Source organism: Rhodanobacter sp. ANJX3, assembly GCF_014200755.1.
GTDB lineage: Bacteria > Pseudomonadota > Gammaproteobacteria > Xanthomonadales > Rhodanobacteraceae > Rhodanobacter.
This window is the reverse complement of the sequence record NZ_JACHCM010000001.1, coordinates 1-57,671: the sequence shown is the minus strand read 5'-3', so window position 1 is coordinate 57,671 and position 57,671 is coordinate 1. Positions and strand designations below refer to the sequence as shown.

42 protein-coding genes, 2 tRNA genes and 2 pseudogenes (1 of these 46 running past the window's edge) are annotated in these 57,671 nt (G+C 57.1%); 20 read left to right on the top strand and 26 right to left on the bottom strand.

The window, feature by feature from the left end; translation table 11 throughout:
• On the bottom strand, positions 1-932 hold the 5' portion of the coding sequence (locus HDE76_RS00235; protein WP_184504670.1) for an ATP-binding cassette domain-containing protein. 985 nt of this gene lie to the left of the window's left edge; 932 of the gene's 1,917 nt are visible here — the first part of the coding sequence; its start codon is at positions 930-932; the stop codon falls past the left edge of the window.
• Between the two features lie 236 nt (positions 933-1,168).
• Between HDE76_RS00235 and HDE76_RS00230 the strand changes: the two genes are divergently transcribed.
• From HDE76_RS00230 to HDE76_RS00205, 7 genes and pseudogenes are all read left to right on the top strand, one after another.
• The gene (locus tag HDE76_RS00230) at positions 1,169-1,537 is read left to right on the top strand and encodes a hypothetical protein (RefSeq protein WP_184504668.1); all 369 of its coding nucleotides are present in this window, start codon (positions 1,169-1,171) and stop codon (positions 1,535-1,537) included.
• Between the two features lie 129 nt (positions 1,538-1,666).
• Entirely contained in the window at positions 1,667-2,695 is a 1,029-nt protein-coding gene (locus HDE76_RS00225; protein ID WP_184504666.1) for an agmatine deiminase family protein, read from the top strand.
• A 111-nt stretch (positions 2,696-2,806) separates the two neighbouring features.
• The gene (locus HDE76_RS00220) at positions 2,807-3,697 is read left to right on the top strand and encodes a carbon-nitrogen hydrolase (protein ID WP_184504664.1); all 891 of its coding nucleotides are present in this window, start codon (positions 2,807-2,809) and stop codon (positions 3,695-3,697) included.
• 79 nt (positions 3,698-3,776) lie between these two features.
• Positions 3,777-5,024, top strand: coding sequence for a TraB/GumN family protein (locus tag HDE76_RS00215; protein ID WP_184504662.1), 1,248 nt, complete (start codon positions 3,777-3,779; stop codon positions 5,022-5,024).
• Between the two features lie 98 nt (positions 5,025-5,122).
• Positions 5,123-5,209: transfer RNA gene (locus HDE76_RS00210), tRNA-Leu, on the top strand.
• Positions 5,210-5,303: 94 nt separating this feature from the next.
• A complete protein-coding gene (locus HDE76_RS20630; protein ID WP_255481363.1) occupies positions 5,304-5,432 on the top strand; it encodes a hypothetical protein in 129 nt (42 codons plus the stop codon).
• Positions 5,433-5,650: 218 nt separating this feature from the next.
• Positions 5,651-6,095: pseudogene (locus HDE76_RS00205) on the top strand (transposase); the annotation flags it as partial.
• Positions 6,096-6,109: 14 nt separating this feature from the next.
• On the opposite strand, the pseudogene HDE76_RS00200 reads toward HDE76_RS00205, so the two are convergent.
• Positions 6,110-7,216 (bottom strand): annotated as a pseudogene (locus HDE76_RS00200) (IS3 family transposase).
• A 127-nt stretch (positions 7,217-7,343) separates the two neighbouring features.
• Between HDE76_RS00200 and HDE76_RS00195 the strand changes: the two are divergent.
• Positions 7,344-7,916: a hypothetical protein gene (locus HDE76_RS00195; RefSeq protein ID WP_184504656.1), complete on the top strand. Its 573-nt coding sequence runs from the start codon at positions 7,344-7,346 to the stop codon at positions 7,914-7,916.
• Positions 7,917-8,123: 207 nt separating this feature from the next.
• On the opposite strand, the gene HDE76_RS00190 is transcribed toward HDE76_RS00195, so the two are convergent.
• The 4 genes from HDE76_RS00190 to HDE76_RS00175 form a co-directional block, all read right to left on the bottom strand.
• Positions 8,124-8,882 (bottom strand): hypothetical protein, encoded by a 759-nt coding sequence (locus HDE76_RS00190; RefSeq protein WP_184504654.1) that lies wholly within the window; start codon positions 8,880-8,882, stop codon positions 8,124-8,126.
• Between the two features lie 98 nt (positions 8,883-8,980).
• Positions 8,981-9,448 (bottom strand): hypothetical protein, encoded by a 468-nt coding sequence (locus HDE76_RS00185; RefSeq protein WP_184504652.1) that lies wholly within the window; start codon positions 9,446-9,448, stop codon positions 8,981-8,983.
• A 52-nt stretch (positions 9,449-9,500) separates the two neighbouring features.
• Positions 9,501-11,240 (bottom strand): anti-phage-associated helicase HerA, encoded by a 1,740-nt coding sequence (gene herA / locus HDE76_RS00180; protein ID WP_184504650.1) that lies wholly within the window; start codon positions 11,238-11,240, stop codon positions 9,501-9,503.
• Positions 11,237-12,478, bottom strand: a complete 1,242-nt coding sequence (locus tag HDE76_RS00175) for an SIR2 family anti-phage-associated protein (protein WP_184504648.1) — start codon at positions 12,476-12,478, stop codon at positions 11,237-11,239. The genes herA and HDE76_RS00175 overlap by 4 nt, the downstream gene beginning before the upstream one ends.
• A gap of 194 nt (positions 12,479-12,672) precedes the next feature.
• Between HDE76_RS00175 and HDE76_RS00170 the strand changes: the two genes are divergently transcribed.
• Positions 12,673-13,383: a hypothetical protein gene (locus HDE76_RS00170; RefSeq protein WP_184504646.1), complete on the top strand. Its 711-nt coding sequence runs from the start codon at positions 12,673-12,675 to the stop codon at positions 13,381-13,383.
• A 576-nt stretch (positions 13,384-13,959) separates the two neighbouring features.
• On the opposite strand, the gene HDE76_RS00165 is transcribed toward HDE76_RS00170, so the two are convergent.
• The 3 genes from HDE76_RS00165 to HDE76_RS00155 all read right to left on the bottom strand — a co-directional run bounded on the left by HDE76_RS00165 (position 13,960) and on the right by HDE76_RS00155 (position 18,734).
• Positions 13,960-15,498, bottom strand: a complete 1,539-nt coding sequence (locus tag HDE76_RS00165) for a hypothetical protein (RefSeq protein WP_184504644.1) — start codon at positions 15,496-15,498, stop codon at positions 13,960-13,962.
• Between the two features lie 760 nt (positions 15,499-16,258).
• A complete protein-coding gene (locus HDE76_RS00160) occupies positions 16,259-17,929 on the bottom strand; it encodes a MobA/MobL family protein (RefSeq protein WP_184504642.1) in 1,671 nt (556 codons plus the stop codon).
• Positions 17,930-18,236: 307 nt separating this feature from the next.
• Complete coding sequence (locus HDE76_RS00155) at positions 18,237-18,734, bottom strand: hypothetical protein (RefSeq protein WP_184504640.1); 498 nt, start codon at positions 18,732-18,734, stop codon at positions 18,237-18,239.
• Positions 18,735-19,034: 300 nt separating this feature from the next.
• Between HDE76_RS00155 and HDE76_RS00150 the strand changes: the two genes are divergently transcribed.
• Positions 19,035-19,748, top strand: coding sequence for a hypothetical protein (locus HDE76_RS00150; RefSeq protein WP_184504638.1), 714 nt, complete (start codon positions 19,035-19,037; stop codon positions 19,746-19,748).
• 856 nt (positions 19,749-20,604) lie between these two features.
• Here HDE76_RS00150 and HDE76_RS00140 read toward each other — a convergent pair.
• The 8 genes from HDE76_RS00140 to HDE76_RS00105 form a co-directional block, all read right to left on the bottom strand.
• The gene (locus tag HDE76_RS00140) at positions 20,605-22,281 is read right to left on the bottom strand and encodes a ThiF family adenylyltransferase (RefSeq protein WP_184504634.1); all 1,677 of its coding nucleotides are present in this window, start codon (positions 22,279-22,281) and stop codon (positions 20,605-20,607) included.
• A gap of 35 nt (positions 22,282-22,316) precedes the next feature.
• Entirely contained in the window at positions 22,317-23,477 is a 1,161-nt protein-coding gene (locus tag HDE76_RS00135; RefSeq protein WP_184504632.1) for a cyclic GMP-AMP synthase DncV-like nucleotidyltransferase, read from the bottom strand.
• The gene (locus tag HDE76_RS00130) at positions 23,470-24,495 is read right to left on the bottom strand and encodes a CBASS cGAMP-activated phospholipase (protein ID WP_184504631.1); all 1,026 of its coding nucleotides are present in this window, start codon (positions 24,493-24,495) and stop codon (positions 23,470-23,472) included. Before HDE76_RS00130 ends, HDE76_RS00135 begins: the two co-directional genes overlap by 8 nt.
• A gap of 232 nt (positions 24,496-24,727) precedes the next feature.
• The gene (locus HDE76_RS00125; RefSeq protein ID WP_184504629.1) at positions 24,728-25,462 is read right to left on the bottom strand and encodes a hypothetical protein; all 735 of its coding nucleotides are present in this window, start codon (positions 25,460-25,462) and stop codon (positions 24,728-24,730) included.
• 55 nt (positions 25,463-25,517) lie between these two features.
• Entirely contained in the window at positions 25,518-26,003 is a 486-nt protein-coding gene (gene radC / locus HDE76_RS00120; protein WP_184504627.1) for a DNA repair protein RadC, read from the bottom strand.
• A gap of 224 nt (positions 26,004-26,227) precedes the next feature.
• Positions 26,228-26,752 (bottom strand): hypothetical protein, encoded by a 525-nt coding sequence (locus HDE76_RS00115; protein WP_184504625.1) that lies wholly within the window; start codon positions 26,750-26,752, stop codon positions 26,228-26,230.
• Between the two features lie 169 nt (positions 26,753-26,921).
• A complete protein-coding gene (locus HDE76_RS00110) occupies positions 26,922-27,395 on the bottom strand; it encodes a hypothetical protein (RefSeq protein WP_184504623.1) in 474 nt (157 codons plus the stop codon).
• 172 nt (positions 27,396-27,567) lie between these two features.
• Complete coding sequence (locus HDE76_RS00105) at positions 27,568-28,539, bottom strand: hypothetical protein (RefSeq protein WP_184504621.1); 972 nt, start codon at positions 28,537-28,539, stop codon at positions 27,568-27,570.
• Between the two features lie 707 nt (positions 28,540-29,246).
• Between HDE76_RS00105 and HDE76_RS00100 the strand changes: the two genes are divergently transcribed.
• Both HDE76_RS00100 and HDE76_RS00095 read left to right on the top strand, forming a co-directional pair.
• On the top strand, positions 29,247-33,773 hold the full coding sequence (locus tag HDE76_RS00100) for an RHS repeat-associated core domain-containing protein (protein ID WP_184504620.1): 4,527 nt from the start codon (positions 29,247-29,249) through the stop codon (positions 33,771-33,773).
• Positions 33,770-34,417 (top strand): hypothetical protein, encoded by a 648-nt coding sequence (locus tag HDE76_RS00095; RefSeq protein ID WP_184504618.1) that lies wholly within the window; start codon positions 33,770-33,772, stop codon positions 34,415-34,417. Before HDE76_RS00100 ends, HDE76_RS00095 begins: the two co-directional genes overlap by 4 nt.
• 579 nt (positions 34,418-34,996) lie before the next feature.
• On the opposite strand, the gene HDE76_RS00090 is transcribed toward HDE76_RS00095, so the two are convergent.
• From HDE76_RS00090 to HDE76_RS00080, 3 genes are all read right to left on the bottom strand, one after another.
• Complete coding sequence (locus HDE76_RS00090) at positions 34,997-35,266, bottom strand: hypothetical protein (protein ID WP_184504616.1); 270 nt, start codon at positions 35,264-35,266, stop codon at positions 34,997-34,999.
• A complete protein-coding gene (locus HDE76_RS00085; RefSeq protein ID WP_184504614.1) occupies positions 35,263-39,900 on the bottom strand; it encodes an RHS repeat-associated core domain-containing protein in 4,638 nt (1,545 codons plus the stop codon). The genes HDE76_RS00090 and HDE76_RS00085 overlap by 4 nt, the downstream gene beginning before the upstream one ends.
• A 336-nt stretch (positions 39,901-40,236) precedes the next feature.
• A complete protein-coding gene (locus tag HDE76_RS00080; RefSeq protein ID WP_184504612.1) occupies positions 40,237-40,761 on the bottom strand; it encodes a hypothetical protein in 525 nt (174 codons plus the stop codon).
• A gap of 1,323 nt (positions 40,762-42,084) precedes the next feature.
• Here HDE76_RS00080 and HDE76_RS00075 point away from each other — a divergent pair.
• Positions 42,085-42,612, top strand: a complete 528-nt coding sequence (locus HDE76_RS00075) for a hypothetical protein (RefSeq protein ID WP_184504610.1) — start codon at positions 42,085-42,087, stop codon at positions 42,610-42,612.
• Here HDE76_RS00075 and HDE76_RS00070 read toward each other — a convergent pair.
• A complete protein-coding gene (locus HDE76_RS00070) occupies positions 42,588-45,026 on the bottom strand; it encodes a UvrD-helicase domain-containing protein (protein WP_184504608.1) in 2,439 nt (812 codons plus the stop codon). The genes HDE76_RS00075 and HDE76_RS00070 overlap by 25 nt on opposite strands.
• Positions 45,027-45,142: 116 nt before the next feature.
• Here HDE76_RS00070 and HDE76_RS00065 point away from each other — a divergent pair, with 116 nt between their 5' ends.
• The 3 genes from HDE76_RS00065 (at position 45,143) to HDE76_RS00050 (ending at position 49,276) form a co-directional block, all read left to right on the top strand.
• Complete coding sequence (locus HDE76_RS00065) at positions 45,143-45,397, top strand: DUF3253 domain-containing protein (protein WP_184504606.1); 255 nt, start codon at positions 45,143-45,145, stop codon at positions 45,395-45,397.
• Between the two features lie 1,329 nt (positions 45,398-46,726).
• A complete protein-coding gene (locus HDE76_RS00055) occupies positions 46,727-47,695 on the top strand; it encodes a hypothetical protein (RefSeq protein WP_184504602.1) in 969 nt (322 codons plus the stop codon).
• A 1,224-nt stretch (positions 47,696-48,919) separates the two neighbouring features.
• Positions 48,920-49,276, top strand: a complete 357-nt coding sequence (locus HDE76_RS00050; RefSeq protein WP_221262209.1) for a hypothetical protein — start codon at positions 48,920-48,922, stop codon at positions 49,274-49,276.
• 185 nt (positions 49,277-49,461) lie between these two features.
• On the opposite strand, the gene HDE76_RS00045 is transcribed toward HDE76_RS00050, so the two are convergent.
• Entirely contained in the window at positions 49,462-51,102 is a 1,641-nt protein-coding gene (locus tag HDE76_RS00045) for a tyrosine-type recombinase/integrase (protein ID WP_184504598.1), read from the bottom strand.
• Between the two features lie 185 nt (positions 51,103-51,287).
• Here HDE76_RS00045 and HDE76_RS00040 point away from each other — a divergent pair.
• Positions 51,288-51,368: transfer RNA gene (locus HDE76_RS00040), tRNA-Leu, on the top strand.
• 40 nt (positions 51,369-51,408) lie between these two features.
• Here HDE76_RS00040 and HDE76_RS00035 read toward each other — a convergent pair.
• Positions 51,409-51,600 carry a hypothetical protein gene (locus HDE76_RS00035; protein ID WP_179483082.1) on the bottom strand — a complete coding sequence of 64 codons (192 nt, stop codon included), beginning with the start codon at positions 51,598-51,600 and terminating at the stop codon, positions 51,409-51,411.
• A 284-nt stretch (positions 51,601-51,884) separates the two neighbouring features.
• Between HDE76_RS00035 and HDE76_RS00030 the strand changes: the two genes are divergently transcribed.
• Positions 51,885-52,022: a hypothetical protein gene (locus HDE76_RS00030; protein ID WP_179483083.1), complete on the top strand. Its 138-nt coding sequence runs from the start codon at positions 51,885-51,887 to the stop codon at positions 52,020-52,022.
• 63 nt (positions 52,023-52,085) lie between these two features.
• Here HDE76_RS00030 and HDE76_RS00025 read toward each other — a convergent pair whose 3' ends face one another.
• Both HDE76_RS00025 and HDE76_RS00020 read right to left on the bottom strand, forming a co-directional pair.
• The gene (locus HDE76_RS00025; protein WP_184504596.1) at positions 52,086-53,777 is read right to left on the bottom strand and encodes an AMP-binding protein; all 1,692 of its coding nucleotides are present in this window, start codon (positions 53,775-53,777) and stop codon (positions 52,086-52,088) included.
• A gap of 115 nt (positions 53,778-53,892) precedes the next feature.
• On the bottom strand, positions 53,893-54,588 hold the full coding sequence (locus tag HDE76_RS00020; RefSeq protein ID WP_184504594.1) for a hypothetical protein: 696 nt from the start codon (positions 54,586-54,588) through the stop codon (positions 53,893-53,895).
• A gap of 193 nt (positions 54,589-54,781) precedes the next feature.
• Between HDE76_RS00020 and HDE76_RS00015 the strand changes: the two genes are divergently transcribed.
• Entirely contained in the window at positions 54,782-55,987 is a 1,206-nt protein-coding gene (locus tag HDE76_RS00015; protein ID WP_184504592.1) for an MFS transporter, read from the top strand.
• 26 nt (positions 55,988-56,013) lie between these two features.
• Here HDE76_RS00015 and HDE76_RS00010 read toward each other — a convergent pair whose 3' ends face one another.
• Positions 56,014-57,078, bottom strand: a complete 1,065-nt coding sequence (locus HDE76_RS00010) for a DUF4105 domain-containing protein (protein ID WP_255481359.1) — start codon at positions 57,076-57,078, stop codon at positions 56,014-56,016.
• A 92-nt stretch (positions 57,079-57,170) separates the two neighbouring features.
• Between HDE76_RS00010 and HDE76_RS00005 the strand changes: the two genes are divergently transcribed.
• Entirely contained in the window at positions 57,171-57,581 is a 411-nt protein-coding gene (locus HDE76_RS00005; RefSeq protein ID WP_184504590.1) for a hypothetical protein, read from the top strand.
• The last annotated feature ends 90 nt before the right edge of the window (positions 57,582-57,671 follow it).

Below are 57,671 nucleotides of genomic sequence, written 5' to 3'. Positions count from 1 at the left end.
GAGTCCGGCAGGCGGTCGGGTTTGGCAAACTGAAAGTGGAACGAGCGCTCCGCGCGCACCGCCTCGGTGCCGGCCAGCTTTTCCAGCCGCTTCATGCGCGACTGCGCCTGCTTGGCCTTGCTGGCCTTGGCCTTGAAGCGATCCACGAAGGACTGCAGATGCGCGCGCTCGGCTTGTTCGCGCTCGTGCGTGATCTGCTGCTGGCGCAGCTGCTCGGCCCGCAGACGCTCGAAGGCGCTGTAGTTGCCGGTGTACATCTTCGCCTTGCCATCGTTCAGATGCATGGTGTGCGTGATCACGCCATCGAGAAACTCGCGATCGTGCGAAATGATCAGCAGCGTGCCCTGGTAGCGCCGCAGCCATTCCTCCAGCCACAGCACGGCATCGAGATCGAGATGGTTGGTCGGCTCGTCGAGCAGCAGCAGCTCGGACGGTGCCATCAGCGCACGCGCCAGGTTGAGCCGCACGCGCCAGCCGCCGGAGAACTCCTGCACCGCCCGTTCGTGGGTTTCCGGCGGAAAGCCCAGGCCGTGCAGCAGCTTGCCGGCGCGCGCGCGGCCGTCGTAGCCGTGCAGTTCCTCGATGTGCTGATGCGCGCGGGCCATCGCCTCGGTGTCGCCGCTTTCGGCAGCGTCGCTTTCTTCCTGGAGCACGGCGGCGAGCTCTTCGTCGCCACCGAGCACGTAGTCGATGGCGGCATCGGGCAGCGCCGGGGTTTCCTGCGCCACCGAGGCCAGCCGCAGCTTGACCGGGATATCCAGCTGGCCCGCATCGCCGTCCAGCTTGCCCTGCAGCGCCGCGAACAGGCTGGATTTGCCGCAGCCGTTACGGCCGATCACGCCCAGCCGCCAACCGCTCTGGATCACCAGGTCGATATCGGAAAGCAGCAGGCGGGTGCCGCGGCGCAAGGCAAAGTGTCGAAAAGCAATCATGGTGTCGCCGGTGTCCGAATCGGGCAGGCCGTGGCCCGCAGCCGCCCATGATAGCGGGGATCAAGGTATTCTTGCCCTGAGTGAGCATAGCGCCGGTGTCAGGGGCGTGCCGATCGGGCATCGTTCATCCGAATCGGCATGGCGCACGCGCGCTGGTTTTGCTACAACATTGCGGCATACAGTCTTGCGTGCATACGTCTTGCACGCGCACAGTCTTGTTAGGGATAGGGGGAGCCATGGTCAAGTTCATTTGCCGTTTGCCGGTCGTCATCGCGCTGGCAGCCATCGGCAGTTTCGCCGCCTCGTCGGGCGTCAGCGCTTCGCCACAGACGCAAACACATGGCGACAACCTGCTGATCCACCGCGTGCAGCAGGAAAACGGCATGAACCTGCCGCGTCGCGGCATGAGCATGGCCCAGGTAGAAAGGACCTACGGCGCGCCGCAGAGCAAGCTGTCACCTCGCGGCGGCGACAGCAGCAAGCATCCGGTGATCAACCGCTGGGATTACGCGAATTTCATCGTGTATTTCGAGCGCAGCCACGTGATCCACTCGGTGCTGAACACGCCGGCGGGCAACAACACCAATCCTGCCGCCGTCAACTGAGTTCCGTCCTTCAGAAACGCGGCCCGTGGCGACGCGGGCCGCGTTTTCTATGCGTGTTTTATATGCAGGTAAGAACGGCGTCGTAGAATGGGCGGCTGAAGCCACTATCGATCTTAGGGAATCCCTCGCATGACCGACCACACCTTGCGCCTGCCGGCGGAATGGGAGCCGCAGTCCGCGGTGCTGATCGCCTGGCCGCATGTCGGCACCGACTGGGCCGATCGCCTGGCCAGCGTCGAAACCACCTATATTGCGCTGGCCGCCGCCGTCGTGCGCTTTCAGTCGCTGATCATCGTGGTGCCGGATGCGGCGCTGCATGCGCACGTCGAAGCACTGCTGCGCGAGCATGGCGTGGACCTCACGCGCGTGCGCTTTGTCGAACTGCCTTACGACGACACCTGGCTGCGCGATTCCGGCCCGATCACGCTGACCACCAGCGACGACCGCTATCAGCTCACCGATTTTCGTTTCACCGGCTGGGGCGGCAAGTTCGGCTCGGAACAGGACGATGCCCTGGTCGCCGGGCTATTCCGCGCGGGTCTGTTCGGCAAAGGCGCCAGTCATCGGCGCATCGACTGGGCGTTGGAAGGCGGCGCGATCGAGAGCGACGGCGAAGGCACGGTGCTCACCACCTGGCGCTGCCTGGTGCAGCGTCATCCCGAACAGACACGCGAAGAAATGAGCGCCATCCTACGCGATGGCCTGCAGGCCGACCGCGTGCTTTGGCTGGACTATGGCTATCTCGAAGGCGACGACACCGACGCGCATATCGACACCCTCGCCCGCTTCGCGCCCGGCGACCGCATCGTGTTCCAGGCCTGCGACGACGCCAGCGATCCCCATCACGACGAGCTGCAGCGCATGGCCGGCGAACTGGCCGCACTGCGCACCCGCGACGGCCACCCGTATCAGCTGTATCCGCTGCCGTGGGCGCAGCCGATTCTCGACGAAGGCCGCCGGCTGGCGGCTTCCTACGCCAACTACCTGATCCTCAATGGTGCCGTGCTGGTGCCGGCATACGGCGACAAAGCCGACGACGAAGCCGCGCGCATCATCGGCAGCGCTCATCCCGGACGCGAGGTCGTGCAGGTGCCGTGCCGCGCGCTGATCTGGCAGAACGGCAGCCTGCATTGCATCACCATGCAGCTGCCGGGTTGAAGTCCTGAGCGCAAAGCAGTCGCCGGGACGGTAGCGAAACGGCTTGAGATTTCCCGCATCGGCTAAACTTGACGGCTAGCCACGTAAAAGCTGTCGCCCGAGGACTGAGCCATGACCCGCAAGACCCTGAAGGTCGCCCTGCTGCAAGACGCCCATCGCGGCAGCCGCGAGGCGAATCTCGACGCGATCGAGGCCGGTCTGCGCGAGGCCGCTGCGGCGGGCGTCGAGCTGGTGCTGCTGCAGGAGCTGCATAATGGACCGTATTTTTGCCAGCGCGAATCGGTGGAAGAATTCGATCAGGCCGAAACCATTCCCGGCCCCGGCACCGAGCGCATCGGCAAGCTGGCCGACGAACTGCAGCTGGTGATCGTGGCGTCACTGTTCGAAAAACGCGCCACCGGCCTGTATCACAACACCGCTGTGGTGTTCGATCGTTCGGCGGCGATCGCCGGTAAGTATCGCAAGATGCACATCCCCGACGATCCGGCCTTCTACGAAAAGTTCTACTTCACGCCGGGCGATCTCGGTTTCGAACCGATCGCCACCTCCGTCGGCAAACTCGGCGTGCTGGTGTGCTGGGATCAGTGGTACCCCGAAGCCGCGCGCCTGATGGCGCTGGCCGGCGCCGACCTGCTGCTCTATCCCACCGCCATCGGCTGGGATCTGAACGACGAGCAGGCCGAAAAAGATCGCCAGCGCGACGCCTGGATCACGGTGCAGCGAGGCCACGCGGTGGCCAACGGCCTGCCGCTGCTAGCCTGCAACCGCACCGGCCACGAGTCCGATCCGTCCCACGTCGGCAGCGGCATCACCTTCTGGGGCAGCAGTTTTGTCGCCGGCCCGCAGGGCGAGTTTCTGGCGCAGGCCGAAACGCAGGGCCGCGCGCTGCTCATCGTCGATATCGATCTGGCGCGCAGCGAGCACGTGCGGCGCATCTGGCCGTTCCTGCGCGATCGCCGCATCGACGCCTATGGCGACCTGCTCAAGCGCTTCCGCGATTGACCCACACGTTGACCTTGCTTGTTCCCTGCTACGGTCATCCCCATGACTGCCCTGACCCCACGACCGGCGCGCTGATCGCATGAGTTTTCCCGAAACCCGTTCTCCCGACACCGACAGCGCCTTGCTCCCCGAACTGCAAGGCCAGCCGATCGAACGCGTGCAGCGCGACGGCGTGGAATACGTGGTGCTGGGCACCGCCCACGTGTCGAAGGTCAGCGTGAATGCGGTGGACGCGCTGCTTGCAAACGAGCCTTTCGACGCCGTCGCAATCGAACTGTGCGACAGCCGCGCGCAGAGCATGCGCGATCCGGAAGCGTTCAAGCAGATGGACCTGTTCAAGGTCATTCGCCAGGGCAAGGCCGGCATGGTCGCCGCCAGTCTGGTGCTTTCCACCTTCCAGAAGCGCTTGGCCGATCAGTCCGGCATCCAGCCCGGCGCCGAAATGAAAGCCGCGATGGACGGCGCGGATCGACGCGGCCTGCCGCTGTGGCTGGTCGATCGCGAAGTCGGCACCACGCTGAAACGCGCGTGGCACAGCGTCGGCTTCTGGCAGCGCTTCGGCCTGCTCGGCGGGCTGCTGGCCAGCGTGTTCGAGCGCGAGGCGATCGAGCAGGAAGAAATCGAAAAGCTGAAACAGGGCGACCTGCTGGAAAGCGCCTTCTGCGAATTCGCCAGCGAATCCAAGCCGCTCTATCAAAGCCTGATCGGCGAACGCGACGCCTTCATGGCCGCGCGCCTGCGCGAAGAAGCCACGCGCTCGGCGACCGCCGAAGCACGCCGCGTGCTCGTCGTTATCGGCGCCGGCCATCTCAAAGGTCTGACCGGACTACTGCGCGAACAGCAGGACGATCCCGCCACCATCGTCGCCACGCTCGCCAGCACACCGCCCAAGGCGCGCTGGCCCAAATGGGTGGCCGTGATTCTGGTGCTGGCCGTGTTCGCCGCCATCGGCTACGCCTTCCATCGCAACACGGCGCTGGGCGCGCAGGCGCTGCGCGACTGGGTGCTCTATACCGCCGGCTTCTCCGCACTCGGCGCGCTGATCGCCGGCGGTCACCCGCTGAGCATTCTCGCCGCCGCCATCGCCGGACCGATCAAGCCGTTTCGACCGGGCATCCCTTCCGGCGGCATCAGTGCCATGGCCGAAGCCTGGGTGCGCCGCCCGCGCGTGGTCGACTTCGACACCTTGCGCGACGATATCGGCCACTGGAGCGGCTGGTGGAAAAACCGCGTCGCCCGCACCCTGCTGAACTTCTTCTTGGTCAGCCTCGGCACCATCATCGGCGAATACACCGCCGGCATTCACATCTTCAAAAGCCTGCTCTGAAGGTTGGCACTGACGCGTCAGCCTCTGCCGACGCGTTCACGCATGCTACGATTCGCACCGCCTGCCGCCCCTGGCGCAGCGCCACAAACGCACCATCAGCCCGGATGGCGAAACTGGTAGACGCAAGGGACTTAAAATCCCTCGACCTCACGGTCTTGCGGGTTCGATTCCCGCTCCGGGCACCAACGTTTACAAGAGTTTTGCGCAAGAATATAAGGGAAACGGATTTCCGCTCGGCTCCGGCTCGGATCCCCCTGTGATGAAAGGACTCTCACCATCGTGTCCAAACACATCCCTGCCATCACCGACGAAATTCTGCACCGCGAAGCCGGCATGCTCGCCGATGAGGCGTTGGTTTTGCCGCAGGAGATCATGATACTGGCCGGTCTGAGTAACGTCAGCCTATAAAGAACGCATGCGCTTGCGTCCGCCTAAGCCTCCCATTCCAGAGCCGAGGGACAAGCCCTGTCAAGCGGCTTGGTATCCATTGGCGAAGTGCCGCGCTACCGCAAATGGGCCGCAAAAGAACAACGGTTGAATGTCGCCACCGGTCTTCGCCGGGGCGTGAGCCGCCCAGGGAATCGTAGGCACTTCCAGCCTATGATTTGAGCATAGGATGGATTCCCATGAGCACGCCACGATTTATCCCGGAATTTAAAGAAGAAGCCGTTCCGGAAATCATTGATCGCAAGTATTTCGTCGCCGAAGTGTCCGCACAATTGGGCGCATCGGCGCACAGCCTTTACCAGTGGGTCAAGGCCGTCGCTCCCGACAAGAGCGAGAAGCAAGCACGTGAATTACTTGAAGCCAAGAGCGAGCTGTTACGACTGCGTGCTCAGTTGCGCCGTGTCGAGGAGGAACTCGACATCCTAAAAAGGCCGCACGGTACTTTGCCAAGGAACCCGAATGAAGTACCGTTTTATCAACGATCACTGGCATGAATTCTGGATTGCCGCGATGTGTCGCGTGCTGAGTGTGACGCGCGATGGCTTCTATCAATTGGTGCATAAGCCGATGTCCGACCGGGACATCGAAGACCAGCGTTTGTTAGGCGTCATTCGTGGGTCCTATCGACGTCCCCCCGCCTAGAGTAGCGGGTCCGTTTGGAGTCCGGGGTTACTTTAACTGCTTGGCGTAGGCGGCGGGTGTCAGTCCGCCCAGCGCCTTCTTCGGTCGCTCCTCGTTGTATTCGCGTCGCCAACGTTCGATCTCGGTGCGGGCGTGCAGCAGGCTGGGAAACCAGTGTTCGTTGAGACACTCATCGCGCAGGCCTCCGTTGAACGATTCGATGTAAGCGTTCTGGTTCGGCTTACCCGGTTCGATCAGGCGTAACTGCACGCCACGCTCGTGGGCCCAGGCAACCATCGCCTTGCCGCAGAACTCTTTGCCGTTGTCAGTGCGAATCGTCCTGGGAAGGCCGCGACTGTGGGCCAGGCGATCCAGCACGCGCGTTACGCCCATACCGCAGATCGCCCGCTCCACTTCGATGCCGACCGATTCATGCGTAGCGTCATCAACGATGGTCAGGCACTTCAACACGCGGGCGTTGGCCGTGCGATCGAAGACGAAATCCATCGACCACACCTCGTTGGCCGCCGACGGGCGCAGCAGCGGTTGCCGCTCGCCGATCGGCACCTTTTTGCGCTTGCGCCGACGCACCTGAAGCCGTTCTTCCCGATACAGCCGCTCCACACGCTTGTAGTTCACCAGCGCGCCTTCCTGTCGAAGCTTCAGATGGATCATGCCCACGCCGTAACGCTTGTGCCGCTGCGCCAGCGCCACGATGCGCTGACGAAGGTCCACGTTGTGATCCGGGCGCGGTGCGTAGCGGTAGGCACTCGCGCTCATGCCCACGACGCGCAACGCGCGTCGCTCGCTCAATCCCTTCTCGATCATCTGGCGCACCAACACGCGTCGGGCCGGTGCGCCTACGGTTTTTTTCGCAGGACGTCCTTGATCACCTCGTTCTCAAGCATCTGCTCGGCGAGCAGTTTCTTCAGCCGGGTGTTCTCGGTCTCCAACTCCTTCAGGCGCTTGGCCTCCGGCACGCTCATGCCGCCGAACTTGCTGCGCCACAGGTAGTAGGAGGCTTCGCTAAAGCCGCGCTGGCGGCACAGTTCCTTGATCGGCAGGCCGGCGTCCGCTTCACGAAGGAAGCCAATGATCTGTTCGTCGGTAAATCGCTTCTTCACGTCCAATCTCCTTCTATGGTGGGATTGGACTCCAAATCATCGTGCTACTCAAAACCGGGGGGACGTCGCTGTCACCGAGACTACGCCCTCCAAATCCGGTGTGAGCCGGGAGGATATGTATAAGAGTTTGGAAGCCGAACTCTTCAAGCGCGAGCTGTCGAACAGCGAAATTTACGACAAGTCGCTATTGGCGTATGCGTCTGGCGGCCTCGGTCTTTCGCTTACCTTTATCAAAGATATCTTCCCGCTAAGCACCGCAACTTATACAAGTTGCCTTGAGGTTTCCTGGATCGCTTGGGCGGTAACGATCGTTATCGTCCTCGGGTCATTTCTGTTGAGCCAGAAAGCGATCACCCTACAGCTAGCTTTGGGCCATCAGTATTACATTCAGAATATCGACGCTGCTTTTGACAAGAAAAACCGATACTCGATTGCAACGAGGTGGGCGAGTTATGCCTCCGGGATTACCTTTCTGGCGGGCGTTATTCTGACCATCATTTTTGTTTGGGTGAACGTTGCCACCAAAGTTTCCATTCCATCAGTTACGGAGACCCTCACTGTGAAAACTCCCACTACTTCCGGGCCGAAACATGCAATGGATGGCGCGCCGATACCGACCATTCAAAAAGTCATACCCGCAAAGCCGGCTCCCGCTCCGGCGCCGCCGGCCAAACCACCAGCACCAACCCCGAAAAAATGATCTCGTCAGGAGGCAACATGTCCAAGGAACCGTTGAACGAAGGCGCACCGATGCCCTCTTTAGTTAGGAAAGGGGCACCTATACCTGCACTTCAAAAAGTGCCAGCCCCCGCGCCAGCGCCTGCTCCAGCGCCCGCCGCACCGGATAAAAATGAAAAATAATGCGCCAAACAGCGATACAGCCTTGCGCTATAGGTCTAGCTAAATCTTATGACATCTTCGTTGTCTTAGACGCGCGCTCTGCTCTGTCAATGAGGTCTACTAAATTTTGATAGCCTTCGCGGAAAATAATGGAGTGAGCGATTGTCCTATCCGGTCCAAATTGGGTAGCGCTAAGCGACACTTGGCCTTCCTTTTTTATAACCCGCTCTTGCACCCGCTCAAATAACAATCCATAAGTTCGCAGTTTTTCGCCCCAAGATCCCAAAGTGTCAATTAGCATGCTTCCAGTGTCGGAAGTTTGGCCATCTTTACTCACTACAGTGCTTTGATGAGCGACGTATTGAAGCTGTCCTTCCAAATGCCTTGCGCCTTCACCCCCGCTTAAGGCTATTGCGCTCCAACGTTTGACAGTTTCGACGACTTCTCTGAGCTCATCGTCATTAAGGTTCTCTGATACGTCTAAAATAGCGTCTTCAATTTTTGTCGGACGACGCTCTTCAAGTATTAACGTGGCCGTTAAAATGCCAATCATTCGAGGGCCGATGTCGCGCGATCTGGCGAAACACACTCGACGGTAAGCTTCAAACAAGGCCTCGCTGTTGTTATCTTTTTTTACCAGTTCACTCAGGGAATGATTGAGCTCATCCTCCGAGAGTTCGTGATCACGCTCGTCTCGGATGGCGTCGACTAGGGCATCGACGAAACGGTGCGAGCGGTAATTTGACCACCTCGCGATCACGTCTGCTTTGATCAGCGATTTTGCCTCGCTGAGAAGTTGCGAAGTTAGGGCACTCAAAACAGGCATGTCATTTCTCCAATCAAATTGAGATGTTTTAAGATGACCAAATCCTGTTCATGAGATATTGATTAACCAGCCCGTGAAGCGCGACTTAGCTTTCGTGTTCATAACTTGGGCCAAGTCGCCCAATCCTCTAAATGACTTGCCATATTTGTTCCGGAACAGATCAGCCGTCCGTCGTCGTGCAAGACCATTCCAAATTGTCGGTATCCTCCGGCCGCTGGAGTGCCAATAGAATTGTTCCGAACATGGGCTCGAAGAACGGACCGATCCATTACTAGAAAATTCCAAACTCCAGCTTTTCTCAAGACGAATATGAAGTGAAGCTCGGGCGTTTGCGCATTTTGAATTGCGGTCTCTCGGACGCGAAATTGATAGGCGCGTGACGTTTTTTGCGCTTTACCGAGCGCCGTCTTCACTTGGAGCCGCCACATCGCTCCAGAAGCGTCGTTGACGACAAATACATCATCGCCTTTATCAATTTCCGGCATGGCTGCGTTGTAGCCGCGAAGGCAGAATTCGCCCATGACTGCCAAGTGTCCTGCTTTTCCTATGTATTGAGTGCCTGGCATCTCGATTTTTTCCTCGGTTAATTAGAGCAACACTTGAGAGATCGGAGCAAAATTAGTCAGTCGGCATATTCCACTGATCAAAGGCGGCATCTTGTGACCTAGGCAAAGGGTTCGCCGCCGACGCCCTCATGAGCGCTGGCATTTGTAAACTACCGCCAAAGGCGACAGCAGTCTGCCTCGGCAGTCCGGCTATACGTCGCACCTCTCTCTTGTCGGCCCACTCGCTCGCGGCCTGCACAGCGGCCAAATCTTTTTCGGAGGTGAGCCGAAACGAGATCCAGTTGTTGCACTGCGACAACACAGTTGGAGAAACTTCTGAGGGCCGCTGGGTGCTCAACCACAGAGCCAACCCGAACTTCCGCCCCTCCTTAGCCAAACGCTCGTAAGCCAGTGAGCTCGCAATCGCTTCGTCGCCTGATCCCGTGGGCCGCAAGTAATGGTGTGCCTCTTCGAGAACCAACATCGTTGGAATTTTATTTTCCTGGCCTCTGTTGAAAAGCTCGTAGGCATAAAGCTCCAACAACGCGCCCAACACGAACGGCGTCAAATCATGAGCGACACGGCGCAGATCAATGATGTGGACCCGCCATTCCACTTCCGCACCCCCGAAAACTTTTTCCACCAACGCTTTTGATTCTCGCCTCCAGCTCAGCGGCCCGCCGGCTCCTGGCCCGCCTTCAACATCCACCACCGCGCTGAACATGGGATCTTCGACGAACCGGCTGACGCGTGTGATCAATGGCGCGACATTGCCGTAGTTGAATGCGTTTCGCTCGGTCGTGCCACGAGCGGGAGCAAGCGCGTGGCTTTCGGCGATGAGTGCCGAAAGCGCCGCCATAGGTGGCCACGCGTCAGCGGAGGGCGCATTGTTTTCACGTAGACGCTTCATTCGATCGGCAGCGATGGGAGCCCCATCGGCTCGGCAGTCGTCAAAAAGTGTTGCGTTGGCATCGTCCGCAAGCCCGACGCCATGCTGATCGCCGAACCACCTCACTTTGTCCAAATGCTCAATGGCAAAGGTAAGCGCCGGCCGCTGGGTCTTTTCGCTGGGAATGAGAAGCCGCTGTAAACCTTGGCGACCCAAGGCGTAGTAAGGAAGACGCAGGCTGTCCGGTCCCTCTCCACCCAACCGCGTGACCTTGATCGCGGCGGGGGGCAGCGTGGCGGCATCAAATGCGTCTTCATATTCTCCATTGATGTCGAACACCACAATCCGCGCGCCAGGAAATTGGACAATCTGCTGCAAAATCGCTGCGGTGAAACAGGTTTTGCCTTGCCCCGAGCTACCCAGCACCGCCACATGCCGGCTGATGAGTTCTTCAAGCCCAACCATCAGCGGGACACCGCCGCGAAGGTCATCGCCTAAATGGATTGGCGCATCCAACGCCCGATGGCTGCCCAGCACCGCTGCCAGTTCTTGGTCAACCAACGGAAAAACCTCCGCTCCCAGGGGCGGGGTCGACAAAGAGTCTGAGACAAAATCGAACTGCCCCTTCTGCTTTGAAAGGCGACCGACTATCAGTCCCCTGATATGTCGTAACGGTTCATTAGACGGCAAAGCCCGACCGCTGGCGCGATGTGCTTCCTTGGGTTCGGCGAAGGTGAGCGATAAGACTTTCATGATCAGCAGACGGCTGCCGGCATCGACCGCGAGCAAACTGCCAATATCCGTGACGGTAGAGACACCCTGCCCGTGAGCCGCTAAGTGGCCGCGATGCATATCAAGCAAATTCAGCGTCACCTCGACGCCGTCAACCTCAACGACATAGCCGATGGCGGCGCGGCTTCTCATAGTGGCAGCCCAAGGTCGTCTTCAGCTGGTTGGATTTGATCGTCTCTGAGGCGTCGCTCCAAATCTCTCAAATCTTCGTCATAGATCGTTGGTTCAGGCAAATCTCTCGCCAAGGCATCCAAATAAGCCTCTTGGCCGCCGCCCACAATGGTGATCCGTGGACTTTCTAGCGCCAGCAGTCGCCTGACGGCAACGGGCAGGCCTTCTTGATTTTCGAGGTCGATAAACTCGGGTAGGTAGATCACAATCTGCAGTGTGGGGTTCAGCAGCGCGGAGCTCAGCAGACGATTGATGTGTTCATCGCCAAATCCATACCCGGCAACAACAATGCAGGACTGTGGCCGCGTCAGAAACTCCGCGAAACGGCGGAGCAATTCGCCCAAAACGAAACCGATTGTTTGCATGTATTTCGCGGCGCTGGGAAGCACCAGCGCACCTAGGACATCGGTCTCTTTCTCCAAAAACGCGCGAAGTTCAGGCCATGCCCCTGCGGCCTGTTGTTCGTAATACTGCCCCCCATGCTCTTTCCAGGTCAGTGACCCATGCAGTTTGGCGAGGTAGATGTTGTAAACGCCAAAGCGTGCCTCGCCAAGCGCCTGTGTATTTCGAAATCCAAGGTCAAAGCTTTGAGGAGAAAAGCGTCGGGTATGCGTTCCAACGAACCCGTTGGAAACCGCCATGTCAATCGATTCGGCGGCCCACTCAATGGCAAGATCGTAGTTGGTGGTGAAAACCCAAGGCGCAGCTTGGCCAGGTTGCCGCGCCGCGGTGATTTTCTGAAGGATCGTTCGGTGGTGACGCAGTCCGGGCTCGTCGTAACCAACGCCGGAGACAGATCGCCACCATTCGGATTGTAAAAGAGCTGCTTTCACGACAGCTCGGTGTAAGCAGGCCCTTGCAGAAACTCCCTCGTCCAATTTCTCGTCTGCAACCCTCGTCCATTCAGCAATGGCTATGCCCAAACTGTCCGCCAGAACTTCAATGTTGGGAGTTGTGTTTCCGTCCGGGGCGCCATCCCCATCCAGGACGAACCCTTGTTCAAAGAGCCAATAGGCGGCCTCCGGCTCATCATTGATGAACTGCTCCCACAGATCTTTGACCACCTTGCCACCGGCGGAAACCGAGGCCCCAGCGCCCAGAAGAAGACCCACGTTTTCTAATCGAAGAAGATTGGCGAGGTGAGCGCGAAGAGCCAGCTCGCTCGCGATTTTCGAACTGCCGCGATATGCAATACCCATTCCCTGTTCGCTCCAAGTGGCCTATCCCCTAGCTTTCGCCGCCAACATTCGCCCCCTAAGCATAGGCCTAACCAGTGTTATCCAACATCTAGCCACTGTCACCCCGGATGCTGATAGAGGATATTTTCAGAGCCGGCGACTGGCGTTTCGGAAAGTCGAGACGCGAACCTTTTTGATATTAACAGGAAGAAACAATGTTCCATCCACTCTGGTCTTCAATCTTCGCGTTTTGGAACTCGGACCATTTCTGGGACGGAATTACGGCTCTCAGCACCACAGCCGCAGCGATATTTACTGCGGCTATGGCGCGGCTAACATTTCGCGCAATACGCGAGGGTCAAGGGCAGCGGCTTGATGCAAACCAACACTTTGCTGAGACACGCAGACAAGACGAGCAACACCATGAAGACAGCTACCGCCCTTTGCTGGCTTTAGTCCCGCTCTATGACATCAGCGGTGTTAGACAAAGCGAGTTGATGAAGACAACAAGCAGGGACAGCGGCTACGTGTTTACAGTGTTCTGCGGCATTCGTAACTTAGGCCCGGGACCCGCACTAAACGTGCGCGTGACAGTGCGGGCATCCGACTTAGCTGGCAACGTTGCAAGCCGCGAACTTTCAGCGATGAAAGCGGGCGATCGTGGTCCCGAGAGAAGATACTTCGAGATCCCGGTCATTCTGACCGACAGCTTCAACACCAATGATTTGGCGTCAACCCCATCCGGTTTGTGGACTTTGCTGCTCGATTACGAAGACATATTTGGGAATGCCTTCCACACTGTTCATTCAAAAAGCGCCGCAGAGCCATGGACGCGCGTTGGTAAGGGCCCATCCCCCCAGCCGCCAAAAATCCCCGTTCCCATTTTCGAGTCCGCTTCAGGCGATTCTCGGGAGGCGTTTCCTTAGCTCAACAACTGTCGCATCCGCAGAAAAGATCTGGTATCCATCGTTGGCACCGGAAGCGAAACAGGAATATGACAGCAGCAACCGAGGCGGTCGCTATTCGGCCGATGAAGAGCGGTATCAACGTGGACGAGAGCGCCTTGCGCGGGGTGACTTTCAAGCCCATGAGAAGTGCAAGCCAAAGGTGGAGGAGAGGTTACATAACTGGACTAGCGCGCTGGTCGGGATCCAGCTATGAGGAATGTGCCCCTACCCTGCTCCAAAGTCGTAGGCCGACTCACGTCTCACACGATCAATAGCGCGCAGTGTCTCCATGGCCGCCTTCATCATCTGAAAGCCGGTCTCCCCTTTAAAGTCCGTCTCGAAGGTGCCGTCTTCTCTCATAGACACAAGACAACTCCATGCGATGGGAGACAGGTTTTTGCTGTTGGTCGAACCTTTCGGATTCCACGTAACTCTCGCCATCGTTCGCCCCTTTCGTCTGAGTGATGGAAACGTCATTTAAATCAACTCGCCAAAGTGAAAAACGGCAGCCTCCCAAACGGCCACTGCTGACGAGCAAACTTCAAGCTCAGACGGTTATGCACAGTCGAGCATTCGCTGCGATCCTGTATTGGGCCCAATCACGACATGATTTTTTAGTTTTTCGTCTCGCAGGAAACGATCTAAAAAGGCATGCAGCCCACCATCAGATTTCACCACCGCGGACTTCATCAGACGAATGTCGTCGAAGCTGCAATTCAATCTTTCACCAAATGATTCGCACTTCATTTCGGCAATAGAGGCGCACACCAGAACATGCTCTCCAACAGGAACGTAGCAAACAAATGCCACAGTGACTGGGTCAGAAGTTTCCGGCTTTACCTCAGACCTAGCCGAATAGGTCCACGACGTAAGTTGGCCTGAGACAATTTCGTCGATGAATTCAAACCAGTCCTTATGTTCCAAAATGTTACGCCACGACAGTTCGACGTTTGGCCTCCATGCTGCGCGCTGAGCAATCCGGTCAAGAACAGCAGATATGTCGCATGCTCGCTCCACGGCCTCAAAATCAAGGCCTGCGGCAGACCCATCTAGCCTCATTTCGTTGTCTAGAGACTTTGTCTGAAAGGTTAACTCAATCGAAGTTTTGGGTTGCTGCAGGGTCTTCATGGCCGACCAGAACTTCTGCCACTCATGTGGGGTGGCAATCTTGTTGGGCAGGTCAAACGAAAGGCTCAGCTGATCGAGACTCTCCGCGACCAGCATCAGATCGAACAACTTCAGATGCACTCGCATCTTTTGCCCAAAGGGTGGCGGCAAAAGGTAAACGTCGCCATCAAAGACAAGTGGGGATCCATCCACGGGGCGGAACGTAACCGTGCACTTGTCGAATGGCTGAGGCTTAAGGGAGAGCACCGCTGATTCTGGCCCTGCTGTAACTTCGCTCAGGCCGAACCGCGTGTGGGTGATCTCCATGGCACCCACCTCTACACGTCCCTCATGTCCCAGAAACATCTTCTCAAAGTCATTTTGAAGCTCCGGGGCAAGCGTGAAGGTGCCTGCAAAAGGACGCTCCTCGTAGCCCAAGCTTTTCATTTGCGCTTGCTTGCGCATTACGTATGAATGAAAGTCCGACCCAACGTGGCTCGTAAGGGCGGACTTCATATCACGTCCGGAGATGCCGATTTTCGTGTCAGGCGTCAGTGGGAAAGTGATTGTCTTCTTCGCGAGTGAACCGCCTTCATTGATACTCGCCTCTCTCAGCCGCTTTAGGACAGGTGCCAGCCGATCATCCAGCATTGGCAAGACATGGAGCGCAGTTACCTCAAAAGCCTCGTTTACCCGAAGAGCAACGACGAAAGACGGTCCAGAGTCCTTGGCCAAGCGCTCTGCCATATCTAGGCGAAGGCGAATCGCGTTCTTTTTATGACCAACCGTTTTGACCTGAATCAAACACCTATGGGCGCCAGGCCGATGATCCAACGTGATCCCCGGGGAAGAGCCCATCTCAAAATCCAGCGTAAAGTCCCAGCCTGCACGGTCCCAATCCGATTTGTTGAACGTAAGGCCTTCCTCCGCACACCAGCCTCCAAATTTTTGCTCTCCCAACTTTCCCAAAGCGTCCGAACTGATCATGGTCTGTGGTGCCAATGCGATTGAAGTGAGTGAAATGGTGCTGTCAAGACCGACCAAAGGATGATGTGCGGATCGCAAATGATCATAGGTTGGTTAAACGCAACCAGCGACGTTACAGGCGGTAAAAGACCAGACATTCCGACGAAATTCGAGATTTCGAGCTCAGGCTAGGGAGAGCCCACATAATGGCTTACTCCGTCGACAAACCACTGACACTGATGGCTCCTGGTGCATGTGAGTGCGATCGGTTGACTTGCAGCGACAAAACACAAGTAAAAATATCCCAGCAAAGCGGGAGCCGTGCCCAACCAGAACTTCGAGTTGTTTCGCCAAGTCCGCCAAATGTGTTTACTTTTGGATGGCTCTCGAAAATGCTTTGGCATCAGGCGCCGGTTATTGAACCAAATTGCAAGTAGAAAAACGACAGATAATGCGGCATTGATGGAAGGCGTTTTGGTCGTCAGACATGTCAACCCCAAAGGAAAACCGAGAACACCCAATGTTGCGTTGAGAAAATCGGACCAGTGCTGTTCCGACCGTTGACGTTCTTGCAGCTCTAGATGCTCTTGGCTGTTTGAGAAATTGCGGCGTTTGTAACTTTGCTTCATTGGTCGCTCCCCTTGAGTAAGATGGATTATCGGCAGCGCGTGGCGGGACTCAAGGAGACAACGGTGAGTTCCCCCTCCTTCCCTCTCCGTTGCATCGCTCTGATGTCATCAGCTTGGCTTGCAACAAAGGCTTTCCAGTAGCCCAGGGAACGTCACGGATGCGAGCGCAGCGCCGCCGGCCGCAACCGTGCCGCCTCCTGCTCCGGCACCTCAATCACCGGGACCGGCGCCAACACCGCCTCCGGCAACACCCCCTTGATAAGTCCCCGCTCAACCTCATCAGAAGCCGCCAACAGCGGATCGGTCAAGGCTGGGGTCAGTGACGCGAACGCGACCACCGCCGCTTCCAGCCGCTGCTCGTTCTCCTCGCGTTTTGCCTTCATGGCAACCTCCTCATTCGCAAACCGCTCCAGGTGCGCCTCGTGAGAGCGAACTGCTGACTTCAGACTTTGAACCCGCCGATTGATGCTTTCTACCTGTTCCGTCAGGGCGCGCCACACGCGTGGCATCCCTCCCCCTCCGACCGTGAAAGCTTTTGCTGTGGCCATGCGCCAGCGATGTGCCGTTTCCCAGTTTTTCAACTTTTCCTCCACCGCAGCGCGTTCGGCCCTGGCCGAATCAAGCTGAAACGAAACGTCCAGTTTCGCGGCCATCCGCCGGTTACGGTCATCGGTGTGGCGCCGGAAACGTTCCGCGAGCAGCGCGAACGCTGCCAGCACACGCTCGACGATGCGCACGATTTTCATTGCCCGGGCAAACCGCTCCCGCTCTTCCGGTGACGTCGGCGCCGGTGCCGCGGCATGGAAGCGAGCGACTAGGGAACCGGCCGGCGAAGTCAGTGGCGGCTTCTCTAAAGGTTTCGCCGGCGCAGGCGGACCTTCCACCGATGGCTCACTTTTTGGCATCGTCGCCGCGACCGCCGCTTCGGCTGCCAGACGCGCCGCACGTGCAGCCGGGTTCGTTCGCTCGCGGATGGCATCGGCGATCGCCTGTTCCTTTTGAACTTCGAGCACGACCGAGTGCGCGGCCTCATAAACTTTGGACGCGACCAAAATGTGGTTTCGAAGGGCGTCGCCCTTCTGGGTGAAGAAGCCTTTGCGCTCGAGCGCCACGGCGCCGCGCCCGAGCTTGGGCTGAGGCTCAAGAGCCAGTCCCTGGCGCGCATAACTCAAATGCGTGTAGTCAGCAGGCAGACCGTTGGCAGCCGTGAATTTGTTCGACAGCTCCGCCCACCTCGCATTCAAACTTTCAACAAAAGCGCCGGAGGAGTTCTTGTTGGCGAGCGCCACAAACTTTGCACCGAGGCCCCAGTCGGAGTTGCCGTCGGCACCCTCTATCTGCTCAAGCTTTCGTGTCGGGAAAAACAAATGGGCGTGGTAACCCTGTTTTTCTGGCGGCTTGAGTTCGCCCAGCGCGTCGAGTTCGCCGTCGCGATGCAGGCCCATAGAGACAGGTGTATGCAGAGCCTTAACGATGAACCAAGACATTTCTTCGGCTAGATCGCCAGCCTCTTCATCGCTCAGCCCGAAAGGAATCGGTATCCGAAAATCTCTTGCGATCTGGGCGTCTTTCCGTTTTTCCGCCGCCTCCACACGGTTCCAGAGTTCGCTGGGATCGGTGGCCCATGCCGGCGAGCCCTCGGGGGCGATGGTCAAAGCCCTGACGATTTCTTCGCCGAGGGCACGTTTCCGATAGTCATGCCAGCGTTGGGCACGTTCGTCGTAGAGACGAAGGCCCAAGCGATAGGCGGCACCGGCGACCGCTGAGTGGCCGGCAGCGCGAGAGTGAGTTTGGAGGTGGGGGCGAGCATGCTGTTGAGACATTTCATCATCCTGATGAGACGCTTTCCGGTTCGGGGAAAACGTTGAATGGTCATCCTTGACCGAAGAACACCGAAGTGGCCGCCGACCTGACACCCAGCGTCTGCTCGCCCCCACGCAAACATGGAAGCAGTTCTTTTGTCTTCGTCAAGCGCTTAAAGCAAGTCAAGATTGAATAATGTGATGTACATCACAGTAACGTGGGTTCGGGGCATTTTGAGCAAAATGCCGCACCACAAGACTTTCTGAAATTGCCTCCAGGCCACTGCTGACGTGGGCATTGCGCCATTTCTGCTTGAGGCTGCTGGCTTCAACGCTTAGCTTTGCGTTGACTTTGCACACGTCGTGTTGGAACAACACTAAGACGTGCATTGGCCTCATATTTGGCCTCATGCTCTTTTCCCAGCGCACGCATTGATGCTGCGCGATCAACTCCAAAATATCGGAAAGAAACGCCGTTTCCCAAGACGTTGGCTAAGGCAGGCCCAAAAGTGAAGGGTCCACATCCGATGTCGACAATGGTTGCTCCCCGAGCCACATTTACGGGTTGCGCGAATTTGTCAAATGCGTGGATAAGCTCATCTACATGGGCTTTTTGGTTGAGATACTCATAAAGCATCGCTCGGTCCCGTGGAGAGAGATTTCCGCTGGGCTCGTCGAAATCAGCCTGACCACCGCCTATGCCATTCCAAAAGGCCCAGTTCATATCGTGCCCCAGCAAAATTCCACCCGCGCTTCGCTCATCACTTCGGATGGATTCCACAATAAAGCTGCGCCGGAGATCTTCTAGCCATCGTTTCCACCTCATTCCCTTGTTCCCCGTGTTCTCTTCCAGATGAAATAGTATCCGCAGCCCATTGGTGACAACGCTAGCGCTTGAGTGTCGAATTGCCCCAGACGGGCTCTCAAGCGCAGCTGGACCATTCCCCCAACGTCATGGTGCGCTCATTTATGTGTCGAGCGCCATAGGTTCCACAGCCTACGATTTGATCGAGCTTAGAGCCGCCAAGCTCCCGATTACCAACTGTCTTGTGTGCGAACGAAGTGCAAAATTCAATTGGCGGAGCCACACTCGCCCCAACTCAGTATTCGGCATCCGGCAGGCGGTATGAGCGATCAGGGCGAAAAGAAGCTGACGATGGACCTTGTCGAACCAATCGTTGAGTCTGAGACAGACAAGATTTATCGAGTGATTTCGATTGGCGTCCAAGCCATACCGCTTGTTGGAGGCGCCATCGGAGAAGCTTTCCATGCCTTTGTGAAATCGCCCTTTGAGCGAAGGCAACGACGAGCAATTGAGCTCATGATGGAAGCGATAAACTCTCTTCAGGATAAGGTCTTCCGGTCGCAAGAAGACTTGATCAACGATGAAGCCTTTGTCTCGACATTGTTCACCGCAGCATCTATGGCGACACGAACCGCCGACGCTGAAAAGCTCAGAGCCATCAAACAGGCCGTGATCAGTGGAGCACTCGATGCCGCTCCAGACGAAGCAATGCAGCAAATGTTTATGGCGACGCTCGCTGGCATGACCGGTGTTCATTTGAAACTTTTGCCCTATTTCAAATCACTCACCCCTCAAATAATCAAAGGATTTAACGCCGGCGAGCGCAGTGTTCAAAACAGCTATTTCGATAAAGTGAAGGCGTATGTCCCCAAAGGAACGGATACTGGATTGATCGCACGTGTAACTCGGGACCTTCAGTCATGGGGGGTGATCGCCGTTCCAGTTGGGGCGTCATCTTCAGCCAGTGGCCCTAACTTCATCACCATGACGTTAACCGATTTCGGTAAACGCTTCGTTGAATTTATCGATGCTTGAACTAAGCCTCGTTCGACATCTCGGTTAGCTACTGCTGGCTCGCGTTTTCCAGTGCAATGCAGAATTTGGCAAACATAGGGAAGGACGAATACCGTCCCATATACTGCACGCTCTCAGGCGTACACGTTGCCGAACCCAAGAAGTTTCGTTTACATCAGCCCCTTGCCGCCACGCTCACCGGCAAACCGGCGCCCACCACCACGTGGTCTAGCAGTCGCGCGCCGATGGAGCTGTAAGGCATCTTTAAGCTCGCGGGTGATGGCTCGGTCTGGCGAACGTGGATCAGAGCAAACAAGTGCTTATCTAGCCATGCTCAGGCCGGCTCACAAAGGCGAAGTTGACCGATCAGTAATATCTATAGGCGTTAGTCGCGCTAAGGCGCCCATAATCGCGCAGCCTGCCCAAAGCACCACCTCAGTTCCAGCAATGAGGAATGCATGAGGCTCGTTTCGCTTTTGCAGGATCTCAGCCCAAGCGCGCCGATCGGTAGGGGACGGGGTCGGGGAACGCTCGGGGTGCGTGTGCCATTCCCCCAAATAATCTACGGTATGCCCTGATTGCTCCCACGCTCGCAGGGCCTGCTGTTGATGGCATCGATCTTTTCGCTCGAACGAAACGCGCGTTGCCACGTCCTTAGGCCCGGGAACAGTGAGTTGAGTGACGTGCAGATGCGCGCCTCGCCGACATCCCAGCAAAATGCCGCCCGCTTCGGGGGCATGCCTCGTCAATTGTCGGTAACGAGCAATAACGGATAGAACGCTCCCTTCTATCAGCACCAGTCCGTCGGCGATCACTGGATTGGCAAAGACCAAAGCGGCAGGTTCGTCTACTTGACCTAGAACAAATCGCTCATCCATCAACCAGCCTTTCGCAGTGCGGCGATGACGGGGCTGCAAGCCGGGCAGTTCTCTAGCCGTTTAGGATTTTGGCTTTTGACCGGATGGACGTCGGCACCTGGCCTCACTACCACGCGAAGACGCGGGGAGACGTCGCCTTTGAGCCAATCGGCAACCACGTCCGCGGCCAATGCCGCCGCGTGCATGGGAGCAGAGACCGCATAGAGAGTTACGGCATGACAGCCTTTCATGACCCAAACCGCGTCGTCGCTTTTTTCAATCGGAAACCGTTCGGCTCGATGACCTTGGGGAACGTTTGTGCGAAGACAACGAAAGCACGCACCCTTTTCAGGATCCACCCACAGTGATTGCACGGCACCACCCGTGCCCGAAATCCGAACATAGAGCATCGGGCCCGCTGCGGCACCCGCTTTTAAGTGGCGCGCGTTGATAGCCTCACTGAGTGCCTCCTCACCCGTAGCATCGATAACCAGGTCGCCTTCAAAAAGGTCGCTCACCGCCAAAGCATTGCCGACGACCCCCACCACTTTCGCCAATGGAAATGTTCGCTTTAGCTCGTGCTCCATGGCGATGCTTTTTTCTTGAAACAGCGACGGGTAACCCAGGGCATGCCGCCCCAAGTTTTCGGAACCCATCAAGTCGGGATCAATGATACGAAGCCGGCCGCGCTTTCCTTGCCCTGCTCCCAATCGCACCAGTGCTTCGGCCAAGTGACTGCCAATTGCGCCACAGCCAATCAACGTGATCCGCTTATCCGTCAAATCCTGAAACGTGAGGTTTCGGGAGTGGACAAACGCTGCGCTCCAGTCAATCACCGAAAGACGCGTAACGGGCTGGGTCTTCCCCTTGGCATGCATGTACTGCCGGTAAGCGGATGGATTTCGTTTGCCCAGCAAACGGGTAGTCTCGCTCCCGAGGGGAACACACACACCAAGCCACCCTGCCGGACTTTCGACTACGAGATAAAGGTTGGCACGTTTCAGATATTCACGATCATGACCCAAGCGGTTCTGAAAGTTGCCGGACAAGTTCTTGTCCCAAGCCTTCAGCCAAGCAAATAACGACCGCACATCCTTGGGAAAAGACTGGCTCATCGGCGGCCATTGGGGCGTGCGAAGCACCCAGGCCGCTCCCGAACCGTAATCAGTCAACGACTCGTCCAAAGCACCGGAAATAGCTTCCAACTCTTGAAGGTCATCCGCAAAAATCAGGAACCTTGCTCCGATCGCGGCCATACGCACATGGGTGCTAAGTACTGAAACGCCGGCCTTGACCACTGGCAACGGTCCAGGTGTTTGGGCGACTGACCAATTAGCCAAATACTCACGGGTGAGTTCAGCGCGTCGGTAATCCGGGTTGAGCGCCAACTCGTCCAGCACGTGCGTCGCTTGAGCCAAGCATTGGGCCACAGCGCTGATCGGGTCATACCGATCAAGCACCACGGACCCCTGGGTGTAATAACAAAGACCATTGCTTGCGCTTATGTGCGCCTGAACACCCTCCAAAGCCGCCGGCCGATCGCGCAATCGGATTGTTGGATACGAAATAAAATCCCAGTCCGAAATGCTCAGATCGACCTGAATCGGTCCTTGCCTGCATTTCAATGGGCCTCGAAATCGCACGGCGCCATGGCGACGCGCGACGTAGGTAAAGCCTTGCGCCACCAAGTAACGCATGACCTCCACGTCGGGCGGGGACACAGACATTCGGATTAACCCGCGTAGCTGCTTTTAACGACGGGTGTAACCACTGGACGAGCAGGTGTCTCCCTGACCTTGTCGGCGGGAGAGTCGGTTTCAACATCCGCCTCCCGATTAGGGATCCGCTGACCAAGCTGTCCACGAAGCGCAATAACCACTGCGCTCTTCGGCTGCGTCACATTGGTAAGCGACTCGCGTAGCGCACGTTCAAGCAGGATCGCTCGATTTCGAGCATCCAGCCGCTGCGTAGCATCGAGTCGGTTGAAGTTGTGTTCGCTGTCGATCCCTTCTTCGTAATAATCGCCAGCGACGGCTGCTGGAATGAACTGCGCAACATGGGCCAGAGCCTTATCATCGCGCCCGGGTTGCTTCGAAAAATGCCGGCAGATGGCCAGCATCAACAAGACCGACGTAGGACCACCTTCCTGCCAATTGTGATCGCGCCAAGCCTTCACGTAGCGCCAAACACGCTGCAGCTGGTCGCCATGAATTTTGAGTTGATCACGGAACCAGCCAGCAATGACCTCCGCGTCAGATGGCTCCCAAATGCCCTTGCGGGTGGCGACCATCATGCCCTCGAAATCGTCCCAATCCTGGGAAGAAATTTCTGAAGCTTCGTTCAACTGTTCGAGCGATGCAGTGGCTGCATCAAACGCTCGCTTCTCCACCCGCTCAATTTCTCGGTCAGATACGCGCGCAAACTGTTCGGCAGGCGCGGCATACAGCGCGACGTCAACATGTGCCCACTTAGCAACATGCACCCGGAGGCAATGGTTCTTGTCTTTGCCCAGTCGCCATCCCTGCTCATGCGCGAGCTCACCGAGCAGGGCCTCGACCAATTCAAAATAAGCCGCCGCAGCAACTCGGGGGGTTCCCGTTTCTTCCCAAGCTTCAACCGGCAGATAAACCCCGTAATCCCAGTCCATTTCCTGTGGTGGCATATGGTCGGGCTGCACACATGCGCGATACGCCCACGACCCTTGCGTGCGGAACCGCGGCGCAACGGTTTTTTCCATCCCGAGCTTGGTTTTTGTGGCCGCCTCAATCCGAACGCGCAACCGGTCGCGAATTTTATTTTTCGCCTTGCGCAATTCAGACTCTTGAAGGTCTGTCGGCACGATCGCCTCATAGAACGCCGAATCGCCGTGCAACAGCTTTGTAAATTTACGCATTGGCATTCTCCGAGCTGGACGTGGGCAAACCGTGGAAAAAGTGAGGGGCGTTCGCTTCATAGGCGATCAAAGACTGATATTGCGGATCTCCCAGAACCACCTTTGCGCGCTGTATGGCCCGACCGAGCAAAATTTCTTGGGCCGCAGCATCCGTCTTGTCCAAATCGACGGCACGCGCCGATTGATCCGTGATCGTGTCATCGACATGCATGTAGCGGTTGTCCGGCAAACGTTGACGCAACATGTAATACGTCAACGTCTCATGAGCTGAGATTGCCAAGCCAAACAGCCGACGTGACATTTCGATCGGGTTTCCACCACCCCAATCCACCGCGCCACCCTCGCGATTGCGCGCCGGATCGACCGTATATTTGCTCGACATCGTGCCAATGGACATGAGGCGAACGTTCGAAGCGGGCACGCCCAAAAACGTCTCCATCTCGTGAAGAGCAATCAGGCCCGGTGCGTTTGCAATCAGTCCGCCGTCAACGTATTGCGTGTGGTCAAAAACGTGCCGGGGAAAATAACTGGGAGCGGCGCTGGTCGCGAGTGCGACGTCAACAAGCCGCCGTTTGTGGTCAATGTGGAACGTTGAGTGGTGTGCGGTCTTGAACATCACCGGATCGCCGGTGGTGTAGCTGATGGAGGGAATGACCACCGGATGGGAGCAGTCGGCCAGAGTGCGCGACCCGAATACGTCAGCGCTCCCGAGCAACTGGGCCAACCCATCTGAAGCGTATTTGGATTTGAAAAAGCCCTGCGCCCTCTTTTTGAAAATAACGCTGCCGTGCTCTTCAAAAAAGCCAACTAAATTGGCCGCAGGCAGCTCGCAAGCGAGCCCGAGCGCAATGATGCCGCCGATCGACGTGCCAGCCAGCAGGTCGAAATGCCGGGCGATTCGATGCCCAAGCGATTCTTCCAAACAAGCGAGTATTTTCGCGGTGTACAGCCCGCGATATCCCCCGCCCGATAAGGCCAAGATTTGTCCCCGAATTGGCTCGCCTTCGCTCCCACTCATGCTTTACCCCTCTGACTCTTTAGGCAACAACTGACGCGCTTGTCACCCCTGCCATTTGCGATCAGCTCGAACTTGCGTCATAGTCGAACATGGGGTTATATTTTTTTAATTCAAGGGCGCTATCGAGCGCATATAACCGGCACCTTCGCAAATGGCATCGCCAGCAATCAAGCGGTGAGCGCGGTATGCAGACGAAGTAGGCAAAGAGCTGCCAAAAGACTTCGTTGGAACTTTATTTTGCTTTTGAGGTGATGCCACCCGCCATTGGCGAAGTCGCCCACGTCACGCTATCGCGAGGCACGATTACCGCGTGCCCTTCCGTATACAGCGCACAAAACGGGCCCTCACAACTCATTACGCGTAAGCTGCGCCGCACCCCGTCGGGTGCGGTCAGGAACGCTTCTGGCGAGGCGGCAAAATTAGTAGCCGCGTCCTTCGCCGCAATACCTCGTCCCACACTTTGAAAAGGTGCCACCAGAACGAGAAGCCCGATGACTAGCAAGCTCAAAATGGTAAAGGGTATGTAGAACACCAGGTACGACACTGATACGGCACGTATTAGCTGCCAAGCCAGCTTTCTCATCCAGACCGGCAGGTGCCATTTCGCTGCGAACGTCGGCGGCCGTTTCCTTCTGACGAAGGTTAGGAACCACCGTCTAAACGGTCCGATGCTGGTTATAAAAAGGATAGTCAGGATAACCAAGAACCAGTGCTGCACCACACTGTGAATCATCCACGTTAACGCCGCGGCTGCGCCATTCAACCAGGCGGCCACGCCATGGACCAGCGTTTCCTGCAAATCCAACGGAAACATGGAGGATGGCAAATGGAAGTAGTCCAGATAGCCCTCGTGATAGGCCCACCCGTTGAGGTAAAGGAGCGCCGTGATTAGCGGCAGAAGCGCGATCGAGGCGATGAGGCGAGCGCCCCAATGCTGGGGCGCTTCTCTTGAGGTTTTGGTCATCATCCCTGTCGTCCTGGTTGGCCAGCACGCATTCTTTCACCAAATGGGCGAGCGGGGCTCACATCAGCCCCCTCGCCGCCAGGCTCACCGGCGAACCAGCACCCACCACCAGGTGGTCGAGGACCCGCACGCCGATCAGTTGTAAGGCATCTTTCAGTTGCCGGGTGATTTCCCGGTCTGCCGAACTGGGTTCAGTGACGCCGCTGGGGTGATTGTGCGAAAAGATTACCGCGGCTGCGTTGATGTTCAGAGCGGCTCGAACGACTTCTCTGGGGTGGATCGTCGCGCCGTCGATGGTGCCGCTGGCCAGCTTTTCGGTGGAAAGGATCCGGTGCCTGTTGTCGAGCCAGACCGCATGGAACTCTTCGTGCCTCAGACCGCCGAGCCGCATCCGCAAGAAGTCTGCGGCGTCGCTGGGGTTCCCCATGCTGCCTTGGCGTTCCAGCTTGGCCAAGAGGATGCCCTCGGCGGCGGCCAACACGTCTTGCTCCGTGGTCTTGCCGGTCAGTCGGTAGTTGCCTTTGTTGTCGAGAAGAATGCCCATGTCGTTTTCCTTCGACGCTGGATTGCGCCGTGGGCCTCGAGCAGCGAAGCGGGAAAAGGCAGGCAGCACCTGGAACAAGCGCCATGCGCGCCGTGGAAGGCGGGAATGAAATGGACGAGGGCGCGCCCTTGCGCCGGCCGACCGCGAAGTGACGATGACCCACTTGAGGTGCAAGCCAGTGACGTGGATCAACGAAAAGAGGCTGGGATCCGCAACCGGATTGCCTATCGCCGGAAAAAATGGACTACTGCGATTTTCCAAGGCCCCTCCTCCGCTTCGCCAAGCGCCTCCAACGCATCAGCACAAAAGCCACCAACGTCAGCGTGGCCCTTTGTTAGCAAGAGTCGAATAATGTCCAAGTCGGAATGATGGCGAACCGCCAGAGCGAGCATTGAGCCCTCTCCCATGTCGAAGTTGGCATCTTCGCCGCCTGCCGAAAGTGTTTCCAAGCTCGATTGGACATCGGCAAGGTCATTGGCTTCGATGGCATCGACCAAATCGAAAGCCGCCTGGTCCATGATCGACCGCCAGTTCAAAGCTGTGACGACCAGGGGAAATGCCCTCACACGCTGAGACCACGCCGCCGCCTGCGCTGAATGCGCGTCAACATCTTCCAGCGCCTGAAGAAAGTCGAGGTCACGGGCGTCAGCGCCATTCCGTAGAAGCGTTGAGATGACATAAGGCGGCGCCAGGTTCAGGACGGCGTTTACCAGATCAAGTTGCAGTGCACTGTTTCCTTCGGTGGACATGAGTTGTTCCTTTGTGATTGAGCGGTAAGGACTGACACGACGCAGGTCGGCGACCTGTCTAACGGTTTAGGTTGAGGTGTGTGGAAGCTCGAAGCCGTCGAGCCAACGTTGCGCGGTTGAGAAGAGCCGGGGCATCGCGGTCGCCCCGGCCAGGTTGCGGACAAATCGCTTACGCCACGATTTGCCCGGCGTTCCATGCGTTGGCCACGTTGGCAAGGCCATCGGCAAGCTGGTTCAGAAGTGGGGTGCGAGGACCGCGCACCTCGGCCACGAATTCGGCGATGCGAGCGATGCGCACGATGTCGCAGCGTTTGGATGCGAGTTCTGCGTAGAAGATGTAAGCCAGAGCCAGGTAGACGATCTCCGTGACTTCTGCCTCGGACCTTTTCTGAATCCCATTGGGCTTCATTTGCATTTCGCGCAGGCACGCTACCGTCATCGGCAACTCGTTGATGTCCAGGCCACCTCGCAGCATCTGGATGGTGAGCTTGGTGCAGTTTTTAATGAGGCCTTTGAAGCGTTCCTGTGCTTTGGCTTGGCGGTTTCGATCGCTTCCTGCCCCAGAACGCTTTTGCGTCGCAGGGGCCTGAGTTGAGGCCATTGGATTGCGCGCGCGGCGCTGCTGGGAATTTTTGATCTTCATGATTGTTCCTTGGTTGATGACAGCTCCAGCGGCTGCTGGAGTCGCTCCAAGGTGCGAAGAAAGTTTTCACGTTTGGATGCAAATTTCCCCCATGGCTCGAAAACGCCTATGGGCTTCAGCCGGCGTTTACATAAAAATCAAAATTGAAAATCGCTGCTCAATGCGGCAGAGATCAGCTGCGAGCCCGGTCTCGGGGTGGTCTGTCTGGATCAAATTCGATCCCTTCCAACGCTCTGGCGACCTGCATCTCGGCCCCGTGGACATTGAAGTCTACGCGGGCGTTTTCGACAGCGACGCTCAGAACATAGCGCCAGGCCTGCCACGCTTCCCCGTCAGTCCAGTCGAGTTCCAGAGCAGATGTCAGAGAGAAATTCTGGATGGAGCCACCGTCAGTCAAGAGGCCAGTGATCTCATCGCATCGATCGAATGGAAGCCATGCACTGTCCGTAATCTTGCCGGACGCATCCACGATCCACGGCTGCTCCACGGCAACGGCGGCGTGCAACGAAGCCGCCTGATGCAGCAAGAATTGCCGCACCTCCAGGAGTGTTTCCGGTTCGACCCCTGCAAATGCAGTCACGCGCGCCTCCAATGCGGCCTGGATTGCTCTTTTTTCCCGCGCTCGGTCTTCCTCTTTCAGTTCGAGTGCACGCAGTCGTTTGTGCAGCGATTCATCACTGTTCCACCGGACGTTGGCACCGACTTGATGGTTCTCATTCGCCTCTTCAGCGTGCTGACGCCACCACGCTTCGATCGGCTTGAAGTGATAGATGAAAGCACCCCGCTCTCCAGCGATCGGTGCGTGCCCTTTCAGGGGTGGCCCTTTCCGTGCGTCGCGGAAATCGGCCAGCTGCGGCCGCATCAGTTTCAGTCCTCTTCGACAATATGCGCAGACTTCGTCTTCGGTGAGCTGATTGCAACGCTCCGGCCGCAGGCCCGCGATGGCCTCGCTGCATCGCGCGCCCAGAGCGTCCAACTCAATTCGGATTTCGGCCTTTTTGGCTTTGGCCAAGTCAGCGGTGTCCGCACGCGCGTTGAGCTTGGCCTGAACTTCACTCAGCAGAAGCGTCCAGGGCTTTTCACCGCTTTCGGCGAACACCTTCAACACGTCGCGCAACGTGGAATGCTTATCCGGCAGCGTCATGTCTGGTCCATCCTTGTGCGGGTCAGCTCGGATGCTGCCAGAGGCGAAGGTCTCTCGCTACAGGGGCTTCAATTGTGCGACCAGGTCTTCTGGATCCAGGCCCGCTCGTTTCAGCATTTCAGCGGCAGCCAGCAAATACGGGACGCGAAGTGAATCGCCCAGAGTTCCATAGACACTTAGGACCCTCGTTGCGCGTAGCGAATTTCAACTCAAGTGAGATGCCCGCTGACGTGTCCCCACTTGTCAGTAGCAGCGTGGGCTAGGCAGAATCTATCTGCACGTCCTTGCGTTGAGATTGGGCCTCCCGAAACCGGACGATAGCCATCGGCAATTTGGGGTCGGGCAGCGACCTTTGAGGAACCGGCGCCAATCGGCCATAAGCAGCCACATTTCAGATGGGATCAATTCCATCGCTGAAGTCGATTGGAAACAGATGCGTAAAGGCTTCAACGCGCTCAGATCAACCGCCCAGGCAGAGCTTCGAGGGTGGTGCGCTGCTCAAACGACTATTTATTTACAAGCTTGTGGATGTCATTGGAAAGGCTCTTGGGCTGAGTTGTCTTGGGACGAGCATCTTGAGAACGTGACATCTTTTTTATCTACGATCACAGGAACGTGATTGGCATCACATCGCATGCACAAAGACAAGGAAGAACATCATCCAAGGGCAAAACTCGCTAAGCCACTTCATCAATTAAGGAAAAAACATGTCACGGACGATTGCTTGGTTAGACCAACTTGCTCGTGTTGGACGTTTTCTTAGTTCCCTAGCTGCCGTGGTGCTGGTTTTTAGCTGGGCGACCGTAAGTCATGCGCAGACCTCAACTTCGCGATACGACACACCGTACTACTACACGGACTATGACGCGAGCAGCAATCAGGTCACATTCGACTTCAATTCTCTCGACGATGCGGTGCAGAGTGCGAAAAGCTACCTGACTACTCGTTATCCTACGGATTATCCCGCCAATTGCGTCGCCCAGTCGGTTCCACCCTCCGACCCCCAAGGACCCAGCTACGGCGAAGAAGCGATGGTCCAGTATGCACCGAGTACCAGTCCAACCATTTATTGTCCATCGAATGTCATCACGATCCGTCTGACCTTCTACAACAACGATCCTGGCAAAAATACCGGCGACGCAGGCGATTGCAACGGTGGCAATGGTCAAGCAGGTGGTGATGTCGCGATCATCTGCCCCGGAACGGTGATGGTCACCGATCCCATCAACTTCGCGACGGGCAATAAATATCAGCAGGACACGGACTTCGACGCTTCGCCGTGGCTGACGTTCCGTCGCTTCTATAACAGCATCGGGTATGTAGCATCTTCCACATTGGGACCACAGTGGCGGCATTCGTTCGACCGTTCGTTGGTGCTGCTCAATACTTTGCCTGATGGCACCGGCACGTCCTACTTAAAGCTATACCGGCCTGATGGACGCAGCGAACGGTTTGAACCGGGAAGTGGCGGCGCATGGGTAGCAGACGCTGATGTCGCCGATACGCTAACTGCGCAACCTGATGGCAGCTTTCTCGTTTTCATGGCTGAACCTCGACAGTTCGAGCATTACTCGGCCGCCGGTGCACTGCAATCCATCACCGATGAATCAGGCCAAACGACCACGCTGGCATACAGCGGCTCCCGCTTGCAGACCGTCACCGACCCGACCGGTCGCACGTTGAGTTTCAGCTACGACGGCAGCGGACGTTTGCAGACCGTGAGCTTGCCTGACGGAGGCGCACTGACTTACGGTTACAGCAACGGCAACCTGGCGTCGGTGCAATATCCCGATATGTCCACCCGCCAGTACGTTTACAACGAATCTGCCTTGACTGCCGGCTCAAGCTTGCCCAATGCGTTGACCGGTGTCGTTGATGAGAAAGGCGTGCGTTATGAGAGTACGGGCTATAACAGCGCCGGTAAGGCAGTCTCCAGCAGCTTTGCCGGCGGGGCCGGTGCGAGCAGCATTTCGGGATTCACTCTCACGACACCATTGGGCGCTGCCCTCAATATTTTCACCCAAGACAATGGTTTTGGTGCTCTTCAGCTGACTTCCAGTTCAAACCCTTGCAACGACGCTTACTGCAAGCAGCCTTGGGAAGGGCGCACCTATGACACCAATGGCTATCCGGCGAGCTTTACCGATTTCGATGGCAATGAGACCGACACGACCTACAACACTGCCGGCCTAGAAACACAGCGGATCGAGGCCGTTGGCGCAACGGACCCATCTATTCCCTGGCAGCGAACCATTAACACGACTTGGGACAATGTACTGCGCAACCCACTGACGCGTATCACGTTGGATGCCAATAACAATGCAGTGGTGCAAAGCGCTTGGGTTTACAACTCGCGAGGCCAGGTGACGGCTCAATGCGATATCGATCCCGCGGTATCCGGTGCTGCCAGCTATACGTGTGGCAGTGCAGCGAACGCGCCGACCGGAGTACGCCAATGGATCAGAACGTATTGCGATGCGGTCGATGCTACTCAGTGCCCATTGATCGGCTTGCCCTTGAGCATGGATGGTCCGCGCACGGATGTCACCGATACCATCATCAATACCTACTACCTGGACGATAGCACCAGCCATCGCCACGGTGATCTGAAGTCCGTGACGGATGCAATGGGCCACGCCACCACTTACCTTAACTATGATGGTGCGGGTCGGATACTGTCCCAGCAAGACGCCAATGGCGTCACCACCACGTTCACTTATACGCCGCGCGGTTGGTTACACACGCGTACCGTGGCGGGTGCCACGACGACGACCACTTATACGCCCTATGGCGCTATTGCTGCCGTCACCGATCCGGATGGTGTAACCATCACGTATGGCTACGACGATGCCCATCGGCTTACCGATATCACCGATGCGCAGGGCAACCATATCCATTACACCCTCGATGCCAACGGTAACCGCATCGGTGAAAGCACCTATGCAGTTAACAGCATCACGCCCAGCCGCAGCCTGACGCGCACCTACAACACGTTGAGCCAACTCACGAAAGTCATCGACGGATTGAACCAAACGGTGTTTGATGCCAGCAGCGACGGCAGCGGCACAGCGCCGGCGGGCTACGACCCTGCCGGTAACTTGCAATACAACACCGACGCTTTGGGCGTCGCGCGCTTTCAGGAATACGATTTCCTTAACCGTCCATACCAAACATTCAATGATTATGGCGGCGCGGGGACCACGGCTAACACCTATTCAAACTATGCTTATGACGCGCTGGATCACACAACGAAGGTCACCGATCCCTCCTATTTCAATACCACTTACATCTACGATGGCTTAAGCAATGCCACGGGACAAACGAGCCCAGATACAGGTGCGAGCAGCAGCACCTACGATGCGGCTGGAAACGTGCTCAATCACACGGATGCCAAAAACATCGTAAGCACGTCCACTTATGATGCCCTGAATCGACGGACCGGAACCACGTATGTCGACACCACGGCCAACGTGACTTACAAATACGATGAAGCCAACGCCGTCACGGGCTGCACCAACTCCTCGTCCATGGGTCGACTGACACGTGTGATCGAAGCCACCGTCACCACGGTGTACTGCTATGACCCGCACGGAAATGTGCTACAGAAATCTCAGCTCACGGCTGCTCATACCGACGTTACCCAGTACGCGTATAGTTCAGCTGATCGACTGCAGGCGATGACCTCACCCGATGGCACACAGACGACCTATAACTATGACACCGATGGTCGTGTCAGCAGTATTGCTGTACATCCCAGCGGTGCCTCTTCAACGTCCAATGTGGTTACAGGAATCACCTGGCTACCGTTTGGTCCAGTCAGCCAATACACGCTGGGGAACGGTCAGACGGTGACGCGCACCTATGACGCCAACTACCGCGTCACCGATGTCACCAGTCCGGCATTGGCGTTGCACTTTGCTTTGGATGCGAGGGGGGATATCACGGCTATTGGTAATGCGTCTGGCGCCAACCCAGCGATCGAGACATACCGGTACGATTCGCTGTATCGCTTGCTTGGTGCAACAGAAGCCAATGGCACTGCATTGGAGAGCTATACTTACAATGCGACGGGTGACCGTGTTTCCAAAACGTCGTCAGGACTAGCCACCGGTAGCTACCTATACACCGCTGGCACCCATCAGCTTCACAGCGTCGGCGCCGTAACGCGTGCCAATGATGCCAACGGTAATACGACCGGCGACGTCATCGGCGGTAACACCTATGGTTTTGCCTACGATAGCCGCAATCGTTTGACGCTCACGCAAGCCAATAATACGACGGTCGCGGTCTATACCACTAACGCACTGGGTCAGCGCATCGGCAAGGGGCCGTCCCCATCGCAGCCGTTGGCGGAGCGCTATGTTTACGACGAAGCCAGCGTATTGATCGGAGAATATGGCACGACCAACCGCGATTACGTGTGGCTCGGCAGTACTCCTGTCGCCGTCATCGACAACACCACCAGCGGCGGTGTGGTTACCAGCGTTTTTAATTACGTGCATGCAGATGGCCTGGGGACACCACGAGTCGTCACCAACAATGGAGGTACGGTGATTTGGCAGTGGGCCTATCAGGGCAATCCATTTGGTGAACAACAGCCCACGTCGTCGACAGGATATGTTTTCAACTTGCGCTACCCCGGCCAATATTTTGATGCCGAGACAATGACGAACTACAACGTCTATCGCACCTACGAGGCAGACACTGGACGGTATCTACAGAGCGATCCCATTGGACTGGATGGCGGATTTAGCACCTATGCATACGTTGGTAATGCACCATTTCAAAACATCGATTTCTTGGGCCTTTGCAAGACGTGTGTGGGCTATGCAAAATATTCGGGAATTGGACCGAAGCAAGCGCTTAGCAGTGGCGCGTTAGGAATTCCGCCCCAGCCTGGTTCCGTTGCCTTGAGCCCCGCAGCGTTCGGTTTACCGTATGGAACGATCGCAGACAGGACGGCATCGCAGGCGGCACTTGTGAATGCTATGGGTTCGGTGACGATCCAAGCGACGGGTCTTAATATGGGCCAGGGTGGTCCATCTTCATCGACCTTCACCATAGGAGATGTGGGTGACAAAAATGTGCGAAACAGCGGCACTGTTCGTTTTGATATTTATCGATTCAACTCCAACGCGAATGCAAACAGTTTTGGTAAACAGACTGCATACACAACAATAAGCGGGCTCCCAGATAGTTTCTCTTGTCCACCAGGATTTCAGGAAGTTCGATGAACATGATAAAAGTTGCAACCGTCCTTTTTTCAATGGCCTTCATCGGCGCAACCTTTGCATCAAATGCAGATGGAGGTATCTGGTCCAAGAACGCTAAGGACGTCGGAGAAAATACCGATTCAACACTGAATATTTTCTCGGCACGGTCACCCGACGGTAAAAAAACGATCACCTTCACCAACAATAAACTGATGCTTATAGTGGGCGGAAAAACATTAGCCGATCTCACCGACTCGATGTATTCACCTCGGCTCACCGAGATAAGTTGGTCTCCGGACTCGCTCGCATTTTTCGTTAATGCGAGCGACGGTGGCGTGGAAGGGACTTGGGTAAGTAGCGCTTACCTGCTTGTAAACAATGCGGTGAAAAAAGTTTCAGTTGGGGAAAAGATTAATTTGCAGAGCACTTTGAGCACAGACTGTAAATATAAGAATTTAGGATCCGTAGCCTGGTTAAATGGCCACCGTAACTTATTGCTTATTGAACAGGTGCCTGACTCGTCCAGCTGTTCTCATATGGGTGAGGCCACAGGATATTTATATGATGTCGAACATGATTCCATTGCCAACACTCTTTCTCCGGACAAGATCAAAAGCCAATATTCTGAATATCTTGGTTCTCAAGCAAAATCAGCTTTGCAATAGTGGTGACTGGCCACTCCAGCTCATGGACGCACATTTCCGCGCGGACGCTAAACGCGTCTACCGTCACAACTGTGGGGAAAAGCTGAACATCCTGCAGTGATTTCCCGGATTTTCAAAAAAAGCCAAGCATTGACGGTTCAGCTATTGATCCTCTTTCACAATAGGAGGATGTCGGACGAGTCTTTGTAAAAAGCGGAAAGCAAGATTTGTCCCAAGCGGATCAAACTTGTGTCCCAAGTCCACTCGAATACTCAGGCTGAAAAATTTAGTGTAAATGGGCACCACACTTGGCCGAGCGAGGGACGCACATTGAGTCGAACGCCGGGCAATGTGAGAGATTTATCCCAATATCTTGTCAGACGTCAGCTCATCAGATCAGCAGATGCCAGTGAAGGCCCTAAGTTCTGACGGCGAGTTCGTTGCGCACTGCGCAAACATCTCTGTGTTGTCTACCGTTCGTCGCCCGCCCCTCTAGATCATTTCGGCACGAAGCCGATTTCATTCAATGACGCTGCGCCGTACTGAAATGCGAACACTCCAAAAACTCGTGCGCCCCCTTGGAACAGCGGCCCATCTCCGCTAGAAGATGTCAGTAAATCCCCTCGGATACCAAACACCCCGTCTCGTCGGAACTTCCATATTGGGAATGACGTGTTTTTGATCAAGAGACGAAATGTCCACCTTTTCGATGACTTCTTGAATGGGTGGCAAGACCTTGTCTTTAAAAATTGTGCGTCTCAAGATTTCCAACGCGTCATCGTAATTGTGAGCGGTAACACCGCAGCCTGGCTTAGGCCCCGAGGAAAAAGGCTCAAGCTCGAATCGAATCCAATAGCGTTCCAATTTCACGGTCCTCCTGGCGAAAAAAATGGCCTGATGCCTGGCTCAAAACGTATCGATGGCCCGACATTTGGATCAGCATAGCCGCGAAGAACGCCGTGTTCTGGATCGATGCCAGGAAGATCTCCTTCCAATCCTTCAAAGTTCTCAATGTTGGCATTTGCCGTCGTGTAGTCAATGTCACTCGCGGCCGTTCTACTGCCATTTGCTGCTGAACCTACAACGTCAAGAGGTCTTCCAGCCTGATCGACCACACCTTGTATCTGCCCAACTTCGTCAGCTGTCAGGTCGCCGAGTGCCGCGCCCCCCTCTTCCCAAGCCGCTATATCTCCGAGTGGATCCTCGGGGCCGCCCCCGGCCATGATCATTCCCATAGCGCCCAATACTTTCCCGGCATCACTATTGTTGCAGCCGCACGGCACGGTGCAAGTTGGTATCACGGGGGGAAGAGCTCCACACGCGGCCCACGAGATCGTTCCGCATCCCGATGCAGCGCGTGGTGACTCCAAGCCAAGTGGATCCACATTCCTGAGCGGGCTATTTAATCCATAGGTAAACGTACTGATTCCACCGTCAAGACCAATCGGATCGCTTTCGATGTAGCGCCCGCAAGCTGCACAGTAATCACGATGGTCGTTATGGATCAGCCCGGTTTCAGCATCAAAATATTGGCCGGGGTAGCGGAGATTGAGCACGTAGCCGGACGACGAAGATGGCGGCTTCTCGCCAAAGGGGTTACCCGCATAGGCCCACTGCCAGATCACCGCTCCCGCGCTGTTGGTGACCGCGCGCGGCGTATTGAGCTGATCCGCCGTGATGTAGTTGATCGTGCTGGTGGTCACACTGCCGTTGATGGTGTTGTCCACCACCGCCACCGGCACATCATCCATCCAGAGGTAATCACGGTTGGTGGCGCCATATTCCGCCAGCAGTTGACCACTCTGGTTGTAGGCATACCGTTCGGCGGTGGTGGTCACCTTGCCGATGCGCTGACCCAGGGCGTTGTAGGTATAGGTTGCGACGGTTGACCCGTTGAGTTGGGCCAGGGACAGGCGGTTGCGCCCGTTATACGCAAATCCATAGGTACCGCCACCGATCACGCTGCCCGTGGTGTTGCCGTTGGCATCGCTGGCCTGCGACGCGTTGCCGATGCTTTGGAGCTGGTGGGTGCCGGTCGTGTAGAGGTAGGCACCCGTCGCCAAGCCCGAGGCGGTTTTGCTCAGCCGGTCACCGGTTGGGTTATACGTGTAGCTTTCCAGCGTCGTGCCGCTGGCTTCGGTCACGGTGCCCAGGCGGTAGAGCGGATCGTATTGGTAGGTTTCCGTGGCCGGATTGGCGCCCGCCGCGGCCCCGATCGCCGACACATTCCCCATGAGGTCATGGGCCAGATGGAGGGTGAACCCCGGGCTGGCGATGTCGGTGACGCGGTAGTTGGCGTCATAGGTTCGCGTGACCTTTTGCCCGTTACCCAACGTGTAACTGCTGATTGGGCCGAAGGGAAGCCAGGTCGTGGCGCTGATGACGGTGGACGCCGCGGAGGCGCCGCTGGGCGTGACCTTGACGGTGCTGATCAAGCCATTCGTGTTGCGACCGTAGGCCAGCACTGTCTTGTCCGGCATCGTCACCGTCGCCAGCCGATCGGCAGCGGTGTAGGTGTAGCGCGTGGTGTCGGTCTGCGCAGAAGTGACCTGATTTTTCTGGATGACGTTGCCGCGCGCGTCGTAGCAAACATCGGTCGTGACCGTGTTCTCGACGATGCGGGTCAGGCGGTTGATAGGCTTGGAGCTGGTGCAGCCAGTCACCGTATTGCTGTCGCCATACGAGTAAGCCACGTTGAGGGAGGCATCGGCGTAGGTCGTGCTGAGCACGCGGTCGAGGGCGTCATAGGTCGACGTGCTGACCACACTTCGCGCGTCGGTGTGCACGAGGCGGTTGCCGGCGGCATCAAACGTGTCGGTGCTGGTGCCCGTGTCCGGGCTTTGCAGCGTTGTACGGTTGCTCAGGCCGTCATAGGTGTAGGCCGTATTCAGATGATTGGGATCGCCCACGCCGACGACGCGATCCAGCGCGTCCTGAGCCACCACCGTCTCCGTGTTGGCCGTGGCTGTGTCCGTGCCGTTGTAGTTGTCGAGAGTGCTATTGAGGCGGTTGAGCGCATCGAAACTCATCTGGCGCTGAACGCCGAGCCCGTCGGCCGTGTGCGTGAGATTGCCATTGGCATCGTAGCTGTCGCTGTAGCCGGCGTTGAAGACGGTCTTGTTCAGTCCATCGATCAGCGCCATGAGCTGGCCCAGCGTGTTGAACTGCCGGGACAGGCTGCGCACCACGGTGCCCGAGGCGGTTTTGGTTTGTTCCGCCGTCTTGTTGCCGGCTGCGTCCAGGGTGTAGTGAAGATCGTTGCTCTGCGCATCGAGGACATCGGTGAGGCGGTGCGCGGCGTCGTATTTAAACGTCGTGGTGATGCCGCTGGGGTCCTTGATCGACGTGACGTCGCCCATCGCGTCGTAGCCGAACGTGGTGGTGGCGCCGCCATAGACGCGGGTCGCCAGCCAGCCGCGCGGCGTATAGGTCATGTCCGTGTTGACGCCGTTGGCGTCTGTGATCCGCGTCACGCGGCCGGCGCCGTCGTAGGACGCATACGTGGTCAGATGGCCTAGAGCGTCCTTGATTTGATACGGGTCACCGGCTTGATGGCAGGCTGATCCGGGCGTGCCGCAACTCGTGGCGCTGCTGGTCGTGTAGTAGCTGTAGGTGGTGGTCTGGGTCAGGTCGGTACGGGGACCGGTTGCCGTCAACAAAAGACCCGTGATGGGACAGGTCGAATTGACCGTGGTGCAATAGGTGTAGACCCAGCGACGAACACCCGCAGGCACGGTCCCGGTCGTGGCACACGTGTAGGCCGCCGCCGCTGCGATGGACGGATCCACTTCGCAACGGGCGAGCGGTTGACCGATCGCATCGTAGACCCATGAGGTTTGTGCCAGGGTGTTGCCATTGCTGTCGAGCACTGCATGGGTCAACGGAACACGCAATGACGCATTCCACGACGTGTTGTTAGTGCGTTGATCGGCCGTTCTCACGGCATCGACTTGTTGGTTCAACAAGCCGTTGACGTCGTAGGTCGTGTTGGTCACGACATTCTTGAAATCAGTGTGCGACGTGGGATACCCGTTGGCGTCGAACGTGGCCGATGCATTGGGCTGATCGCATGTGGGTCCACAAGGTGTGCTGGATGTGCTCGTGTGTAAAGATCCGTTAGGCGCAACGAAATTCAATGTCGTCTGTGCGCCGGTGGGATAGGTTATAGATGTGGTGCCGTCGCTGTTATAGGCCACCTGCGTGAGTTCGACGCCTGATGGCAGGGTCGACATCGTCGCTTGACCCTGGCTGTTGTAGCCAATGCTGGTGAACCGCGTTCCCGATTCGTCGATGTCGCCGGTCAGTGCGTTGGGTAGGTTGGTGCCACCCGTGAGCGAACTTTCATTGTAGATGTACTGGCGTGTCTTGCTGTCTGGATAGGTTATGGTGACCAGGTTGCCGTTCGTGTCATAGGCATACGCCAGAGAGCCACCATCGGGCTGCGTGACTGTCGCGACATTGCCCTGCGAATTGTAGGTAAAGCTCAGCACGCGGCCGCGCGGGTCGGTTACGGTCAACAGCAGTCCCGCGGCCGGCGCCACATTCGTTGGTGTGGACGCCGTGCTGTAAGCCAGGGTAGTGAGCTGGCCGTGCGTGTTGGTGATCGACAGGAGAAAGCCGTTGGCGTCGTAGGCTTCTTGGTCGCGCGTGCTGGACTCGAAATACAAGAATCCAGTGATGACTCCAGAAGCATTGGTCTGTGTCGTTAAGCGGTCCGAGACATCGGTATCGGTCGTCCACTGACCGCTTTGCAGGGTGAATGCGACCTGCAAGCCATCCGGCCGGAATACGGTTGCGGTCGATGTGGCGCCGTTGCTCAGATATTCCAGACTGCGATCAAAGCTGTGTCGCCAATGACTTCCGATGTGCGTGGATGTGATCGCGCCATTACTGTTGTAATAACGATGAAAGCTGAGCGGGCCGAGGTTGCTGTCTGCCTCGTCACGGTATTCGCTGCCCATGCCAGGATTGATCGGATCGCCCGCACAATCACATGATGGATCGAGGTTCTTTTCTGGAAGGTAAGGTGGAACATTGGGTGCAGAGTTGTGGGTTACCGCCCATGCATAACAGTCAAGACCAGCCTCATAAATCCAGCAGGTCTGATAGGGAGAAGATTGCCCAATAGGAACAGGGGAGGGTTTTGGATTCCACTGCCAGCCAAGCCAAGTGGGGTCGTAACTCGCGCTTTGATCGCTTTCGTATTCTGCTTGTAAAGCGGCCGCATTTAGATCTTCCCATTCACTGAGCGAACAAGCCGTCAGTCCTTGACCTGAGTACCAATCGGCGCACGGCAGCGTCTGGTTAGCGTCCGCGCGAATTGCTTCCGCACGAATTGCAGCACGCGGAGCCCTCAATGAACTAGAGGCTGTTGCGGGTGCCGTCGATGTTCTGGCTGGGCCAGCCTGAGGTGACGGTAAACCAGCAGCTGATACCGGTGCCATGCCACACAGGCTGATCAGACCAATAAACAGCATCAGCCACAAGCTTCTAGCAAAATCCATTTTGATTTCCCTTGGCACAGACTGAAAATTGGCACGCTTCGTACATAGATACGAGCGAGAATTAGCAAATGCTTTATAGCAGGTGACGAAGGAGATTGTGGTGTCCTTCGCTGCAAGGTTTCGCTTACACGCTCAGTGCATCCCATCCAACAGGCTGAGCCATCTTTAAAACCCAAGCGCCGAACCGGTCGCGGAACCAACCCGCATGAACTTGCGCAATCCTGTCCAGTACCGCCGCCCTGCGCGTCTCGAACACGATGAGCAGGCCGAGAAAAAAGTTGCCAGTCGCGACGGATTTTTAGCTACGGGCACCCGGTGAAGTTGTTCAACGCGCTGTCATTTACTCGCTCGAGCACGGAACAATCTCTCCACCGCTGTTTTCCAGGACCCGGCCTCGACTTTTTCCAGTGCTTCGATCGCGTCATGGGAAAAGTCGTTCACATCGGCGGCTCCCGCGTCCAGCAACAGCTCGATGATCGCAACGTCGCTGCGATACTTGACGGCCAGCGCCAGCATCGAGCACTCCCCCATATCGACGTTGGCGTCATGACCGGCTGCCCGCATGTCATCCAGCGCCTGGGAGACACCCTCCACGTCGCTTTGCTCGATGCACTCCATCAGATCGAACGCCGCTTGATCGGCGGCCTCGCGCAGTGACCAGGTTTCTGCAAACTCGGGTAAAGCGGAAACAGCATGTACCCATGCTTCCGCAGCGCTGTCGAACAGTTCCTCAAATGCCTGCATCACTTCGACATCGTTGGCCGTGGCGCCCCGCACGAGCAGCTCCTTGATGGTTTCCACGTCAGTCTGATCTTGGATGGCCTGGACCAACTGATGTTGAAGCGCGGAGTCATTGGGCATGATCATCTCCTGATGCATTCGACATGAAAGACTGAGGGGGACTGTACGGCACTATTGGTCACATGTTGAGAGGGCCATCCAGCGATCATCGGCGGGACATGCTCACGATCCCGGGCCGCCACGCCCGTACCCGGCAAGTGAGATTGACGCTGAACCGCTTCCCACTTCAGACGGCATGGCTTGTCAGCGCAGGCCGCCCCATCGCGTTCTAGACGTAGACCGCCGGTTGGGCTTTCGGAAAAGCCAACCAATATCTCGGGCTCGAGCGGCGGTTGTTTTTCAGGGCAAGAAGATCAGTGGCCATCAAACGTAAAAAGGACGATCAACGATGAAAAACTTCAAGCACGGCGTGTTACTTATTCTCTGTGGTCTGATGCTCGCCGCATTGAACGGTTGCGTCGAAGACGCGCGGACTGGATTGATCTGTCCGCCGGGGTCACACCCGGGTCCTCACGGACATCAATGTTTCCCTGATTGATCCGGAGGCTTGGTCAATAAATTCCGCCGACGGGCTCTTGAGAAAGGGTCCTTCTAGGCGGGTCTGCGAAAAAGCGGCTTGCGTATCAGCGCCACGCGAGCCCGTCCGGTAGGCACTCGATGCAATTGCGGGACCCAGCGACTTACTGTCGGGGTTTCTACGCATGAAGTTGAGCGCACGACTCTGCCATCACCAACTCGGCCATAAGCTCCGTCGCCTCATCTTAGCTTTCAAACCGCATGATCGCCTCTTGCTCCGTCGTGTCGAAAACGACGAAGCCTTCTGGTGATGACCTGATCTCGAACAAGGTGCGTCTCACCTCATAGAGAAGCGCCCCGGTCGTCGGTTCCACCAGACGTTACGGCGTCGGCCATCGCCTGACACCTGTCGGATCGGGCCAGACTTGCGGGGCATCCTCAATTTGCTCGCTTGATTCCGATAAGAGCATCAGTGGGCGCCGCGAAGTTTTGTAGGCGCTCGCCTTGTTTGCTGCGGGTCTGGCGGAACCCACCTGTGTCGAAGGTGGCCATTGGTCATCCTAACCTCGAACGCGTGCGGTTCGGCACGAGGACTTCTTCTCGGCTTCGGCGAATGAGTATTACGGTGCCGGAGGTCTGACGGCGGGACTGGCCACGGCCGCGCATAGCGAGGCGAGGCAACGCGCCGGCTGCGTGTTTTCTAGTAACAAAGCGCCATCCGTTCAAAGAATAAGTGATGCCTAGCGGATCAGGCCAAAAGAGACGTGCAGTGAAATGAGAAGGTAAAGATTTGGCGTTTACCCGTCGAGATTGACGGATCGTTGTCTTCGACTAGATTCGCTCGAACCACCTTTGCACGATGGCGCAATGAGCAGCGAATTCCAAATCCCTTTTGTTTCATTTTCCGCGGCCTGCCGAGCGGCTAAGCAATTGCCTGCCGCTCTGCATCAAGTCGCAAGGTTGATCGTGATCGCCGCCGAGCGTAGTTCAGCGATGGAAGATGCGCTGGCGTTTTGGGATAGCACAGAACGTCAGCGGGCGCTGCGCGACTGGGGCTGTGGCCTTCCAGATCATTGGCTGGAGCTTCGACCAGGGCAAGCGTCGGTGGCTGCCAGCCAACGCCTGCGGCGACATTACATCCGACATCAGTGGAGACGGTGCCAGCGGCGACTGAGCGCGAAATTCAAAGATTGCATAGACCTCGAACCCGATTGGGGTCATCAGCAAGCTGCACAATGGTTCGGTCATGTGACCAGCCAGGAAAGCAAGCGTTTTTTACTTCACTTTTGCCATGTGGAGGCGACCGCTCAATGGCTTGATATTTGGAATCATCAACCGCCCAGACGGGCACGCATCGAGCATGAACTTCGCTATTTGACCGCTTCGCTCCCATAGCATTTCGCAGCGGCTGCACGCTTGAGGCTGGGAATCTTCCAAAACACCCTACGCCGTCCCCGGCTCACCCCGACGTAGGCCAGCCGGAAGACTTCATCTAGAGCGGCCTGATCATAAGTGTGCTCCTTCCGGAAAACGCCGCTGCTTTTATAAAAAAGATTACGTAAAGGATGGGATGGTCCCGGAATGCAGTCTTCGGCGAGAATCGCGATGTCCGCCTCCAATCCTTTTGCTTGATGGTAAGTGCATATGTTTAGCCCAGGCTGCTTGCCCAACTTTGCCTCAAGCGCATTTCGCAGTGGTCTGCGCCGAGCCATAACGATGACATGCTCGGCCTTGGCCCCTGTCATCGCTTTGGCTGCTTGATACTGTTGTTCAATGAATTTACAGAGTTCATTGACGACTTCCTCTTCAGATAGCTCCTGATCTCTGCCCGTGTAAGTCGACAATTGAACTCCGTGATCACCCACCTGGGTGGACACCATCGGCTTACAGGGTTTTTCAACCTTCGAGGAAACGTATTTCAGTAACCGGGCCGCATCTCCCACAATCGGAGCGACCGACCTAAAGTTTGCAGTCAGTTTGATCGGCGTGCTCGGCCCGAGGGCTTTGTGCGACAGGAAGTAACTACCGAATTCAATGAACAGCTGGGGTGAGCTGCCACGCCATCCGTATATCGATTGCCAATCGTCTCCGATGGCCATGACACTCAGAGGTTTATCCGGATCTGACAAAATTAGGCGCCTCTGCATGGCCGTGAGCCAGAAGGCTATCTGAGGAGAGATGTCCTGGAATTCATCGACCAATAAATGTCGTAGCATGGCCAATCTACTTGGATCAAATCCCATCGTTTGGGCATTTTGGGTCAACGCCTGAAATGCGCGATTGAAAGTCACGATGCCCTTGTCGGCGAGAAACTTGCCCAACTCAATCCAGTAGTGACCCAATGCCGCGCAAAAATGATGCTCAATGCCTTCATGTGTGAATGCAGGGAGAGCTTTCAGAAGCTCAACCACGTCTTTACCCATCGATTCGATGAACGAACCTTGGGTAAACATCGCCTCATAGATCATCACCGGCCTCAATTCACCCTTTAGCCGGATCTTGAACATCGGGGCATCATGCCGATTAGACGTGGGCTCTGAGGTATCGACGTAAGCCTGACGTAAACGCAGTAGTTCTACATCCTCCTGGCTGCGAATCATCGCATATCGCTTATCACAAAAAGTTCCAACAGTTCGCATTTTGTCCGATAGCGCGTTGGCAAAGGTTGTTGCCTTAGCCGGTGGAACTTCGATCAATTCTTGTTTTTTTTGTTGGGATAACTGGGGTGGAAAGCCAAGAACGATTGGTAGACCAGTCGCTGTCACATAGCCATTCGCGTAAAAAACGTGTTTGTTGTTTTTAGAAAAGAGCACAACCGGTTCATCGGTTATGCCAGGAAATGGCCATCCGTGCGAGCGCCATAGGTCGCTATTTTTAACCGTCAAAGCGTGATCGCGCGTACTGAAGTAGTGGAAAAGTCCATCCGACTTCGTTTGGAAGCTTTCATCAACTCGGCCGCTGGTGGCGCGCACACATTCCAACATCAACAATTGACGAACGTGTTCCCGAAATGGTGGGCTACTCGCATACAGCCCGCGGTAGGTATTTGCCAAATATTCGACCTGCCGTTCATTGAGGTTCGAACTGGACATCGGGTTTTCGACATCCTCATCGTCGGCTGAAGCGTTCTCGTCGACCTCATTCTTCTTGATGAGCTCGAAAAACTTTGCATCCGGCAGGGGCTGACGGCATAGACCCAGCAAGACCGAATGGAACGTCCTGACCATCCTCTTAGTAGCTTCCTCTGGGACAGGCGCTCCCCGCCAGTGCTCGAGCACTCGGCCCAAGGTTTGCCTCAGTTCCGCGCACGAAGCCCGCGTGAATGAAATGACCGTCAACTCGTGCTCTGGCACGTTTAATTGCGTAAGCATGAAGACAACGCGCAATACCAGCGTTGTAGATTTACCTGAACCTGCGCCCGCCGAAATACAGGTGGCTGGATGATCTGCCAGAATCATCCTCCACTGTTCGTCTGTCGGTGGCTTTACTACCTTCGCTTTCACCGCGGCGGCGACCTCACGGCGCATCGCTTCACGCTTCGAGTCGGTTACAGCCAATAAGTCCGGCCCATAGAGCCCGGGATCGATGGGCTTGGCTGTCGGCGGTGAACGTTTATCTTCAAAACGATAGATGCGTTGACCGGCAATAAAGCCGGAATCGTATCCCGTTTCATGACCGCGTCTGTAACCATCGCGTTCACCCGCTTGTTGAGCATCACTGCGCAGCTTTCCAATATGCGCGCTGATCGCCCAAGCAAGAAGGCGTGTCCACAAGCGAATAACAGATACAAAAAATCCAGAATCGTTCATTGCCATCGCAATCCATCGCAAACCATGGGGGCTGCCTCTCATCGGCCATCCTACTATGACCTTTAAAATTTGCCGTATTGGCGCCCATCGAGACCACACACCGTTATGCTTTACCTGTGGATATAGCCAGCCAAATCATCGACCTCCTTTCGAAGCGTGCGACCTCAGCTTCAATCTGTCCTTCGGACGTGGCACGCGCCTTGGCCAGCGACGAAGAAGCATGGCGCGCTCTAATGCCGAAGGTCCGCCTCGCGGCAGCTGAGCTGGCGCGTGAGCGTCGCATCATCATCACGCAAGGAAACCTTCAGGTTGATCCCGTCGATGTTAACCACGGTGCGATACGGCTTCGCCGCGGCCCGGCTTACAGATAATGATACTGCGCTGCGCCCCTCAATCACCCCCGGCATCTTTGTGCAGGTAAAGAGATTTCTTGCGAGCTGATGAGATCTCACGGACAAGGTGTGATCCAGTTTTTAAAGCGATCAGCGCCAAAATTACGGTGGATGGCGTCGCTAACCTCTTTCAAATCTGCGTCACATTTTGGGGAGCCTGAGGCCTTGATGGAAACGGCGCGCAAGCCACCCTTCCGCCTCAAAATATTCACGCGGCGCGTGACCTAATGCATTGTGCTTCTGAATGCGAAAGGGGAAGCTGTGGCGCCAGGGAGACAACGCCTAATTGATCTTATTCAATCCCCGCGCCCTCGATACCTCTCCACTTCCGCCTCTCTGCCTAGGGTTGCATTCACTAGGGAACCTCTGATTAACCCCGTCCTACGCTTGGTCGAAGGCATATAAATCAATAGCTTGCATGGCTGACAAGAGGGTTAATCAGACCATTCCTAGGCGCTGCATGTCGCCGTGCTTGATCTGCTCATCATCGCCGACGGGTTCACCCCCGATTTCACGGACACTTACGAGAAGGCCGAAGGTCAAATGTGTCTAGGAATCGGGGCAAGTCCAGAATGTGTTTTCACACGCTAAAGCGGCTGTGTGGGCTTCGACTAATGCGCTGTCATCCGCCAGCAGACATCCAGTTCGGTCCAAACTGCCCTTAGCTATTTCATAAAATGCATGCAGGCAAGTCTGTCGGCAGAGCGCTATATTGCTTCAGCGTGCTCGGGGCACGCACTGGCCGGGGCTATCCGGTGATCAGGGGAATGAAATGAAGCAACTTAAGAGGCTGGCGGCTATCGCCTTCATCGCAATGCTTTCTGCTACTCCGACGTTGGCTTTAGCCCGCAGCCATGGCGGCGGATCTTCACATACCCGCTCTTCATCGTCTCATCACTATCGCTATCAAGGCGGGCACTACTCGGGTGGTCAAGGCAGCTCCCACAAGGGCGGTCACTACGTGAACCCACGCACAGGCAACCATTACACGCATCACAGCCATTGAATCGAATCGCTGGCGCTGTAGCTCAGATGGGGCCAGCGTAACCTCAAACTAGAAAACGCACCCAAGCAGGGAAATTTATGTACAGGCATCTCATACTGGCTGTCACACTTGGCTTCGTGACCGTCACTGATGTCGAAGGTCAGCCGATAAAGGAGAGGCGGTGTGTCGTGTGCGAGCAGGTAATCATCGTACCTCGCACCGGTCCTTACGGTAAATTTTTGGCTTGCAGCAATTATCCAAGTTGCGACCATAAGCCCAAGGTATAAGAATCAACGTCGTGAATTGCTGCCAAACCGCTGTGTTTGACTGACCTAAACGATCCCAACTCCGAACGATTGCGCCATCGACATCGCCCTTCCCTGCTCTTTCACGGCCCTGGCCGCATCAAGGCGTGGGACAAACAACTGCTGTCGGCCATTCGACTCATCGTGGCCGAGCGTCGAGAGGATCTGAACCTCTCCAAGCTCGACGGCATCACCGTCACGTTCAATCTTCATACCGCACTCAATGAGATCGCCGGCCGTAATGACCTGGTGATGGCACGCAAGAAGCGAACCTTATCTCAAAGCTACTCAGTGACCGCCGGTTGTGTCTTTGGAGTGATGCGTGGGGAGCGATATTTAAGCCATGTGATCCTAGACGCCGCGTTTCTAACCCAGCTCGTGGACGATCCGCAGACTGAGGGTTTGGCGGCGAACATCGTCGCGCACGAACTGGCCCATGTCGGCCTCTCACATTGGCTCATCAAGCCGGCTCAATCCTATGTCTTTCCGACACAACGCCCCGACTGGCGCTATGAAGTGCTTCGCTATCTAACACTCAGCGTGTGGGATGAATACGGCGCATGCAGATTGAGCGCCCGGTTCGGAGATTCGCTGGCCGTCACGCTGAACTTCATGAACTGTTTGCGAGCCAAAACAGTCGATGGTCTTCCAAAGTTGTGGCTTTACACACGGAAGAACTGGCATTTGCCTAGCGCCTTAACAACCTTCGTGAACGCAGCGGCTACGGCGCGTCGACCGCTGTTGAGCGCGGCTTATCTCATGGGCCACATCGACGGGTTAGGCGTGCCTATGGACGTGGCCACCTTATGCACAGCCGCGCGGATCAGCCCATTAAATACCTGCTGGACGCCTCTGCGAGATGTGCTGCGCGGCGTCTGGAGTTGGCAAGCGGATGAATTTGGCTTTGAAGCATTGGACGGGCTTGTGCCAGTGCTGATGGAGGCGATCCGGATATGCGGGGGCGGACGCATGATTACTGGCATTTGAACTCCCGTTCACACAGGTCTCATACTCCCCGCGACGGACCTGGAGGCGTTATGGACAAGAACAGTTGGGATGCGGTTACTGCGGTTAGCGCTGCCACACCTGCCATATTCACGGCGGCGATGGTCTAGGCCATCCGGGAGAGTCAAGGCCAACGGCAAGAAGCCAACGACCACTTTGCGAAGACGCGGAGCCTAGACAAATAGCACTCCGAAAATATCTTCCTGCCTAGGTGCGCGTTCGCACTTTTTCCTTCGAAGGCAACTTGTTTCCCCACTCTAAGCTTTCACGGTGCCGCTCTTTCGCAAGCACCACTCTCGGATCAGTGTCCAAAGTCCCTCGCAGAGCAACCAAGTACTCCATCAGCGTCAGCCACCGAAGCGCTTTCCTATCCTCAATCAGCAGCGTGAGCGCCCAAAAGAAGTCAACCGGCCGATCCACGTACCTGACCGAAACAAGGACAAATGGCCACTCGTCCTTTGCAGTGGCTGTCGACAGGAAACGGTCGAACGTCAGATGGCCGGTCAAACCGTTGACGGGCCTTGACCAATGCCGCGATGCTGGCTTGGCGTCGCAGCCGCCGTGCGGCCAACACGTCACCGAGCAAATAACGCACGGCGGCATGTGGTTGGGTCTGTCGACATGGCGGCAGATTGCCAGCCTTCCTGGCGCACTCCAAGCCAGTCATCGTTGTGCCTAGCAATACCGCTGCCTCAGCAGGATGAAGCTGTATTGCTGGGTCCAAATCGAGGATGCCGTTACTCCGCAGGAACTCATCGAAAAATAAATGAGGCTGTGATTTTGACATAACAGATCCAGTCCAGCGGTGCCCACAAGGATGGTATTTCTAAGGCTATAGTTGAGCGCCACGCGCTCTACGAGTGCCTAGACCTATTGCCTGTAGCTCCTGCCCAGGAAAAACAAGGGAAGCTTTGAGCCGTCGCAATCGCCACGTAGACTGCTTACAGATGTTTCATTAACCGCGGGCAATACATAGGAGATCGCCGAGTGACTAAGGAAAGTACTGGGAAGCGACGGGGGCGTAAACGTTGGAAAACGGGATTCTTAGTCGCAGGCGTCTCCATAGTCGGGATTGTCAGCTTGGTTTGTTTCCGCTCGGGCAATCTTCGCGTAACAGCACCTGTCGCAGCAGCTTCGCAAGCCGCTTTACCCGCGGCCGCAATCGATGAGGCACCGAGCCACATGGCACGGCCTGACCGGTATCGGATGTATATCGCTTACTTTGAAGAGCATCAGGTCGGCGATAGCATGAACCAAGACGTGCTTGCAGCCATCAAGCTGGCGGCGGACGACGTAAAGAAAACCGGCCTGTCGCTGGTCGTAACCTGCCACGGCACCGACGGAATTGCCGGCAATCCCAAGGCGACTGAGAAGGATTTCAAGCTCGCCCGGTTCGTCACGATCCGCGACGACCTGATCGCCCAAGGCTTAGAGCCGCGCCGGATCAAATATGAATGGAATGACGCGGCGCTGACGGCTGCGGCAGCCAATGAAGGGACTAAATCTACTGCGGAGAGGCCGAATTGCTACATGGAAACTGCCGTTCCGACCTCCTTAGATTGATAGTGCGCATCGCGCAGCACACGAATCAATCCGTGAACTTGATCCACGCAAGTGGGTCCCTTCCATGCCCGAAGAATGGGCATCCCAGCTCCGCGGCGTCCGATCAAAAGAAGCTCGTACTCGGGTAGCACTGCGCCGTTGGTCACGCAGTTAGCTCGGATGCCGCCAGAGGCGAAAGAATATCGCTACAGGGTTCTCAATTGTGCGACTAGGTCTTCCGGATCCAGGCCCGCTCGTTTCAGCATCTCGACCGCGGCCAACAAATACGGTTTTTGGTCGCTGGTGACTTCCTGCGCCGGTCCATCGTCCAAGCCGATCAGGCGACGGAGACGGCGTTCCCGCGCTTCATAAAGTGGACGCAGCCCCTCAACCGCCTCGAGCGCTTCGACGTATCCGGCAGTGACGTCTTGAGCGGAACTGTGCCCCAACGCGATCGCCACCGTGCCGAGATTTTTTGATTCTCCGAACAATTCACCAGCCAGCGTCCGGCGCAGATCATGAAGCCCGATCTTCAGACCACGCGGTTTGGCAGAGGTGTCACAAATGTGGCCTTCGGAAAGTGGCTTCACGTGCTCGGCGACGTTTGGCGTTGTCATGGCCTCAAGAAGTCCAGACACGTAGCGATAGTCTTTCAGGTGGCCGCCCTTTTTGGTCGGGTGCGGAAAAACGAGATCATTCTGTCCAACCGGGAAACCGGCGTCTTTATTTTTCTGCCGTTGCTCGGTCAGGATCTCGGCGGCCCACGGAGCTAAAGGCACGTAGTGATCCTTGTTGCCCTTGGTGGTGTCGGCGAGAAAACGCGCCCAACGATCATTCCAGTCAACGTCCGCCCAGCGAATGAGGGACATTTCTGTTTTGCGGCCACCCCATAAAACAACAAGCATCATGTAGGCGGCGACCACGGACACGCGGAAACGAGGATCGTCTCGAAGGTCGTTCAGGCTCTTTAGCCAAAGCACACCCTCGGCCTTGCGCATGGGGAGCTTGGTCGTCCGACGTTCGACGCGTGGCAGCTTCTTTCGCCGATCGTTGCGCCATGCAGAGAAAGGGTTGGCCGCGGCTTTAACGCCGACAGCCTGGTTCCACGCCGTCGCGCAGTGGGTCACACACTTGTGCGCGGTGGCCACGTCGGCACTGGGCCCGCCGCCTCGCTTCGTTTTCCCGCCGCCAGTTTCTCGCTTCTTCGCGTCTCGCGCCTTTCCGGCTTTGAAGAAAATAGGCTCAAAAGTCGCGGCCACCGCGGTGACGTCGATTTCAGCCAGCGGCGTGGACCACAACTGTGTGTTCGCCATCCAGCCAAGCAACTTTTTCCGGTCCGTGACCGAAGACGGCTTGAGCAACCCACCCTCGACGCGCTTCTGTCCTTGGCTGAGGAATTCGTCATAAACGACTTTGAAGGTGCGATCGGACAGCGTGTCTGCATCTTTCCGCTGTTGGACAAGCGCGCGTATTTCCTCCAGCGGGTCCTTGTCTTCGGCCAGCTTTTGCAGCCACTTGCCAGCTTCGGCGCGGGCACTCGTCAGGCTGTCCTGCGCCAGGAGTTTTCGCCGCTTGGTCTCGGTGCCCCGGCGTTTTCGTTCAACGATGAACGACTTGCTGCCTTTAGTAAGGCGCACTGCGAACCCGGGCGTCTTCGTATCTCGCACGATCCAGTCGTGGACATGCTCTGGCGTCGGTTCCGTGACCAACGCTTCTCCGTCCCACTCGATCGGACTTTTGGGCCATCGATCGAACCTCAGCGCCTTGATCAACACGGCGCTGAAAGGCACCAGGATGGGCGCCCGTTTGACAGCACTGGATGGCGGGCTAGGCTTCGTTTCCGACATAAGAGAACCACCGCTAAGGGATGGTTTATCCTACAACTTGAGCTCCTCTGTGGCTGCCCTGTGGCTGCCCTGTGGCTGCCTGTGTTTACAGACGGAGACGGTTCTTCGTCCGCTTTGAGATGCTTTAAACGGCTAAAAATGGCGTTTCTATGCCGTTTATTGAATTTCAGCCCTGCCCGGCGCCAGCCCGTATTGTTTTGTCCGCAAGGGACTTAAAATCCCTCGACCTCACGGTCTTGCGGGTTCGATTCCCGCTCCGGGCACCAAATGCAAAAAATCGCTTCACCAGCTATTTTCCAGAGCCGATCATGGCGATTTCGGTTTGCCTTCTTCGTCGTGTCCAGACGTACGACTGCTGTCATCTCCGCCGCTGCCACCGGAGCCTGACGCGGGATCGCGTCCCTCCTCACCAACTTCGCAATCAACACCAGCAGCGCCTTTATCGCCTGGCTTGGGATTGCTCTGGTTGACCTTGCTGGGATCGTCTTTGTCGCTCATAACACCACTCTCTTTGAGATTCCTGGTCGCCAGCATAGGCGCGAGTCACATCAAGGACCGATGAAGGGAAATTCGGCAAGATCGCTAGGCCGGCCACGAGAAAGAAACCGGCAAAAAACTGCTATGGCGCCAGATTCTCGTCATACTGGCGCATCAGCCATCAGATCAAAACGGTGTAAGTCATCAAACAAGAAGTGCCGAAAGAGTTGGCGTCAGGACAGATCCATGCAGGTGTTCTCAGTTCGGCAACTCATAATGGATGGCTTGCGCGGCTCGAGTGCGGCGTGGACGTGGTGGTGCCGCGGCCGTATGGGTCGAAGGGGCCTGTACTGAACGACAAGGTGCATATCCGTCTGCTGGCGATCAATCGCGTCTCGGGCGCCGTGGTCGGGGTGATGATTCAACCCGAGAAGCGCGAGTAGCGAGTCGCTGCTCTTCCCTGCTGCACAAGGCAGCCCACGAAACAGAAACCGTTTTGGATGCCGTCAGCGCAAGTCGGGGAAATCCTCTTCCCAGTACTCGTCGGGCAAGCGTGCGGGATCTCCCGTGCGCGTGAGCTCCTGCTGGCGCAGTTGCACGCGTCGAATTTTCCCCGAAATGGTCTTGGGCAGCTCACTGAACTGCAGGCGTCGGATGCGTTTATACGGCGCGAGCTTTTCGCGGGAGAAACGGAACACGCTGCGCGCGAGTTCCGGGCCGACGTCGAAGCCTTGCCGCAACGTGACAAATGCTTTGGGCACAGAGAGCCGAAGCGCATCTGCGCTGGGCACGACGGCGGCCTCGGCGATTGCCTCGTGCTCGATCAGAACACTCTCGAGCTCGAACGGACTGAGCCGATAGTCGGACGATTTGAAGACGTCGTCGGCGCGCCCGACGTAGACGTAGTAACCATCGTCACGGCGTATAGCGATATCGGAGGTGCGGTAGTAGCTATCGCGCATCGCGTGCGCGGTGGCCTGCGCATCGTTGGCATAGCCGGCCATCAGCCCCATTGGGCTCGCTTCGAGCGGTAGCGCGATCTCACCTTCGCCGGCCAGCTGGCCATCGGCATCGACCAGGGCGACGCGATAGCCGGGCAACGGGCGGCCCATCGACCCCGGCACGAGTGGCTGCCCGGGCGAATTACCGATCACGCAGGTGGTTTCGGTTTGGCCGAAGCCGTCACGTACGGTGATCCCCCACGCCTGCCGAACGCGCTCGATGATCTCGGCATTCAGCGGCTCGCCGGCACCGACGATTTCGCGAAGACTGATCGGATACGACACAAGCGGCTCCTGCACCAGCATGCGCCAGACAGTCGGCGGCGCGCACAAAGTGGTGACTTCGCAGCGCACCAGCACATCGAGCACATCTTTCGGTACAAAACGCGGGAAATTGAAAATGAATACGCAGGCCCGCGCATTCCACGGTGCGAAGAAACAGCTCCACGCGTGCTTGGCCCAGCCGGGCGAACTGATATTCCAGTGGACGTCACCCGGCTGCAGGCCGATCCAATACATCGTCGACAAATGGCCGACCGGATAGCTCTGATGCGTGTGCACCACCAGCTTCGGTTTGGACGTGGTGCCGGAGGTGAAATACAGCAGCATCGGATCGGTGGCGCGGGTCGGCGCATCGGCAACGAACACCGCGGAGGATGCATAGCCCTGCTTCAAATCGATCCACCCATCGCGCGGGGCGCCGACCGAAATACGTCCCAGCGTCGAGTCGATCGCGTCGAACTTGCGCACCTCTACGCTACTGACTACGACATATTGAACGGCGCCGACGCTGACCCGATCGGCGATATCGGCAGTGGAAAGCTGCGTCGATGCCGGCAGCACGATGGCGCCAAGTTTCATCGCGGCCAGCATCACATCCCACAGCTCGACCTGATTGCCCAGCATCAGCAGCAACCGATCACCGCGCCCCACGCCCAAGCCGCGTAAAAAGTTGGCGACGCGCGAGGAGCGTTCGGCCATCTGGGCGAATGAAAAGCGGCAGCCATCGTGTTCAACGGCGTCGACGATCCATAGCGCGGTATCTTCGTTGCCTTGGGCAATCACGTCGAAATAATCCAGCGCCCAATTGAAATCGCCGAGCTCAGGCCAGCGGAATTCGTCATAGGCACGCTGGTAATGCTTGCGATGACGCAGAAGTAGATCGCGCGCCGCGACAAAGTTTTCCGCTGAGCTCATGGGTGTTCCCAAACGTTCCCGGGTAATCCGTAAATTGACCGATGCAGATGCAGATGCAGATGCATGCAACGATACCTTCATTGAACGCCGCACAGCGGCCATTTCAGTGACTCGTCTAAAAATGCAGTCCCGGCGGCGCGTTGCACGCATATTTTGCGTCTACGCGATCCACCTCGTCGGGTGAGATATGCCGGGCACTCAACGCTTGTGGCGTCATGCTTCGCCACTTTTCGACGTCAAGACACTGACGGCTTTTAATACCGAATAGTCGCTGCGCCTGCCGTGCCAGCGCGCCGATACCTTGGTCCATGGGATCGATAAAATGGATACCCGATACAAGGGCTCTGTCGGAACCCGGCAAGCCTTTGACATCGGAGTCGTGTTGCGCCTCACGCAGACGCTGCTGAAAGCCGCCATCGCTGTTTCCGTCGGCTTCGTCGCCAGCTTGCGCTTGCGCCGGTGCCTTTGGAGTCGCATACGCTGCGGCAGGCGAAGTGAGAACATCGACAGGGCGTTGAAGAGTGGATGCCGTGGTACGCCGCGTTGACACCTTGGCCTGAGGTCGTGGACTTCTGAAAACCAATCGCAAGGACGAAGTCACCGGCAGCGCGGACGGGAGCGGCAAAGAAAAGAAGCGAAGCTGCAGTGCGCGTGCCCCGTCTTTCGGCAATGGCTTCACATCCCAGTCGTCGATGGCGGGCCGCAAAAAAAGCAGCAATAAACCTAGATGGCACACAATCACAACAACCCATACGGCAACCCGGTGAGCGGATTCGTGCCTATCGCTGGCTCGTTTCTGCTGTTTTCTCACCCTGGCCTTCCGTTGGCATCCCGCACGGATTGACTGCTGCGCGGTTGTAGAGTTCCTGCGCTATTGATGGCGGTACGACTCCCACGGTCTGACGAGGTCATGCGGAAGCGCAACAGGCTAATATAAGCACCGTCTCAAACAGGTCCGCTGGGCTGGTGTTTGACCACGCTCTGATCTTCAAGGACCTGTTGCCATGGCATCCCCCCTCGCCGCCGAATCCGGTATCCGCGCCGTTGCTCCGCATGGGGTCGGTATTGCTGAAATGGCGCTGGCACTCGGCGGCCTGGCGATCGGCACGGCTGAGTTCGCCGCAATGGGCGTGCTGCCCGAAATCTCCGGGGACCTGGGCGTGTCCGTGCCGCAGGCCGGCCATCTGATCAGCGCCTATGCGCTCGGCGTGGTGGTGGGTGCACCTGCCATCACGATCCTGATGGCGAAAACGCCGCGCAAGGCGCTGCTGATCGGCCTGATGCTGCTCTATGCCGTGGGCAATTTTGCGACGACGATTTTCCACAGCTACGCGGCGGTGCTGGTGTCACGCTTTGTGGCCGGCCTGCCGCACGGCGCGTACTTCGGCGTGGCGTCGCTGGTCGCCGCCGCGATGGTGCCGCCGTCGAAGCGCGGCGAGGCGATCGGCAAGGTGATCATGGGACTGAGCGTGGCCAACGTGCTCGGCGTGCCGGCAGCGACCTGGCTGGGCGAAACGTTCGGCTGGCGCTCGACCTTTATGGCGGTGGCGGTGATCGCCTTTCTTACCGCGGCGATGATTTACGTGTTTGTGCCTGCGGTGAAAGCCGACAAGCACGCTAGCGCACTCACCGAGCTGGGTGCGTTGAAACAGCCGCAGGTTTGGCTGACGCTGCTTGCGGCGGGTATCGGCTTTGGCGGCATCTTTGCGGTGTACAGCTACATCACGCCGCTGCTGACCGAGGTCACGCATCTGCCGCTGGCACGCGTTCCGCTGATGCTGAGCCTGATCGGCATCGGCATGGTGGTCGGCAGCGTCGTGTGCGGCAAGCTGGCCGACCGTTGGCTCAAGGGCACGATGATCGGCATGTACGCCTTTACGGCGCTGATGCTGACCATCCTGGTGTTTGTGGCGCACTCGGCCGCGGCCATGGTCGTGGTGCTGTTTCTGATCGGCATCTGCGCCATGGTCACGGTGAGTTTCCAGGCGCGCTTGATGGACGTTGCCGGCGATGCACAGTCGCTGGCCGCCGCCTTGAACCACAGCGCGTTCAATATCGCCAACGCGCTCGGTGCGTGGCTCGGTGGCGTTTCCATCGCGGCGGGCTACGGATGGACGTCCACCGGCTGGGTCGGACTGGGTCTTTCGCTGATCGGCATCGGTGTGCTGCTGTGGTCGTTCGCGCTGAACCGAAGGCGTATCGTCGCCTGAAGGACGCCGCTGCGCGTTGACATCCGCTAGGGCCCGTTCAAACCCACGCGGATCACCTTCGAAAAATCGTCCGTCGGCAAACTGGCCTTGGCCCGGTCGGTGACGCGACCGCGGCGACGCAGTTCCTGCACCGATACGCTCTGATCCAGCGCGCCAATCTCGTAAAGATATTCCGGCAGGTAGCCAGTGATCAGCAGGCGCACGTCGTACGGCAAGCCCGGATCCAACCGCTTGGCCATCCGGTAGACGATGGTGGTGCAGTTGGAGGTCAGCGTGTTGTAGAACGTCGGCGTGGTGACCAGTTCGTTGGCGGACGCCACGTACGACAGAAACAGCTCGCGCATGGCCTGCTTGCTCATCTTCAGCGGATACAGATAGTCGTCTTCCCCGCGCACGTTGGTGCGTACGGCGATGATGTCGCGCTCGTCGGCCGCCGTGAGAATCATGTCGAAGCGCTTGAAGAAGCCGCCGATGGCTGAATATTGTTGGCCGCGCTTCTTGCGGATCTCGACGGAGAACACCACGTGTCGTCCGTCGTCGAAGCCGAACGACATCATCGCGTGGGCAATTTCCTTGCTGCCCCAGTAGGACAGCACGGCATCGGCGGAGGCGATACGATCGAGATCGTAGGTGCGCGTCTCCCAACGGATATCGTGATCCTGCTCGGTGCGCCAGGTGAAGTTGCGTACGCTGGTCAGGGTGACCTTGCTGCCGTCGACTTTGCCGCTCATGAGCTGCGCCACGTCGTCCGCCCACACGCGGTCATTGGAAGGCGCAATGGTCGACCACCATGCCATCAATGCCACAAACGCCAGCCCATAAAACAGAAGCGGCAGCCAACTTCGTCGGCTGATCGCGAAAGCAAACAGCGAAACGATGAGAATCGCCCACAGCGCGCTGCCTAGTGCGCGCACCACCACGCCGCCAGGCAGCTGAAACCACAGCGCCATCGTGCCCCACACACCGGTGAAAAACGCGACCAGCGCGACGCACACGTTGAGCACCACCCGGCCAATCGCCCTGTACTTCGTCGTCATCGCGGGATAGATCTCCAGTCCATGGCCGCCAGCGTGCCGGTTTGGCCGCGCCATGACAATTCGTTTGTGGCCGGCCTGCATCATGATGCCTGATGAAAACGCTAAACTGCGTATTAGGCTGAGTGATCAACCGCATAGGAAGCCACATGAAAGCAAGAAGCACCTCAACCATTGCCAAGAGCTTGATTGCCATGACGGTTCTTGCAATTGCATTAAATATAAGAGACATCGCTAGTGCCGTCGGTCTGAAGATCAGCCCTCTACCGTTCAACTACGGCGGCTCGATTTTGGACAATGTTCTTTGCGTGCTTCTCGTAGTCCTTACGGCTCGATTGCTGTCCAAGAAATCGCCGATCGGCCTAAAGTCCTTGCTAGGCTTGCAATGGCGCAGCTTCAAAGCACCAGCGTTGGTATTGTTGGCAACAACACCATGTTGGATTGGACTGGCTTTTCAAGGAGCGCTCGCTAAAGAAATTAATCCTATCGACCTCATTATGCTTTCGGTCGTATTTCCGTTTGCCGAAGAAATTACCTACCGCGGCTTCGGCTTTGTGTAATGACCCAGCACTTCCTGCACAGGTCAGGCCGCTAAGGCATACGCCTCAGCGGGTGTTTTCATCTTCAACGCCTGGTGCGGGCGCTGGTGG

Bases quoted from the DNA above. Each gene is read 5' to 3' on its own strand.
- HDE76_RS00230 (WP_184504668.1), top strand. From the start codon at position 1,169: ATGGTCAAGTTCATTTGCCGTTTGCCGGTCGTCATCGCGCTGGCAGCC.
- HDE76_RS00225 (WP_184504666.1), top strand. From the start codon at position 1,667: ATGACCGACCACACCTTGCGCCTGCCGGCGGAATGGGAGCCGCAGTCC.
- HDE76_RS00220 (WP_184504664.1), top strand. From the start codon at position 2,807: ATGACCCGCAAGACCCTGAAGGTCGCCCTGCTGCAAGACGCCCATCGC.
- HDE76_RS00215 (WP_184504662.1), top strand. From the start codon at position 3,777: ATGAGTTTTCCCGAAACCCGTTCTCCCGACACCGACAGCGCCTTGCTC.
- HDE76_RS00190 (WP_184504654.1), bottom strand. From the start codon at position 8,882: ATGCCTGTTTTGAGTGCCCTAACTTCGCAACTTCTCAGCGAGGCAAAA.
- HDE76_RS00185 (WP_184504652.1), bottom strand. From the start codon at position 9,448: ATGCCAGGCACTCAATACATAGGAAAAGCAGGACACTTGGCAGTCATG.
- herA (WP_184504650.1), bottom strand. From the start codon at position 11,240: ATGAGAAGCCGCGCCGCCATCGGCTATGTCGTTGAGGTTGACGGCGTC.
- HDE76_RS00175 (WP_184504648.1), bottom strand. From the start codon at position 12,478: ATGGGTATTGCATATCGCGGCAGTTCGAAAATCGCGAGCGAGCTGGCT.
- HDE76_RS00170 (WP_184504646.1), top strand. From the start codon at position 12,673: ATGTTCCATCCACTCTGGTCTTCAATCTTCGCGTTTTGGAACTCGGAC.
- HDE76_RS00165 (WP_184504644.1), bottom strand. From the start codon at position 15,498: ATGATCAGTTCGGACGCTTTGGGAAAGTTGGGAGAGCAAAAATTTGGA.
- HDE76_RS00160 (WP_184504642.1), bottom strand. From the start codon at position 17,929: ATGTCTCAACAGCATGCTCGCCCCCACCTCCAAACTCACTCTCGCGCT.
- HDE76_RS00155 (WP_184504640.1), bottom strand. From the start codon at position 18,734: ATGAGGTGGAAACGATGGCTAGAAGATCTCCGGCGCAGCTTTATTGTG.
- HDE76_RS00150 (WP_184504638.1), top strand. From the start codon at position 19,035: ATGAGCGATCAGGGCGAAAAGAAGCTGACGATGGACCTTGTCGAACCA.
- HDE76_RS00140 (WP_184504634.1), bottom strand. From the start codon at position 22,281: ATGCGTTACTTGGTGGCGCAAGGCTTTACCTACGTCGCGCGTCGCCAT.
- HDE76_RS00135 (WP_184504632.1), bottom strand. From the start codon at position 23,477: ATGCGTAAATTTACAAAGCTGTTGCACGGCGATTCGGCGTTCTATGAG.
- HDE76_RS00130 (WP_184504631.1), bottom strand. From the start codon at position 24,495: ATGAGTGGGAGCGAAGGCGAGCCAATTCGGGGACAAATCTTGGCCTTA.
- HDE76_RS00125 (WP_184504629.1), bottom strand. From the start codon at position 25,462: ATGATGACCAAAACCTCAAGAGAAGCGCCCCAGCATTGGGGCGCTCGC.
- radC (WP_184504627.1), bottom strand. From the start codon at position 26,003: ATGGGCATTCTTCTCGACAACAAAGGCAACTACCGACTGACCGGCAAG.
- HDE76_RS00115 (WP_184504625.1), bottom strand. From the start codon at position 26,752: ATGTCCACCGAAGGAAACAGTGCACTGCAACTTGATCTGGTAAACGCC.
- HDE76_RS00110 (WP_184504623.1), bottom strand. From the start codon at position 27,395: ATGAAGATCAAAAATTCCCAGCAGCGCCGCGCGCGCAATCCAATGGCC.
- HDE76_RS00105 (WP_184504621.1), bottom strand. From the start codon at position 28,539: ATGACGCTGCCGGATAAGCATTCCACGTTGCGCGACGTGTTGAAGGTG.
- HDE76_RS00100 (WP_184504620.1), top strand. From the start codon at position 29,247: ATGTCACGGACGATTGCTTGGTTAGACCAACTTGCTCGTGTTGGACGT.
- HDE76_RS00095 (WP_184504618.1), top strand. From the start codon at position 33,770: ATGAACATGATAAAAGTTGCAACCGTCCTTTTTTCAATGGCCTTCATC.
- HDE76_RS00085 (WP_184504614.1), bottom strand. From the start codon at position 39,900: ATGGATTTTGCTAGAAGCTTGTGGCTGATGCTGTTTATTGGTCTGATC.
- HDE76_RS00080 (WP_184504612.1), bottom strand. From the start codon at position 40,761: ATGCCCAATGACTCCGCGCTTCAACATCAGTTGGTCCAGGCCATCCAA.
- HDE76_RS00075 (WP_184504610.1), top strand. From the start codon at position 42,085: ATGAGCAGCGAATTCCAAATCCCTTTTGTTTCATTTTCCGCGGCCTGC.
- HDE76_RS00070 (WP_184504608.1), bottom strand. From the start codon at position 45,026: ATGAACGATTCTGGATTTTTTGTATCTGTTATTCGCTTGTGGACACGC.
- HDE76_RS00050 (WP_221262209.1), top strand. From the start codon at position 48,920: ATGTATATCGCTTACTTTGAAGAGCATCAGGTCGGCGATAGCATGAAC.
- HDE76_RS00045 (WP_184504598.1), bottom strand. From the start codon at position 51,102: ATGTCGGAAACGAAGCCTAGCCCGCCATCCAGTGCTGTCAAACGGGCG.
- HDE76_RS00035 (WP_179483082.1), bottom strand. From the start codon at position 51,600: ATGAGCGACAAAGACGATCCCAGCAAGGTCAACCAGAGCAATCCCAAG.
- HDE76_RS00025 (WP_184504596.1), bottom strand. From the start codon at position 53,777: ATGAGCTCAGCGGAAAACTTTGTCGCGGCGCGCGATCTACTTCTGCGT.
- HDE76_RS00015 (WP_184504592.1), top strand. From the start codon at position 54,782: ATGGCATCCCCCCTCGCCGCCGAATCCGGTATCCGCGCCGTTGCTCCG.
- HDE76_RS00010 (WP_255481359.1), bottom strand. From the start codon at position 57,078: ATGGCGCGGCCAAACCGGCACGCTGGCGGCCATGGACTGGAGATCTAT.
- HDE76_RS00005 (WP_184504590.1), top strand. From the start codon at position 57,171: ATGAAAGCAAGAAGCACCTCAACCATTGCCAAGAGCTTGATTGCCATG.